Here is a 57,671-nt window from a genome sequence, read left to right as displayed (position 1 = left end):
TCCAGTAACAAGCCCGCCGGCCTGTCAGGCCTGCCGCACCCCACTGCCGGTGCGAGCCTGCTGGTATCCAATTGACTTCTGTCAATGCCCGCGGGTTTTGACAATATGTGCCCCAACGGGTGCCGGATGTGGCGGTACGTCAGGGGCAGGAGTGTTGCCACATATGGATAATGACCAGGTCATAGCCGTTAACGAAGAACCGGCTGCCAACGGGGACGCAGCTGCCGAGGCACCAAAGAAGGTCACCAGGACCCGACGCAAGCCGTCGCCTAAGGCCACAGCGGACGCGGAGGCGCCGGCATCGGAAGCTCCGGCCTCGGAGACCCTGACGCCGGAAGCCGCAGCGACCCAAGCGGCAGCTACCGAAACCGGTGCGCCTCAGCAGGCCGTCGCGGAGGCCGCGGAAACCCCCGCCAAGACACCGGTGCGCCGGACGCGCGCGCGGAAGAAGGTCGCCGAAGAACCGTTGCCTGCCTTTGCAGAATCCGTGGGCGCGGAAGCTGAGGCGCAGGTAACCGATGTGCCGGCAGCCGAGGCTGTTCCGTCCTCTGAGGAGCCGGCCGCCGAGTCGAAGCCGGTCCGCCGCCGCCGCGCAACAAAGCCCAAGGTCACCGAGCCGGCCGAAAACACCGCCGAGGCCCCTGCTGCTGGCACGGCCGCAGCGGCCACAGAGCCTGCAACAACTGAGTCTGCAGACGCTGCTGCCGCCGCGCCCGCAACCGAAGCAGCCCCTGCTGCGCCGGCCTTTGCAACGGACGCCGCCGCCGAGGAAGAAGCTGAGGAGGAGACTGCCGAACAGTCGCCGCTGGGTTCGCTTTTCCTGGAGCCGGCGTCAGTAACGTCGATCATCTTCCAGGCCCCCGACCTGAACACGGTCATCCGTCCCGCCGCTTCCGCAGCGAAAGAGGAAACGGCCGCCGAAGAGGGCGAGGACGAGCTGGAGGACGACGACGACGGCGGCCGACGCCGGCGGCGCAGCCGCGGACGCCGCGGCCGCAGCCGGACCGACCGCGAGGTCACCGACGGCGATGAAGGAACAGACGATTCCGAAGAGGACGGCGAGGATGAGGGTGCGCAGCCGGAAGACGGGGTGACGTCCCGCCGTCGCCGTCGCCGCCGCCGCGGTGACCAGGACCTGGAACTGACCGGCGGGGGAGAAGACGATCCGCCCAACACGGTCACCCGCGTCCGCGCCCCCCGGGCCATCAGCGAGGCACCGGCGAGCAACCGCGTGACCAGCGTCAAGGGATCCACCCGCCTGGAAGCCAAGAAGCAGCGCCGCCGCGAATCGCGGGACACCGGCCGCCGCCGCACCGTGATCACCGAGGCCGAGTTCCTGGCCCGCCGGGAGTCGGTGGACCGCCAGATGATCGTCCGCCAGCGCGACGACAGAATCCAGATCGGCGTCCTGGAGGACGGCGTCCTGGCTGAACACTTCGTCTCCAAGACGCAGCAGGACTCCCTGATCGGCAACGTCTACCTGGGCAAGGTCCAGAACGTCCTGCCGTCCATGGAAGCCGCCTTCGTGGACATCGGACGCGGCCGCAACGCCGTGCTGTACGCCGGCGAGGTCAACTGGGACGCAGCCACCCTCGAAGGCAAGCAGCGCCGCATCGAGAACGCGCTGAAGTCCGGCGACTCCGTCCTAGTCCAGGTCACCAAGGATCCGGTGGGCCACAAGGGTGCGCGGCTCACCAGCCAGATCTCCCTCCCGGGCCGGTACCTCGTGTACGTCCCCGGCGGATCCATGACCGGCATCTCCCGCAAGCTGCCCGACGTCGAACGCAACCGCCTCAAGCGGATCCTCAAGGACCGCCTCCCCGAGGACGCGGGCGTCATTGTCCGCACGGCCGCTGAAGGCGCCTCCGAGGAGGAGCTGACACACGACATCAACCGTCTCCGTGCCCAGTGGGAGGGGATTGAGAGCCAGGCGAAGTCCACCAAGGTCCTCGCACCCGAAGTGCTCTACGGTGAACCGGACCTGACCATCAAGGTTGTGCGCGACGTCTTCAATGAGGACTTCTCCAAGCTGATCGTCTCCGGCGACGAAGCCTGGGACACCATCGAGGCCTACGTCACCTACGTTGCCCCGGACCTGGTGGGCAGGCTCGAAAAGTGGACCAAGGACGAGGACATCTTCTCCGCCTGGCGCATTGACGAGCAGATCCACAAGGCACTGGACCGTAAGGTATTCCTGCCGTCGGGCGGCTCGCTGGTCATCGACCGGACCGAGGCCATGACGGTTGTTGACGTCAACACCGGCAAGTTCACCGGCAGCGGTGGCAACCTCGAAGAGACCGTCACCAAGAACAACCTGGAGGCGGCAGAGGAAGTCGTCCGCCAGCTGCGGCTGCGCGATATCGGCGGCATCATCGTCATCGACTTCATCGACATGGTGCTGGAGTCCAACCGCGACCTGGTCCTCCGCCGCCTGGTGGAGTGCCTCGGCCGCGACCGGACCAAGCACCAGGTGGCCGAGGTGACCACGCTGGGACTCGTGCAGATGACCCGCAAGCGCATGGGCACCGGTCTCCTGGAAGTCTTCGGCGAGCAGTGCGAGGCATGTGCCGGCCGGGGCGTCGTCACCCATGACGAGCCGGTGGAGCACCGCCGCGCCAACACGGTGGCCGCTGAGCACCACATCCACCGTGCGGAGATCCAGCCGCCGGCCCGGACGGAACGGAAGCGCCGCCGCGGCAAGGGCGGAGTGCCGGTCCCGGAGACTGTTCCGGCTGCACCTGCTGCCGCGCACCACCCCGAACCGTCGGAGGCGGAACGGCACGCCAAGGCTGAAGCGACCCGCGCAGCCCTCGCCAATATTGCGGCAGCGGCGCACGCGGCGCACCTGCATGAGGAAGCAGCGCACAGTGCCGCCGCGGAGGGTGAGGCAGCCCGTCCGGCAGCACCTGCGGCCGCCGCACCGGAAAGCCCTGTGGTGCACCGTGCTCCGGAAACGGAAAGCGTCTCCGGACGTCCCGGCGCAGTGCTCACGTTCGGCGGCGAGAAGGTGATTCTTCCGTTCGTTGACCACAGTGAAGAGCCAGCCAAGGAGGCACCTGCCCTGACGCTGGACCGGCTCGAGGAAGCCTTCGCACACCTCGGCGCCCCGGTTGCACCCGCCGAGGACGAGTCGGCTCCGGAGCCGGCCGAAGCGGCGCATGCCCAGGAACCGGAAACCAGGCCCGCTGTACGGCAGCCGCCGGAAAGCTCCACGGTGCCGTCCCGCGGCCGCCGTCCCCGCCGCAACCGCAGTGCCAGCCGCGCCCAGGGTGCAGCCAACGAGACATCCGTGGAACACCACGAGGTTGCTCCGGCTGCCGCCGAAGGGCACTCACACGAGGCCAAGGCACCTGAGGCGGGAAACGCGCAGGGAACCCAGCCGGCTCTGCATGCCAGTGAGCCGATCATCCTGGGGGTCGGGGTACCCGCCTCTGAACTCTGAGCTGACTGGACACTGAGCTGACTGAGCTCTGAATACACCGGTGGAAAAGGTCCGGCACCGCGCAAGCGGTGCCGGACCTTTCCGGTTCCGGAACATTTGCAACGGGCCGTGGCAGGGGACAAAGGCGGCGGCCTGCAACCTGTCGTAAATGTCCATTTCGGCGCCCCCCGCCCAACGAACCGCTAGGCTGGGGGACTGACACGGGGTGCCGCGCAAGGGCCGGCTGAGATCCAAACCCGTTGAACCTGTCCGGTTAGCACCGGCGAAGGGATGTCTTCCTTGTCATCAGCATCACTCCTGCCCGCACCCGCCGCTTTCCAGCCGGAAACGGCGCCGCCGGCTGCCCCGACGGCCCGCGCCGTTCCGCGCGTCCTGGCCATCGCAGGCTCGGATCCGTCCGGCGGCGCAGGCGTCCAGGCCGACCTGAAGAGCATCGCAGCCCACGGCGGCTACGGGATGGCCGCCATTACGGCCCTCACGGCGCAAAACACCACCGGCGTTCGCGGCGTGCACGTTCCGCCGGCCTCCTTCCTGTCCGCGCAACTGGACGCTGTCAGCGACGACATCCGCGTGGACGCCGTGAAAATCGGCATGCTGGGCGATGAACAGGTGATCGCTGCCGTCCGCAGCTGGCTCGAAAAGGTGCGGCCCGGCGTCGTCGTCCTCGATCCGGTGATGGTGGCCACCAGCGGTGACCGCCTCCTCCGGGAGTCTGCGGAGGCTGCGCTGCGGCAGCTGCTGCCTCTGGCGGACCTGATCACCCCCAATCTTCCCGAACTGGCCATGCTGCTCGGGGAGCCGGATGCTGCCGACTGGTCAGCCGCCCTTGACCAGGGCCGGCGCCTCGCGGCCCAGACAGGTGCCACGGTGCTCGTCAAAGGCGGGCACCTGGACGGCTCAACGTGCCCGGACGCCCTCGTCAACACCGCCGGGCTGCTGTCGGCGGAAGTGGTGGAGGTTGCGGGGGAGCGGGTCCCCACACGGAACAGCCACGGTACCGGATGCTCGCTCTCCTCGGCCATGGCCACGGCGCAGGCACGGCTGGGCGACTGGGAAGCATCGCTGCGGGCGGTCAAGCCCTGGCTGGCCGAGGCCCTCCGCACGTCCGGGCATCTGGATGTCGGCGCCGGCAACGGACCGATCAACCATTTCCACCACCTGGCCCAGCCTGAACGGAAGGGCGGGTTCGCCGAACTGCTGCGTGCCGAGACTGTTGCGGACCTGGACGCAATTTATGGCCTGGGCTTCATCCGTGGCCTTGCCGAGGGCACCCTGGCGGAAAAGCACTTCGCGTATTACCTGGCGCAGGATGCCATCTATCTCAACGGCTACTCCCGGGTCCTAGCCCGGGCCAGTGCGTTGGCACCGAGCGAGTCCGAGCAGCTGTTCTGGGCGCGCTCCGCCCAGCAATGCCTGGAGGTTGAGTCGGAACTGCACCGCAACTGGCTCAGCACGCGCAGCGTGCAGACGGAACTGGGCCCGGTCACCAAGGCCTACGTCGATCACCTGCTGGCGTCGTCGGCAGGCGGCAGCTACGCCGTGCTGGTCGCCGCGGTCCTGCCCTGTTTCTGGCTGTACGCCGAGGTCGGGGAGACCTTGCACGCCGAGTATGTGGCCGCCGGGGCCCAGGCCGGGCACCCCTACGCGGAGTGGCTGCGGACGTATGCCGACGAGGACTTTGCCGCCGCCACCCTGCGTGCCATCGAAATCGCCGACGACGCCGGACGGGCCGCGTCAGCAGGGGAGCGCGAAGCAATGATCACCGCTTTCCGGCAGTCCTGCCGGTACGAGGTGGAATTCTTCGACGCGCCGAGCCGCCACAGCTGAGCGGAACCGGCCGCAGTGCCCGGTAGGATAGTCGCGCACGGCATCGGAGATCCGGGACGGTGGCCCCTGTGGCGCTTATCACGGACAAACCGCCGGTGCCAGCCTCATTTGCGGCCGACGACGGAATTAGCGTATTCTAGATCTTCGGTGCTTACGCCAACACTTGGGTTATGACCCGGGATAGTCCACTCGGGCTTGTTCCTGGGATAGCTCACGGGTTCCCTTTGGGCAATCCACGGCGTTGAGGCACAGCGCGAACCAGGCCAATTTCCGGACCCGGGTTCCGCACGCAAATTTAGTAATAGACGTCGAGAGAAGTGAGTTCCCAAGTGGTGTACGCGATTGTCCGCGCAGGCGGCCGCCAAGAGAAGGTTTCCGTTGGAGACTTCGTTACCCTGAACCGCGTCGCCGGTGGAGCTGGCAGCACCATTGAGCTGCCCGCACTGCTCCTGGTGGACGGTGACAAGGTCACCTCCGCAGCTGCGGACCTGGCCAAGGTAACTGTTACGGCTGAGATCCTTCAGGACCTTCGTGGTCCGAAGATCGTCATCCAGAAGTTCAAGAACAAGACCGGCTACAAGAAGCGCCAGGGTCACCGCCAGGAATTGACCAAGGTCAAGATCACCGGCATCAAGTAACCTTCGGTTACTGAACAGGTTCCCCGCAGTTTTCCAGAATTAAAGGCAGGCATTCCAAATGGCACACAAAAAAGGCGCGAGCTCCACTCGCAACGGTCGTGACTCCAACGCCCAGTACCTCGGCGTCAAGCGCTTCGGCGGCCAGGTAGTTTCCGCTGGCGAAATCATCGTCCGCCAGCGCGGCACCCACTTCCACCCCGGTGCGGGCGTCGGCCGTGGCGGCGACGACACCCTGTTCGCCCTGCAGGCAGGTGCCGTTGAATTCGGTACGCGCCGCGGCCGTCGGGTCGTCAACATCGTTGCTGCTGCAGCTGCAGAGTAACAACAAGTTCTGAACCGGTGGAGCGGGCCATGATGGCTCGCTCCACTGTTCTTTTAACCGCATTACAATCGATTTGGACGTCCAGGACGGCCGGATCTAGCAACAGAGGAGATTCACCGTGGCGAGCTTTGTAGACCGGGTAGTACTGCACGTATCCGGCGGTACCGGCGGCCACGGCTGTGTCTCCGTCCACCGCGAGAAGTTCAAGCCGCTCGGCGGGCCCGACGGCGGCAACGGCGGCAACGGGGGCGACGTCATCCTGCGCGTTGACCTGCAAACCACCACGCTGCTCGACTACCACCACGCACCCCACCGCCACGCCACCAACGGCGGCCCCGGCATGGGTGACTGGCGCGGCGGCAAGAACGGCGAGACCCTGGTCCTGCCCGTACCCGACGGCACCGTCGTCAAGACCAAGGACGGCAAGGTCCTTGCTGACCTTGTGGGGGAGGGCGCCGAATTCGTCGCAGCGTCCGGCGGCCCGGGCGGCCTCGGCAACGCCGCGCTGTCCTCACAGAAGCGCCGGGCGCCAGGTTTCGCACTGCTCGGCATCGAGGGTGATGCCAGCGATATCGTCCTGGAGCTGAAATCGATCGCAGATATTGCCCTGGTGGGTTTCCCCTCCGCAGGCAAGTCCAGCCTGATCGCGGCCATGTCCGCCGCCCGCCCGAAGATCGCCGACTACCCCTTCACCACCCTCATTCCCAACCTGGGCGTGGTCCAGGCCGGCGACGTGCGTTTCACCATCGCCGACGTTCCGGGCCTCATCGAGGGCGCCAGCGAGGGCAAGGGCCTGGGCCACAACTTCCTCCGCCACGTCGAGCGCTGCGCAGCTTTGGTGCACGTTTTGGACTGCGGTACGCTGGAATCTGACCGAGATCCACTCTCCGACCTCGCAATTATCGAAACCGAGCTCGAAAAGTATGCGGTGGACATGAGCTACGCCGGCACGAACGGCGAAGTTGTCCCGCTCAACCACCGGCCCCGGCTGGTGGCACTTAATAAGGTCGACCTGCCGGACGGCAAGGACATGGCCGAGTTCGTCCGGCCGGAGCTGGAGTCCCGCGGCTACCGGGTCTTCGAAGTTTCAGCCACGAGCCATGAGGGCCTGCGCCAGCTTGGCTTTGCCATGGCAGAGATCGTCAAGGCCGCCCGCGACAGCGTGGAGGCGACGCCGCCGAAGGTGCATGCACCAGTACTGCGGCCCCGCGCCGTCAACGAGACCGGTTTCCGGATCCGCCGTGAGGAGAAAAACCTGGAGCCGCTGTTCCGCGTTTTGGGCGACAAGCCCGTGCGCTGGGTCAAGCAGACGGACTTCACCAACGAGGAAGCCATTGGCTACCTCGCGGACCGGCTGGCCAAGCTCGGCGTCGAAACCGAGTTGTTCAAGCAGGGCGCCAAGCCCGGCGACACCGTTGTGATCGGTGAGGACGACGGTGTGGTGTTCGACTGGGAGCCGACCATGATGGCTGGCGCAGAGCTGCTGGCATCGCCGCGCGGCACGGACGTCCGGTTCGCAGATATCGGCGACCGTCCCACCCGTGGCCAGAAGCGCGAGGAACAGATCGAGCGCCGCGACGCGAAGGCAGCGGCACGGGCCGAGCTGGAAGCCGAGCGTAAAGCCGGCATCTGGACCGAGTCCGTCAGCGCGCGCCGGGCTGCCCGGCCACTCAAGGAGAGCGGACTTACCACCGAAAATGAGGAGTGAACCCGCACACGTGACCGATACTTCCGCAATTGTCATCGAGGAACCCAGGACCGACGACCGCAGCATGCTCGCCAGGGCACGCCGCATTGTGGTCAAAGTAGGATCGTCGTCCCTTACCAGCATCAAGGGCGGAATATCGGAGGAGGCGCTGACCGAGCTTTCGGACGTGCTGGCTGCCAAGTGCAACGCGGGAACGGAGATCATCCTTGTCTCCTCAGGTGCCATTTCGGCCGGTCTCGCGCCGCTGGGCCTGGCCAAGCGCCCGCGTGACCTCGCGACGCAGCAGGCGGCTGCCAGTGTGGGGCAGGGCCTGCTGATGGCGCGGTACACGCACGCCTTCGCCGCGCACGGCGTCACCGTGAGCCAGGTGCTCCTCACCGCCGACGACCTCATGCGGCGCAGCCACCACCAGAATGCATTCCGTGCCCTCAACCGGCTGCTTAACCTCGGTGTGGTGCCCGTCGTGAACGAGAACGACACCGTCGCCACGCACAAGATCCGCTTCGGCGACAACGACCGCCTGTCCGCCCTCGTGGCGCACCTGGTGCGTGCCGACGCGCTGGTGCTGTTGTCCGACGTCGATTCCCTCTACGACGGTCCGCCAGCCGAGGGCGCCAAGCGGATTCCGCAGGTGGACGGACCGGAGGACCTGGACGGCGTTTCCATCGGCAGGACCGGCAAGGCCGGGGTGGGCACCGGCGGCATGCAGACCAAGGTGGAGGCGGCCCTCATGGCCGCCGATTCGGGCATCCCGGCGCTCGTGACGTCCACCTCGAACGCCGCCGCGGCCTTGGCCGGCGAGGACGTCGGAACCTGGTTTACCGTCAACGGGGCACGCAAGTCCGTCCGGATGATGTGGCTCGCGCACCTCGCCCATGTGCAGGGGCGGCTGATCCTCGACGACGGCGCCGTCCGGGCCGTGCGGGACAACCACACCTCGCTGCTGCCCGCCGGCATCACGGCCGTTGAAGGAAACTTCGAAAGCGGTGACGCCGTCGAAATGGTCTCGCTGGGCGGGACAGTGATCGCCCGCGGCCTGGTGAACTACTCCGCGGCCGAACTGCCGCAGATGCTCGGACGGTCCACCGTGGAACTGGGCGAGGCCCTCGGCCGCGGATTCGACCGTGAAGTTGTTCACGTTGACGACCTGGTTCTGGTCTAGGCGCCGGACTCGCCTAGACTTGGATGATGACTGAGGCACTGATGAACCAAGCAGCTGAGAAATCCAACGACGCTACGACGGTCCCCTCCCTGCCGGCAGACAGCCAGCCCGCACCGGCAGAGGTCGAGTCGGCCGTCTACGCTATCGCCGACCGCTCCCGCCAGGCTGCCCGCAGCATGGGCCGCGCCAACCGGGCCTGGAAGGACAAGGCCCTGCGCGCCATCGGGAGCGCCCTGACCGCGAACAAACAGCAGATCCTGGCCGCGAACACCAAGGACGTCGAGGCGGGCCGCGCCAACGGCACGTCCGCCGCGCTCCTGGACCGGCTGACCCTGAACGACACCCGCATTGCCGCCCTCGCCGCCGCCCTGGAGAACCTGGCCGGGCTGCCCGATCCCGTGGGCAACGTGGTGCGCGGCCAGACCCTGCCGAACGGCCTGCGCCTGCGCCAGATCAATGTCCCCATGGGCGTGGTGGCAGCCATTTACGAGGCCCGTCCGAACGTGACCGTGGACATTGCCGGCCTGGCGCTCAAGAGCGGCAACGCCGTGATCCTCCGCGGCGGTTCGGCGGCAGCCTTCACCAACGAGGCGCTCATCCGCGTGCTGCGCGAGGCCCTGGAGTCCGTGGGCCTGCCCGCGGACGCCGTGCAGAGCGTGGACCAGTACGGCCGCGAGGGCGCCAACGTCCTCATGCGGGCCCGCGGACGCGTGGACGTGCTGATTCCCCGCGGCGGCCGGGAACTGATCCAGACCGTGGTCAACAACTCCTCCGTACCGGTCATCGAGACCGGGGAGGGGAACGTCCACATCTTCATCGACGAGTCGGCCAGCGAAGACATGGCGGTGGAGATTCTCCTCAACGCCAAGACGCAGCGCCCCAGCGTCTGCAACACGGTGGAAACGCTCCTCGTGCACTCCCGGTCCACGGTGCTGCCCGCCGTCGCCGCGGCGCTGACCAAAGCGGGCGTCCGGTTGCATGCCGATGACCGCGTCCGGGCGGCGCTCCCCGCGTCGGTGGAATCCCAGCCGGCCACGGACGACGACTGGGCCACCGAGTACATGGACCTGGACCTGGCCGTGGCCATGGTGGACAGCCTGGACGACGCCGTGAAGCACATCCGCACGTGGTCCACGGGACACACCGAAGCCATCCTGACAAATGACCTGCGCAACGCCGAGCGCTTCATCGCGGAAATCGACTCCGCTGCGGTCATTGTGAACGCATCCACGCGGTTTACCGACGGCGGCGAGCTGGGCCTGGGTGCCGAGGTCGGCATTTCCACGCAGAAGCTTCACGCCCGCGGCCCGATGGGCCTGACCGAGCTGACCACCACCAAGTGGATTGTCCAGGGCGAGGGCCAAGTCCGCTCCTGACATAGCGGTAACATTAGTAAAGAAGTCCGGACCGGCGGGAATCTCCGCCGTCGTCATCCTTTTATTCCTAGGGGAGAAAATGCTGCTCCAGCAGATTGCCGCGTCAGTTGCCGAACACGAGGAGAAAGCACCTTTGTGGGCCGAACCATGGGTCTTCGGCATCTCGATGTTCGCCATCTTTGTGGTGTTGATGTTTGTTACCCTCTCCTACGGCAACCTGGGCAAGCGGCACACCGCTGTTGATGAGCACGCGGACCCGCACCGCCAGCACCCCAACAAGCACGACCACGGCCAGGGCCACTAACATTTCCGCCGCATTGCTCCACAGGGATACGCAGCGCCGGCTGCGGCTGGGCGTGATGGGCGGGACCTTCGATCCCATCCATCACGGCCACCTTGTGGCCGCCAGTGAGGTGGCCGCCAAGTTCGGGCTCGATGAAGTCGTGTTCGTTCCCACCGGCCAGCCATGGCAGAAGTCCAGCAAGAAGGTCAGCGAACCTGAGCACCGTTATTTGATGACGGTGATCGCTACGGCGTCGAACCCGCGGTTTACCGTCAGCCGTGTCGATGTGGACCGTCCCGGTCCCACATACACCATCGATACCCTCCGCGATCTCCGTACCCAGCGGCCGGACGCCGACCTGTTCTTCATCACCGGCGCAGATGCCCTGGCGCAAATCTTGTCGTGGAAGGACATTGACGAGCTATGGTCGCTGGCCCACTTCGTGGGAGTCACGCGGCCGGGCCATGAACTGGACGGCATGGGCCGAAAAGATGTCAGCCTGCTCGAGGTCCCCGCGATGGCGATCTCGTCAACCGACTGCCGCGCCCGCGTCGCCGCCCACAATCCGGTCTGGTACCTGGTTCCGGACGGCGTGGTGCAGTACATCGCGAAATACGAGCTCTACGCCGCACCGGCCGGGAACAGCAGCTCCGAACCTACCGAGACAATCGTCAGCCAGCACTGAATGAGTTTGAGATGAGTCAGGAACAGCCACCGATCCGCAGCCGCCGAGAACTGCGCAAGGCCCGGGATGAAGCCCTGGCCCAGAACCGGAACGCCGCCCCTCAGGGTGCCGGTGAGGTAACCCCTGCGTCGAAATCAGCTGCCCCCAAGGCTCCAGCCCCAAACCAGCCTGTTTCGAAACGTCCCGCCTCCGCAACCCCGGTCACGTCAACTCCTGCCGGTCCCGGAAAAACTGACTCCTCCCGTCCGGCCGGAGACGGCGGGCAGTCAAATGCCCGAGGACGCGTCCGCCGTGCGGCACCGGGTCCCGTGGACACCCCGGCAAGTGGTTCGGCCGCCGAACGCTCGTCCCAAATCCGAGCCCGCGACCGGGCGGCTCTGCGGACCATCAAGGAACTTGCCGAAAAGGAAGAACAGCTTTCCGGCGGTGGGCCGCCGACGCGCCGGCAGCTGAGGCTGATGCAGCTCAAGGAGCAGGCAGTCACCTCGGCGATGCCCATTGTGCCGCCGGCCGACGGCGGTGCCTCCGCTGGAAAGCCGCCCGCCGCTTCGTCCGGTACAGACGGTTCATCCAGCCCTGGCAGCAGGTCCACCCCTGGCACCAGCTCCAAGCCGGCCAGCCGTCCGGGCCCGCTGCCCGCGACTCCAGCAAGTGACGGGCTGCCCGAGGGCATGACGGTGGAGCAGGCCCTTGAAGCGCGTGCGCTCCTCGCCGAACAGGCCAAGAACCAGATCGCCAAGATGGAACACATCGCGGCGACAGACCCTGAAGCCGTGGATCCGGAAATCCTCGCCCAGCAGATCGCCCTGGCTGAACGGGCGGCTGTGCTCAACAAGCGGGCCATGGCCAAGCAGAAGCTGGCCGAACAGAACACCACGCCGCAAACGGGCCACAACGGTCCGTCCACCGCCAGCAACCTCGCCATGGTGACGCCGCTGGAATTTGAACAGGTTCCGGGTGTGGACCGTCCTGTCATGAAGCGGCCAGCCACCTCGTACGTTCCCGTGGTGACCAACCCCGGTCCGCGGGTCCCCGTCCGGGGCAACCGGGCCGCCAAAGCGTCCCGCTCAGCCGGGCCGTCCACCGGGCGGTCGCGGGTCATAGCCCGGGCGGAAGCAGCGGCCCGCTCTGCGGCGGCGCCTCCGGCCAGCGCCCGGCAAAATGCCGAATGGACCGAGGAGTCCGGCGAAGACGTCACTGCCCTGCCGCCCGTGTCCGCGAAGTCGGCCTATGGGCTGGAGCCCCTGGACGCAGCCACTGCCGGGCTTGGCCGGGCCAACCGGTTGAGGCTGATTCAGCTTGGCGTCCTCGCGCTGGGCGCAATCGCCCTTGTCGCCGGCGTCATCATGATCATCAGCGGCCTTTCACGCTGACTTCGGCCAGTACCACCACCTACGCTTTATCACCATCACAAGGAGTCCCGTGACTGCATCCGAATCGTCCGTCACCACAGCCCGGCACGCAGCCAGGGCCGCGGCGGACAAGATTGCCCAAAACATCGTCGCCCTTGACGTCAGCGAACGCCTGGCACTGGCGGACGTTTTCCTCATTGCCTCTGCACCCAGCGAACGCCAGGTCAATGCCATCGTCGACGGCATTGAAGAGGAGCTCATCAAACAGGATCTGCGCCCGGTCCGCAGGGAAGGCCGTTCGGCCGGCCGGTGGGTCCTGCTGGATTATGCAGACGTCGTCATCCATGTTCAGCATGAGGAAGACCGCGTCTTTTATGCCCTGGAGCGTCTCTGGAAGGACTGCCCGGTGGTGGACCTGCAGTTGGGCGACGACGCTTCCGCCAAGGCCGGTGCGGCCGCCGAACAGGAGTAGCCAGCAGAACCGAATATGCCCGATTTGGAATTTTCGGAAACGCTGTTCTAAGATATTTGAGTTGCTTCGGAGAGATCCGGACAGAAGAACGGATGGATCGGGCTTCGCCCGAGGTCTGAAGCAGCAAGAATACGGGGCTGTGGCGCAGCTGGTAGCGCACCTGCATGGCATGCAGGGGGTCAGGGGTTCGAGTCCCCTCAGCTCCACCGGATGATCCGCCGGAATCGAAAGATTCCGGCGGATTTTTCTTTGCCCGAAGTGAGGCCGTGCCGGTTTTCCGGGCGGCGGTGGAACGTGAGGGACGCCATGCGTTCTCGATTCGCATCTTGGTGATTTCTGGACTACGCTGGTCGGGTTGCTTCGGGAAAACGCAAAGATCCCGGAAACAATTTGGGGCTGTGGCGCAGCTGGTAGCGCACCTGCATGGCATGCAGGGGGTCAGGGGTTCGAGTCCCCTCAGCTCCACCAAGAAACCGCTAGAACAAAGGGCCTTAGCCCGGTGCTAGCGGTTTTTCTTTGCCCAGTCGCCGCACGACTTTGTGTTTTGATGACGTTTCCAGGCCAGTTCCGGGAGGGTTGGCCGGCGGAGTCACCACGGGAGGGAAACAGCGGCTGGTAGTGACTCCAGTCCTCCAGGCCGGCATTTTAGACCCGCATCCGGGTAAGGTGGCCGACGATGATCTCGAAGAAGTGATCCCGGTGATTCAGGTCCCTGTGCCCGTTGTCAGCGAGGCAACGTCGGACAGTGAGCGGCGCAACTCCCTGTAGCGTTCCGCCCCGAGAGCCTCGGACCAGCGCTGTTCGGTTTCAACAATGATCTGGCGTGAAAGATCGACGGCGGCGATGCCTTCCGGGGTCAGCGTCACCACTTTGGCTCGCTTGTCGCCCGGGTCGGGACCGAGCTCAACGTACCCTTCGTGATCGAGGAATTTCATGAACTGGCCGATTCCGGCCTTCGTGATGGCGGCCCGCTCGGCCAATACCGTGAGGCGGACACCTTCCTGGGGAATCAGCGACATGACCCTGTAGTGAGACGGCCTGAGGCCGGGGATGGACCGGGCACTTATGGCTGAGCGCAAACTCCCAAAGGCGCCGGCCAGGAGGTCGGCTATGTGGGGCAGGTCGTCTCCTGCACTTGGATCATTGACACTGATCATAAAGTAACTTTACCATTATTTGGTAAACCACGTTTACTATTTCCTGATCGGCAGCGATTCAGGTCCCCTTCGAAGGGGCGCACCATGCAGGAAGCCAAGCTGGACAACATGAAGACTCTCGGTGCTGCCGAGGTGGACTCCGCCACGCTCGCCGGGATAGCGGCCGCAGCCCTGGGCGAGCCAGTGGCGGAGGTCCTTTCGGCCAAGGCAACGGAGATCACTTTCCCGATGTTCAACATGACCACGGGCGGTCTGTGGCGGGTGGAAGGAACGGTCCACACAAACTCCTGTGGCGACGGCGGCCAGGCTAGGGCGGCCCGGGGTTTCAGCACGGTCCTGAAGCTCGTCCAGTCGCCGCTGCTATGGAGCGGCATCGGGCAGGGTCCCGCCTCCCTTCAGGGAGGGCCTGGCGCGCCATTACCGGTGGCGAACAGAGGGCGAGGTCTATGCGTCCAAACTGGCCGAGGCCATGCCCGCCGGCAGCCGGCTCCCCACGGTTTACAGCATTGAGGAACTGGACGAGCAGCGCACCGCACTCTGGATGGAAGACATCTCCGAGTGCCCGGATGCCGCATGGACCGATGAAAGGTTCCGCGACGCAGCGACGCTGCTTGGCAGGCTGGCTGGCACTAGCGCCGCGCGGGACCTGGGCCCTGATATTTCTGCTGTCAGGGACGCGGACAGGTTGCGGTTCTACCTGGACGGGCCGGGCGCCATGGTTTTCATGCCTGCCATCCGGGGCGAAGACCTGTGGCGGGTCCCCGCTGTTGCCGACGCTGCTGACCGGCACTTGATTGCCGGACTGCGCTCCTTGACCGACAGGGCGGATGAACTGGCTGACGAAATGCTGGCCCTCCCGACGCTGCCGGCCCACGGCGACGCCAGTCCGCAAAACCTCCTGATCGAAAGCGCCGGAGGCGGTCCCGGCGGCATCACCGAGTTTGTTGTGATTGATTGGGGACTGTACGGGGGAGCGTGCGCAGGCTTCGATCTGGGCCAGTTGCTCGCGGGCTGGGTCAACCAGGGCATGATGGCAGGGGCTGAGCTGTACCGGCTGGAGCCTTTGTGCCTGCAGGCCTACTGCGAGGGCTTGGCCTACTCCGGCACAGACGTTCCCGAGTTGACTGTGCGGCGGGGGCATGCAGCTTCCATGGCCTTGTTTGCCGGATTGCAGGCGGTGCCCAGCCAGCGGCTGGCAGAGCCAGACTCGGTGGAACTGCGTACGTTCATGGCCGGACGGGTGGAGATGGTCCGCTTCGTTCTTGAGCTGCTCTCCTCAACCGACTGACATCGCCGGGGCGCTCCAGCGCCCCACACGGCAACGACAGGGCAGCCCCATCTCGCCCGGCCGTTGGGCTCGCCCCGCCCGACGACTTTTCCTATTAATGCCCGGACTGCTGGTAACGCTCAATCTTTTGACGAATCTTGGATATTCCTTGGGCCCTTCCTGGCCCCATTGGCCCTAGAGTGGAGCCATGAAAACGGGAGCGGCCTTGGTGCTGTCCGTTGTCGGGATACTCGCAGCGGGCTCGGCAGCACTTGCCGTCAACACGCAGGTGCTCAGCGTCTCACCCACCGGCACCGGAAACGCCAACAGCGTCCTCCTGCCGAATGCTCCCGTGCCACCGGCTTCAGCCACCACCCCAGCACCCAAACCAACAGCCGCACCGGCCAGTAGCCAGAAGGCTTCCATCCCGGCAAAGTCGGCTCCGGCGAAATCCGGCCCAGCGAAAGCAGACGTGGCCAAAGCGAGTCCGGCCAAGTCCGTGGCGGCTCCTGCGCCCGCGAATGCCGGCAGTGTTGCGACGGCACCGTCGTCATCCGGTCCCGGCGGGACCGCGGGTGGTGCGGTGACAGTTCAGCCCGCCCCTGTCCAGGGTGGCGCGGTCCCCGTCCAACCGGGAGACGACAAGGGCGGGCTGCGGAAGGCACCGGAGCCCGGTGACGACAGCGGCGGCCACGGCGCCGACGACTGAACCCGGCCTCCCTTCTGCGTTTCCTGCGCCCGCCTTACTACTTCCTATGTGCGCACCTCTTCCTACGGGCGCACCTCGCTTCGTGGGCGGTTGCCTGCCGGGGCGCCGTTCTGTCTGACAGGGCGCTCCTGCCTGCGGCCGGATATCCGCGTCGGTGCGGTCTGCCTCTTGCGCGGCGGCGGAAAGGCGGTCTGGTGGCACGGTCCGGGGCAGGTAGTGCAGCGAGGGCGATCTTGGACAAGTCTTGGATTTCCTCTGCACCTATCCTTGACCGCCAGTTCCTAGTGTGGAGACATGAAAACAAGAGCAGCCCTCGCACTAACCGTCACCGGCATTCTCCTCAGCGGAGGTGCCGCCTTCGCCGCCACTACCCAGTCAGCCAGCACCACGGGTACGGGTACCAGCGACGACGCCAGGAACGTCCTCGTAACGGACGACTCTGCCACCGGAACCCCGGCCCCCGCCGTAAGTTCCGCCAAGGCCGCCCCCAAAGACAGTGCCAAGGCCAGCGACACGCAGGCCGACGACAAGAAGGCATCAGCCGCAAAGAAGGCGGCCAAGTCCGCTGAAGCAGGTGACGACAAGGGGGGCCTCCGGACCACCCCCGAAGCCGGCGACGACAATGGCGGAACCGCAGCAGTCCCGGCGCAAAATGCTGCCGGCAGTGGTTCCATCAGCGTCGAACCGGGCGATGACAAGGGTGGACTTCGGACCCCTCCCGAGCCCGGCGACGACAAGGGCGGACTGCGCTCGGACCAGGCACCCCGGGTCGCAGAACCAGGCGATGACCACGGTGGATCGCGGACGGCATCCGAACCAGGCGACGACAAGGGCGGAGACCGGAAGGCCGCTGAGCCCGGCGATGACAGCGGCGGCAGCGGCGGCCACGGCAGCGACGACTGAACTGGACGGCTGAACAGAACGACTGAGCCACCACGAACCGATAGCGCAGAGGGTCCTTCCGCACATGGTGTGCAGGAGGACCCTCTGGCGTCCCCCGTCCGCTACCCACGGCCATGGCGCGAGCGGCTTAGGCCAGGACGGCGCCTAGGATGAAGACGTGGAGCGGATGAACCAGCCGGGGGAGCTGCGCTGTTGAGCGGCGTTACTGAGCGGACGGCCGACGTCGTCGTCATCGGCGCAGGGCAGGCCGGCCTCTCCGCCGCCTTCCATCTGGCCCGCCGCGGGTTCGCTCCCGCCCCGGCCGCAGAACGGCCGGCAGGCGCCCCGACGGCTGCCGGTTCGGGACGGACGTACGCGGTGCTGGACGCCGAGGACGGCCCTGGCGGAGCCTGGCGGCACAGGTGGAAGACCCTGCTGATGGCCACAGTCAACGGCATCAGCGACCTTCCCGGAATCCCGCAGCCCGACGTCGACCCGACGGAACCGAGCTCCGCTTTCCTGAGCCGGTACTTCGCCGCCTACGAGCGCCAGGTCGGCCTGGCCATCGAGCGGCCCGTCCGGGTTCTCGCCGTCGAACGCGAAGACGCTGATCCGGCAGGGCGGTTGACTATTACCACGTCCGACGGCGGCTGGGCGGCCCGCGCAGTCATCAATGCCACAGGGACCTGGACCAGGCCGTTCTGGCCGATCTATCCGGGCCAGTTTACGTTCGCAGGCCGCCAGCTTCATGTAGCCGACTATGTTTCCGCCGAGGAGTTCCGGGGGCTCCACGTTATCGTGGTGGGCGGCGGGATTTCCGCCGTCGGGCTGCTGGACGAAATCTCGAAAGTCACGTCGACAAGCTGGTTCACGCGCCGGGAACCGGTCTGGCGGGACGGGTTCGATCCGCAGGCCGGGCACGACGCCGTCGCCCTGGTGGAAGACCGGGTCCGGCGGGGGCTGCCGCCGCAAAGCGTCGTCGCCGCCACCGGCCTCATCTGGACTCCGGCCCTCCGCGCTGCTGCCGCACGCGGCGTGCTGGAACGCCGGCCGATGTTCACCGCGATAGAACCCGCCGGCGTCCGGCTGGCGGACTGTGGGTTCCTCCCGGCGGATGTGATCCTGTGGGCCACCGGGTTCCGGGCCGAGCTGGAGCATCTGGCGCCCCTCCACCTGCGGGGTCCCGGCGGCGGGATTGCGATGGAAGGAACGCGGGTGGCCGCGGAACCCCGAATGCACCTGGTGGGCTACGGCCCGTCGTCGTCCACCAGCGGCGCAAACCGCGCCGGGCGGGCTGCGGTGACCGAAATCCTCAAACTCCTGGCTGCACCCTCCGAAGGTGACGATCCGCGGTAGATTTGCACAGGCGGATTTCTGCCCGGCAACCAGCGAGGAAGAGGCGGCGGCAACACGTGACAGAAAACGGCCTTGGGCAGCTTCTGGGCTTGCTTCGAAGGCACCCTGACGTCGAGGCCAGCAACCTCAAGGCGTGGGACGCCACCGATTCCCTCCTGCTGGACACCGCCTCCGACCTGCTCGCCCCGGACAGCACGGTAGCCGTCATCGGGGACAACTATGGGGCACTCACGCTCGGGCTGCTGGCCGGCGGAGCCGGTCCGGTGCCGGCCGAGGTTAGGGTGCACCAGGACCTGGTCACGGGGGAGCGGGCACTGCGTAACAACGCCGCGGCGCTGGGCGTTCCAGGGGGCTTTGCACAGCTGCCCCTCGGCCCGGACCTGCTGGCCGGCGCGGACCTGGTGCTGCTGCAGCTTCCCAGGACGCTCGCCGAACTCGAAGAGATTTCCGACGCCGTAGCCCGGCACGCGCCCGCCGGCGCTGTTTTGCTTGCGGGCGGCCGGGTCAAGCACATGTCCCTGGGCATGAATGCCGTGCTGGAGAAGTACTTCGGCACGGTGCAACCACAGCTGGCCCGGCAAAAATCCCGGCTCATCCTTGCCTCGAACCTGTTGCCTGCAGAGGGACCTCCGCCCTTCCCGGTGACGGAACACAACGCCGAACTCGACCTCGACATCTGTGCCCACGGGGCCGTTTTCGCAGGCACCCGCCTGGACATAGGTACCCGCTTCCTCCTGACGTTCCTGCCCGAGATCCCGTTCGCGGGCAGGGCCGTGGACCTGGGCTGCGGCACCGGGATCCTGGCAGCAATGTACGCTCGCCGGCACCCCGGCTCCGAGGTCACTGCCACGGACCGGTCCGCTGCCGCGGTGGCCTCCGCGGAGTCCACCGCCCGGGCCAACGGCCTGGCCGCACACATCACAGCTGTCCAGGACGATGCGATGAGCACCCTTCCCGCGGGAAGCGCCAACCTTATCCTGCTGAACCCGCCGTTCCACCTCGGCTCGAGCGTCCACGCCGGTGCCGGGCTGAAGATGTTCGAGGCAGCTGGCAGGGTCCTGGCCCCCGGGGGCCAGCTGTGGACGGTATTCAACAGCCACCTGCGCTACATGCCTGCCTTGGAAAGGCTGATTGGTCCCACCATGGTGAGGGGCCGGAACCCAAAATTCACCGTTGCCGTCAGCGTCAGGCGGCCTGCCACCTGAGCCCCGCGGGCCGCCGTCGAACGGCCTGTGCAGCGGGCGCGTGTGGGACGTACCCGTTGCCCGGGGCGTAACGTACGATTCAGACATTGATAGTGGCCAACAGCAGATGATAGGGGAATCCTTGACCGAGATCCGCCAGCACTCGCCGAGGCGCGGAACCAACCTGCCCCGGATGGGCGACTTCAACCTGACTGTCATTCTCGATGCGATCCGCCGCGCCGCCGGAGGGCTGAGCCGCGTGGAGCTCGCCCAGATCGTTGGCCTGTCCCCGCAAACCATTTCGAACATCTCCCGCCGGCTGCTGGACCAGAAACTCATCGTCGAGGCAGGCAAAGAGGGCAGCGGGCCCGGCAAACCACGGACCATCCTTCGCCTGAATCCCGCAGGCATGTACGCGGTCGGTGTGCACCTGGACCCTGCTGTGGCCACATTCGTCGTCCTGGACCTGCTGGGCGCAGTGGTCAGGCATTCGAGCGTGAAAACGCCGGACAGCTCCCATCCCGAGGCCGTCATCACCGCTATCGCCGCTGAAATCGACAAGCTGATAGAGGCCTCGGGCGTGGACCGCGCCAAGATCGCCGGCCTGGGCGTCGCGGCGCCCGGACCGATCGACCATGACAACGGAACGGTGGTGGAGCCTCCGCTCCTTGACGGCTGGGACAGCGTTCCGCTCCGGGACGCGCTGGCCGAGGCAACAGGTCTGTCCGTGCTGATGGACAAGGACGTCACCAGCGCCGCGGTCGCCGAAACCTGGGCTGGCGGTCCCAGCGGCGCCGGCAGTTTCATTTTCATGTACATGGGCACCGGCATCGGCTGCGGCATCGTCCTCAATGACGAGGTCGTGCGCGGCACGTCGGGGAACGCCGGCGAGATCGGCCACATCATCGTCGACCCGGACGGAGCTCCCTGCGACTGCGGGCTGCGCGGCTGTGTTAAATCCACCTGCATTCCACAAGTCCTCGTGGCGCAGGCCCAGGGGGCAGGCATCCTGGACGAGCCGGGCACTGCCACCAGCGGCTCTGCCGTCCAGGAACGGTTCGCCAAGCTCTGCGAGGCCGCCGACGCCGGAAACAGCGAAGCGGCCGCCATCATCGACAAATCAGCTGAACTCGTCGCCCGCGCGGCGTCGGCGGTGGCCAACACGCTGGACGTGGACCGGGTGGTGTTTGGCGGGCCCTTCTGGCCGTTGCTGTCCGGGCGCTACCTGGAGAAGGTTCCCGGCTTGATCCAGCAAAGCAGCGATGCCGGCAACATCCACGCCGTGGAAGTCGTGGGTACAGGCGTGGGGGAGGACGTGGGAGCGGTGGGCGCTGCCTGCCTGGTCCTTGAGCACACCCTTGCGCCCCGGGCTCAGAGGCTGCTGCTGGAGGGCTAGCCGGGCTTGAGGGCTAAACCTCAGTCGATGTCCTCGACGATCGTCCCGTAGGGAATCGTGTCGTCGAGATGCGCCTGGTGCCCCCTGGGAACGAAGAGCACCCGAACGCCGTGAAGCTGCTCGGCTGCCGACTGGAGGAGGACCGGACGGACCATGTCAACGAAGCTCGGGTCCTTGCCAACGAGATATTCCTCGTAGCTGGCTGGTAGCTGAATCATGGCATCAGAATAGACCTGTTCATACGCCAAGGGGAGGTACCCGGAGCGTCCGGTCCGGGCGCCCTTTCCGGTATCGGACGCTCCTACTGATTAGTAGCCTGGCTGGACAGTCGGGCTGTCGCCCGTAGCCGGGCTGCTGGCAGGCGCAGACGTACTGATGGCAACCTCAGCCTGATCCGTCTTCGCGTAGACGTTCTTGCTGACCTGATAGGCATGCTTATCCAGCTTGTGCGCCTCCTGGTTGATTTCGTTCAGCTTGGCATCGGTGAGCTGTTCGATCTTGGCGAGCTTCAGGGTCTCCTGATCGGTGCCGCCCACCGCCGTCACCTTCACCAGGCCCGTTCCGGCCGAGTAGAACTTCCGCTGGTGACCTGCTGCCGGTTCCAGCGGGTTGCGTTCGTCGATCACCAGCACATCGTCATAGCAGCCGGTGGCGACGCACACATGGTCGTTCTGCTTGAAGACCTGCCCGCAGTCCAGGAAGTCGACGCTCGCCGCATGGGCCTGGACGTAGCTGGGCGTGTTTGTCTGGGGGTCTGCCTGCATGGCGATGCCGGCCTGTGCCTCATCCAGGCTGTGGATGAACGTGGAGGGCGCGCCGGTGAACTTTCCGTTTTCATATTCCTCGGGGTATTCGCCAAAGAGCCAGACGGTGCCGCTGTTGGTCTGCGCGAAGAACGCCAGTTCGGATTCGACGAGCTCATCGCCCGCGTAGTCCCGGTCCCACATGACCTGGGTCTTCACGCCGTCGATGACCTTGGTCAGGCCCGTAATCGAGTGCACCACCGTGCGTTTGATGTCTCCCTCGGCACTTTTGACGTCTCCCGTGGTGGTGTACTGCATGCCAGGCTTGAGCGGGAACCACTTGTTATCCACGTTGGGGGATGACTGGAACTGGGAGATGTCGAAGTTGATCGCGGAGCCGGGGCCGCAGAGCTCGTCCGCGCCGGCCGTCACGGTTGAATCGGGGGTGGCGGATCCCGAAGCCGCGGATCCCGTTGGTGCAGACTCCGGAGCACCCGCCGGGGCTGACGTCGCTGTCGGTGAGGCGGACCCGGAGGTAGCCGGAGGGGAGGTGTTCTGCTGCGGGGCGCAGGACGTAACGGTGGCCAGCGCCAGTAGGAGCACGAGGGCGGAGCCCTGGGCGGACGGTGTCTTGTGAAGCGGAGGTTTGTGAAGCTGGAACATCTCGGTGGCCTTTCGCCGTGGGGATTTCTGGCTTCCAGCAACTCCACCGCGCCGTCAGTGCCGTGCCCGGCGGCAGCAGAACGCTGGCGAACCGCGCCCTGCCGGCGGGTAATCATGGGACGGTGCGACGACGCAGGCTCAGGCGGGCGGGGAGATGTTCTCTCGGGACGGTTCACCGAGGAGGAACCAGAAGAAGCATCCAGCCTCCTCAACCTGAGACCTTGCCGAATCCGATACGACGTGACAAAAGAATGGACTAGTTTCGGCCGTTTGGAAAGGGCTTCGGCAGGCGGGCTACCGTGGCTGAATAGCGCCAAAGCCGCCTTCGGCGAAGATAATTCTGAACGGGCAGTCCAACGGGACGTAAAGCAGCGTCTTAATTCGGTGCCGACTTGAAGGCGTGCCCGGACGGCTTCTAGAGTTCTATACAAGTTACCGAGGTAACGTGTCAGCGATCCTCCGCTGCGGATGTGCCGCCTGCCGGCCGCCAAGGAGGGTGTGGGTGCCCCCATGTGGGCCTGACATTTGCTCACGGTGGACTTCTATACAGGCGTAACAGTCGCGGCTGCGCCCTGCCGAAGTCCGTCCCGTGTTCCCCAACTCAATTCATTGACCGCATGCTGCACGGGCTCCCGCCACGGCAGCGCAGCCTTCAATGGCCCAAAGCCAAGGACGCAAATGTCACCGCCAAGCCTAATTGAGACACACCCAAATCTATCGGACACGGCGCCGGTAGCCCTTTCCTACGAGCTCTTTCCTCCTCGGTCGCCTGCCGCCGCCGAGACCCTGTGGACCACCATCCGGGAACTGGAAGCCACCGATCCGGACTACGTGTCGGTCACCTACGGTGCCAGTGGCTCCAACCGGGACACCGCCGTCGAACTCGTCAACCGCCTGGTGCTGGAAACTACCCTCCGCCCGCTGGCCCACCTGACGTGTGTTGGCAACACGCCGACGGAGCTCGCGGAAATCATCGGTGAACTGCTCGACGCCGGTGTGCGCGGAATCCTTGCCCTCCGCGGCGACCTGCCCAAGGACGGCGGCGAACCGGTCAGCGGGTCGCTGCGCTACGCCCAGGACCTGATTGAGCTCATCCGCCGGGTGGAGCAGCGGCGCTCAGCCCTGCTGTGCGCCGGAAAGGTTGCCGTTGGCGTGGCGGCCTACCCCACGCGGCACCCGGAATCACCCAGCGAGGCCCACGACGTCGAGGTGCTGCTCGCCAAGCAGCGGTCCGGTGCCGACTTCGCGATCACCCAGGTGTTCTTCCGCACGGAGCAGTACGCGGACCTTGTCACGAGGGCCCGCAGGGCCGGCGTCACGATCCCCATCATCCCGGGAGTCATGCCGCTCACGAGCCTGCGCAGGCTCAGGCGCCTTGGCGAGCTGACCGGCGTCGAACCTGCCCCGGAGCTCATCGAGAGGCTGGCTGCCGCGGATACAGACGCCGAACGGCTCCATATCGGCGTCAGCGCAACGGTGGACCTGGCCAACGCGGCCTTGGACGCCGGAGCACCGGGACTGCACCTTTACACGTTCAATGAGCACCAGAGCGCTCTGGACGTGCTGGACAAGCTGTCGCTTGCCCGGCCGGCCCGCCCGTCCAGCCGACTGAACGCGCTTGCCCGCCGCCAGCTCGCCAGCTGACCGCATTCCTCCCCACGACATTCACCAGCTTTCCCAACGATTCAAGGAATTTCACATGACTGAACAGACTTCCGTGCAGAGCACACCCTTCCCGTCCGCATCCATCCTCGGCTACCCGCGCATCGGCCGCCGCCGCGAACTGAAGAAGGCCGTGGAAGCGTACTGGGCCGGCAAGATCGACGCCGCTGCCCTCGACGCCGCCGCCAAGGAGATCCAGCTGGGCACCGCCAAGCGCCTGCAGGGCCTCGGCCTCACTGAAGCCGCAGCGGTTCCGGGCACGTTCTCCTTCTACGACCAGGTGCTCGACGCCGCCGCCCACGTCGGCGCCGTTCCGGCCCGTTTCGGCAACCTCCTCAACGCTGAGGGACAGCTGGACATCGACGGCTACTTCACCCTGGCCCGCGGCAACAAGGAACAGCAGCCGCTGGAAATGACCAAGTGGTTCGACACCAACTACCACTACCTCGTCCCGGAAATCGGCCCGGAGACCAACTTCGCGCTTACGTCCAACCGCATCGTTGAAGAGTTCGAATACGCCGTCGCCAACGGTGTGGAGACCCGCCCGTACATCGTCGGCCCGGTCACCTTCCTGCTCCTGAGCAAGGCTTCCGACGACGCCCCCGCCGGCTTCAGCCCGCTGTCCCGCCTCGAGGACGTCCTGCCGGTCTACGCCGCGCTGCTCGAGAAGCTGGCTGCCGCAGGTGCCAGCTGGGTTCAGCTGGACGAGCCCGCCTTGGTTGTGGACCAGGACACCCCTGAGCAGGAAATCCAGGCCGCCGTTGCCCGTGCCTACGAGGTCCTCGCCGCTGCCGCCAACCGCCCGCAGCTGTTCGTGTCCACCCCGTACGGCGCACTGAACGGCCAGCTCGGCACCCTCGCGGCCACCAACATCGACGCCCTGCACATCGACGTCTTCAAGGGCGAGGTTCCCTCCGCCGCAGCACTGGCCGCGCTGGGTACCAAGACCCTCGTTGCAGGCGCCGTGGACGGCCACAACATCTGGCGCAACGACCTGCAGGCTTCCGCCAACAAGATCGCCGAGCTGCAGAAGAACGTCACCAAGCTGGCCATCAGCACCTCCACCTCCACCCAGCACGTCCCGCACGACGTCGAGGAAGAGGTCCAGCTCTCCGAGCAGCTGCGCAGCTGGCTGGCTTTCGCGGACCAGAAGGCCGTTGAGGTTGTTACCCTCGCCGGTCTGCTGACCGACGCCGCCGCCGTTCAGCCGGCCATCGACGAGGCCACCCGCGTCATCGCCTCCCGTGCCGAAGCCGAGGGTGTCCGCCGCGCCGACGTCCGCGCCCGCACCGAGGCCCTGACCCCGGCCGACTTCAACCGCTCCGAGTACTCGGTCCGGGAAGCCGCCCAGGAAGCAGCACTGCACCTGCCGCCGCTGCCCACCACCACCATCGGTTCCTTCCCGCAGACCTCGGAAATCCGTTCGGCGCGCGCCCGCAACAACAAGGGCGACCTGACCAACGAGCAGTACGAGCAGCTCATGAAGGACGAGATCAAGCGGGTCGTGGAGCTGCAGGAAGAGCTCGGCTACGACGTGCTGGTGCACGGCGAGCCCGAGCGCAACGACATGGTCCAGTACTTCGCCGAGAACCTGGAAGGCTTCGACGTCACGGTCCACGGCTGGGTTCAGTCCTACGGCTCCCGCTGCACCCGTCCGTCCATCCTCTGGGGCGACGTCACCCGCAGCGCCCCCATTACGGTGGCCTGGGCGGAATACGCCCAGTCCCTGACCAGCAAGCCGATGAAGGGAATGCTCACCGGTCCGGTCACCATCCTGGCCTGGTCCTTCGTCCGCGACGACCAGCCGCTGGGCGAGACCGCCAACCAGGTGGGCCTGGCACTGCGCGACGAGATCGCCGACCTCGAAGCTGCCGGCATCAAGATCATCCAGGTCGACGAGCCCGCCCTGCGTGAACTGCTCCCGCTGCGCAAGGCCGACCAGCCCGCTTACCTGGACTGGTCCGTCAACTCCTTCCGCCTGTCCACCGCCGGTGCAGCTGACGCCACGCAGATCCACACTCACCTGTGCTACTCCGAGTTCGGCGTGATCATCGACGCGATCGACGGCCTGGACGCCGACGTGACCTCGATCGAAGCAGCCCGCTCCCGCATGGAGGTCGTCCACGACCTCGAGTCCCACGGCTTCGGCCGCGGCGTCGGACCAGGCGTTTACGACATCCACTCGCCGCGTGTTCCGGGCGAGCAGGAAGTCACCGAACTGCTGAGCACCGCCGTGAAGCACGTTCCGTCCCGCCAGCTCTGGGTCAACCCGGACTGCGGCCTGAAGACCCGCGGCTACGCCGAGACCGAAGAGTCCTTGCGGAACCTGGTCGCGGCCACCAAGACGGTCCGCGCCAGCCTGCTCGAAGGCGCCAAGTAGTAAAAAGCACGCGAACGGCGCCCGCCACCGAAAAGATGACGGGCGCCGTCGTTCTTTAGGCAGTCTTCAGGATTCCCAGACGATCTCGTCGTCGACGACGCCGTCCTCGTCCGCGGATGCCACCAGGACCTCGTCCGTGAAGTGCTCGCCCAGGGTGAAGTCCAGGACAAAGTAGCGTTCGGGCTGGCCGGGGTAGATTCCCACATGGCCGAGTTTAAGGGCCTTCAGGAACACCGCGTTGGTGAGCTGGCTCTTCTCCTTGACGCCGAAGATTTTCTGCAGGTGCTCATCCTTGATGGCGTTGCAGTGGAAGCGGAGATATTCCTGCGGGCTGGTGCCCTCCTGCTCCAGCTCTTCCGCGATCATTTCCCTGACCTCGTCCACGAGCTCGGGGAGGTACCGCAGCCGGTAGTCCACCTTGTGCATCGCCGCTTCGTCGAAGTGGTCGTGGGCGTTGATGTTCAGGTCCAGTTCGAGGCGGTGTCCGGCCAGCTCGTGCTCGGCGGCGACGTTATGGTCCCTGCCGTGGTTCAGCTCGATTACTCCGAAGTGCTGGCTCGCTACCTTGGTGGTCATATCTTCAACATAGACCCGAAAAGCAGAGCATTCCAGCATCGGGGATCATTTAACTGCCGACCCCAGCCCGCCCATAGTTTCGGCCAACAGGTCCACGAACAGCTGCACCCGGGCCGTTTTCTTGTCGTTGATGAGCAGCGCGAAGACGTTCCGGGCAAGCCGGATTTCCGGGACGTCCAGAACCACGACGCCGGCCGGCCGGTGCAGCAGCGCAAGCTCCGGCACCAGTGCCGCCCCCAGCCCGGCAGCGGCCATTTCAAGGCTGGCATGGAAGTCGTCGCTGTAGGCCACCACGCGCGGGTGGAGATTGCAGCCGGCGAAGAGCCGTTCGATGACGGTGGCATCGCTCGTGCCGGGGTGGTGCATGATCCACGGCATGTCCGACAGATGGTCCGCCGCCACCTTCGCGTCGGTGCGGAACCCCCAGCCGGAGGGAAGGACCACGCGGAAGTTGTCGTCGCCGATCCACTGCCGGTTGATGGTGTGGGGCCACGCCAGCCCTGACTGTCCCACCTGGTACACGAGCGCCACGTCGAGGTCGCCGCCCGTGCGCAGTCCCTGGATGGTCTGGGCGGGTTCGGCCACGGACACCCTCAGGTCGATGCCCAGGTTTTTCCAGGGGGGACTCCGCAGAATCCGCGGCAGGACGTAGGTGGCGAGGCTCGGGAAGATGCCCAGCCGTAGCTCCTGGCTGGTGGTGTCCTGCGTCTTGGATGCCGCGGCCATCAGGGCCTCGATGTCGGTGAGGACCTTCGCCGCGTGGCGCGCCATCACCATCGCCGCGTCGGTGGGAACCACGCTCCTGGCCGAGCGCTGGAACAGGCGGACGCCCGTATCCCGCTCCAGGGCGGACATCTGCTGGGAGACGGCCGAGGCCGTGTAGCCGAGCCGGCTCGCCGCGGCCGCGAAGGAACCCAGCCGCGTGACCTCAAGGAGCGTCCTCAAATGCACGGGGTTGACCACCAGCCAACCTTACTCCGGGTCCTCAATGCCAGGAAAAGCGGCGGGAAAAACCCATACCCATCCGGCCCATAGGGCTGCTCCGAATTGCCCGTGACTGCCATTTCCGCGGCAACTGTTCAGCAGAGGAGCAAGTATTGTCACCGAGCCCAGCATGGAGTGGAGACGAAAGGCGGCGCGTCGCCGTCGTCGGAAGCGGAGTGGCGGGCCTGACCGCCGCGCATATCCTCAGCCGCCGGGACCATGTGACCCTCTTTGAGGCGGATTCCCGGCCGGGCGGGCATGCCCACACGCACGACGTGCCGCAGGCATCGGGGAGTCTGGCCGTGGACACGGGCTTCATTGTGCACAACAACCGCACCTACCCGAACCTCATCCGACTGTTCAAGGAACTGGGCGTGGAGACGCAGGATTCGGACATGACCATGAGCATCCGCTGCGACGGCTGCGGCCTGGAGTACGCCGGGGCCAAGGGGGCTGCGGGCGTCTTTGCCAGGCCAGCCAACCTTGCCCGGCCCCGGTTCCTGCTGATGCTTGCCGAGGTCCTGCGGTTCTGGCGGACGGCGCGGGCCCTGCTGGCCAACGCTGCGTACGGCGGGGGACCTGAGCAAACACTTGGTGAGTTCCTTGAACGCGAACGCTTCAGCGGCTACTTCACCTCGCACTTCATGGCGCCGGTGGTCAGCGCGGTGTGGTCCTGTGATCCCACCACCGCCCTGGCCTACCCCGCCCGGTACCTCTTTACCTTCCTGGAACACCACGGCATGCTCGGCATCAAAGGCTCACCGCAGTGGAAGACGGTGAAGGGCGGATCGCGGCGCTACGTTGACCGTGTGGTCGAGGGTCTCCAGGATGTCCGCCTTTCCAGCCCTGTCCTCGCCGTGCGCCGGATCCCTTCCGGGGTGGAAATTACGACGGCGGCCGGCACCGAGCGCTTCGACGCCGCGGTTATCGCCGCCCACCCCCGCGAAGCACTCGCCATGATGGCCGATCCGTCCCCGGCAGAGGTGCAGGTCCTGGGGAACATCCCGTACTCCGTTAACCACATCAAGTTCCACCGCGATCCGGCGGTCCTGCCTCGCAGCAGCGCTGCCCGCGCGTCGTGGAACTACCGGCTGCCGTCGTGTGCCGCACGCCCGGGACATGTGCTGGTCAGCTACGACCTCACCCGGCTGCAGCGACTCAACACCGGAGACGGCGGCCGCTACATCTTGAGCCTCGGCGAATCGGAGCTGATCGAACCGGAGTCTGTGCTGCAGGACCTCGTGTATGAGCACCCCCAGTACACGCCTGAATCCATGGCTGCCCAGGAGCGACTGGGGGAGCTGGGCGACCACCGCCTCGCCTTCGCGGGGGCCTACCACGGCTGGGGATTCCACGAAGACGGCGCCGCCTCCGGTGTGCGGGCTGCCACGCAACTGGGCCGCGAGTGGGAGGATCCATTCGCTTTCGCTTCTGATACCACGGCCACGGCCACGGCCGCCGACGCCGGGCAAACCGCGGAGCTCGTGCCATGAGCGCGGTCATTTACCGGACCAGCATTCGCCATGTCCGGCAGGATCCGCTGAAGAACGCCTTCACCTACCGCAGCTACAGCTGGTACGTCGACCTCGATGACCTGCCCCAACTGCCCTGGTGGCTGCGGCCGCTCGCCGGATTCCATGCAAAGGACCATCTGGGGGATCCGACGGCGGGCATCCGCGAAAACGTGGACCGCTTTCTCGCCGTGAACGGCGACAAGCCCGACGGCGGCAAGGTCACCATGCTGGCCAACGCCAGGGTGCTGGGACACGTCTTCAACCCGATCAGCATCTTCTGGTGCCATGGTGCCGACGGAACAGTGCGTTCCGTCATCGCCGAGGTGCACAACACCTACGGCGAACGGCACTGCTACCTCCTGCACCCGGACGAGGCCGGACGCGCCCGCACCGAGAAGGGATTCTTCGTCTCCCCTTTCAATGAGGTGGACGGCAGTTACCGGATGAGCCTGCCCGAGCCGGGGGGAAAACTTGCCGTCGCCGTGGTGCTGGAGCGTGCCGGGCGGAAGCCCTTCACCGCCACCATGACCGGTGCCCGGCGGCCCGCCACGGCGGGCAGCATCCTGGCTGCGGCGGCTGCGGTTCCGCTCGCGCCACTCCGCCTGGTACTGCAGATCCGCTGGCAGGGAACCAGACTCTGGGCCCGCGGGTTGCCCATCACCAACCGTCCCGCCCACCGAGCACAGGAGGCCGTCTCGTGACCCTCACAGATCCGTCATACACTGATCCGTCGTACAAGGAACCCTCACACGCGGACCGTTCACGCCAGGAAAACACATCCGGCGCCTTCCGGGTGCCACCGGCGCCGGACGCGATCGACGCGCAGGTGTGGCCCGGCGTCGCCAGCCCGCCCGCTGGGATCAAGGCGCAGGTGGCCGGCAAGGCTGCCGACGTTCTGTTCCGGGCCGCGGTCCGCCGCCTGCCGCTGCGCGTGGAGTACCCCGACGGGACGGTGCTGGGCACCGGCGGTCCGGTGATGGCCATGGTGCGTCCGGAGGACTTCGCGGTCCGGATCGGCGACAATGGGCTGATCGGGCTTGGCGAGTCCTTCATGGCGGGGGACTGGGAAGCATCCCACCTCGCCGCCGTCCTGGAGGTCTTTGCCTCCTCCGTGGACACGCTCATCCCCGTGCCCCTGCAGAAGCTCCGCAGCCTGTACCTGCCGCGGGCGCCCCGCCAGGAACGCAACACCGAGCAGAATACCCGCTGCAACATCTCCCGCCACTACGACCTCTCCAACGAACTGTTCGCCAACTTCCTGGACGGCACCATGAGCTACTCCTCAGCACTCTTCCCAGCATCGGAGGGCCAGCTGGCAGAGATGGACTGGGACGCCCTGGCTGCAGCGCAGCATGCCAAGATCGACAGGCTGCTGGACAAGGCCGGCGTGGGGGAGGGCACCCGGCTGCTTGAGATTGGCACTGGCTGGGGCGAACTTGCCCTCCGCGCCGCAGCCCGGGGTGCCACCGTATATACGGTCACGCTCTCCAGCGAACAGCAGACGCTCGCGCAGCAGCGTATCGAGGAAGCCGGCTTCTCCGGCCAGGTCACCGTGGGACTGCAGGATTACCGCGCCGTGGAAGGCGAGTACGACGCCGTCGTCTCCGTGGAGATGATCGAAGCGGTGGGCTATGAATACTGGCCCGTCTATTTCCAGACCATCGACCGGGTGCTGGCACCCGGCGGCAAGGTGGCCATCCAGGCCATCACCATGCCGCACGGTCGGATGCTCGCAACCCGCAACGCCTACACCTGGGTGCACAAGTACATCTTCCCGGGCGGGTTCCTGCCGTCCGTGCGGGCGATCGAGAGCGTCACTGAGCAGCACACCACACTCAGGGTGCGGGAGCGCCGGGGGATGGGCGATCACTACGCCGCCACCCTCAGGCTGTGGGAGGAGCGGTTCCTGCAGCGGTCCGGGGAAGTGCGCGGTCTCGGATTCGACGAGGTTTTCCAGCGGATGTGGCTGTTTTACCTGTGCTACTCACGGGCCGGCTTCCAGTCCGGATACCTGGACGTGCAGCAGATCGTCCTGGACCGCCGGGAGGCGCAGCTCTGACCCGCCGGGAGGCACAGCTCCAGTTCGGCGTTTGCTTAATCACAGCGGGGGTCCCGAAGCATGCTTCGGGACCCCCGCTGTTGTGTCCGGGAGCACTCAAAAGGGGCTAGCGGAGGTGCCGCGACACGCCGTCTGCGAGACGACACGCTGGCGTTTAATTGTGGCTAACTACTCCACAGGGTGTGGATTCCGTCCGCCAAAAACCCGGAAATCCGGACATTTTGACGGCCCCGGCCTGTGGATTAAAAGCGCATTAAATGACATACTTGTAATACATCATCTTGGGGTCCCATCCGGGGCCGCGCACTACATGTAGTATCGACATACAGATTGAGCGGGAGACCGGCGCAGCCAGTACTGGGCGGTAAGGTCCGGGCAGAGTCCACCGCTACGATGCCAGAGATTTAAAGACAGAGACACCAGCAAGGTCTCAGAAGAGTGCAGCAGCAGTGACTTCAACAAAGGGGACAGGAACCATGACCGTTACGGTTTACACAAAGCCGGCCTGCGTACAGTGCAACGCCACCTACCGCGCACTGGACAAGAAGGGCATCGCCTACCAGAGCGTGGACATCTCCCAGGACGCGGACGCCCTTGAGCGCCTGAAGTCGCTCGGTTACATGCAGGCGCCGGTCGTCGTCACAGACCAGGACCACTGGTCCGGTTTCCGCCCGGACAAGATCGAGGAGCTGGCGCTGAGCGCCTCCGTGGCCTAAGGCTGCGCCCACGCCGTTTCCGGCAGGGAATTCCCCAAGCAGATGAGGTGACTCGCATGGCCGCGCCGGCACTTGCCGATGCGCCGGCCGCAGCCCGGGCTGCGGACACGACGCCCGTCAACCAGAGACAGCCCGTGAACCAGACCCGCAGCCGCCTCATCTACTTTTCCTCGGCCTCCGAGAACACCAGTCGCTTCATTGCGAAGCTTGGTGCGGACGCCGCCAGGATCCCCCTGCACGCGAAGGACGACCCCCTCGCTGCCTGCGAGCCGTTCGTGCTCGTGGTCCCCACCTACGGCGGGACAGGCGGCGAGGGTTCAGTGCCGAAGCAGGTCATCAGATTCCTGAACAACCCGGACAACCGTCGCCTGCTCCGGGGTGTCATCGGGGCCGGAAACACGAATTTCGGGGACAACTACTGCATGGCGGGCGACATCATCGCCGCCAAATGCAAGGTCCCCCACCTATACAGGTTCGAACTCATGGGTACGCCGGAAGACGTCTCCCGTGTACAAGAAGGATTGGAAGAGTTTTGGACACGACTGTCGCAGACACAGAAGTAACCAGGCCCGAAGGAAAGGACGCGTCCATGGACACGGCTGTTGAAAAGCAGGAGAAGCCGGCGCTCCCCGCTGCCTACAAAGGCCTCGGCTACCACGAGCTGAACGCGATGCTGAACCTGTATGGTCCGAACGGCGAGATCCAGTTCGAGGCTGACCGCGAGGCAGCCCACCAGTACTTCCTGCAGCACGTGAACAACAACACGGTCTTCTTCCATGACCTCGAGGAGAAGCTCGACTACCTGGTGAAGAACCAGTACTACGAGCGCGAAACCCTCGACCAGTACACGATGAACTTCATCCGCGACCTGTTCAACCGCGCCTACAAGAAGAAGTTCCGCTTCGAGACCTTCCTGGGCGCCTTCAAGTTCTACACGTCCTACACGCTGAAGACGTTCGACGGCAAGCGGTTCCTGGAGCGCTACGAGGACCGCGTGTGCATGGTTGCCCTGCACCTGGCCCGCGGCGATGAGCAGCTTGCGCTGCAGATGGTGGACGAGATCATCGAGGGCCGCTTCCAGCCGGCCACTCCCACGTTCCTGAACGCCGGCAAGAAGCAGCGCGGCGAGCTGGTCTCCTGCTTCCTGCTCCGCATCGAGGACAACATGGAGTCGATCGGCCGCTCCATCAACTCCGCGCTGCAGCTGTCCAAGCGCGGCGGCGGCGTGGCGTTCGCCCTGACCAACATCCGCGAGGTCGGTGCGCCGATTAAGCAGATCGAGAACCAGTCCTCCGGCGTCATCCCCGTGATGAAGCTCCTCGAAGACAGCTTCTCCTACGCCAACCAGCTCGGTGCCCGCCAGGGCGCCGGTGCGGTGTACCTGCATGCCCACCACCCGGACATCTACCGGTTCCTGGACACCAAGCGGGAGAACGCGGACGAGAAGATCCGGATCAAGACCCTTTCACTCGGCGTCGTCATCCCGGACATCACCTTCGAGCTGGCCAAGAAGGATGAGGACATGTACCTGTTCTCGCCGTACGACGTCGAGCGCGTCTACGGGATGCCGTTCTCCGACGTCTCGGTCACCGAGAAGTACTACGAGATGGTGGACGACTCCCGGATCAAGAAGACGAAGATCAAGGCCCGCGAGTTCTTCCAGACCCTCGCCGAGATCCAGTTCGAATCCGGCTACCCGTACATCATGTTCGAGGACACCGTAAACCGGGAAAACCCGATCGACGGCAAGATCATCATGTCCAACCTGTGCTCGGAGATCCTCCAGGTTTCGCAGCCCACCACGTACCACGATGACCTGTCCTACGACGAGACCGGCAAGGACATTTCCTGCAACCTGGGTTCGCTGAACATCGCGAAGACCATGGATTCGCCGGACTTCGGCCTGACCATCGAGACGGCCATCCGCTCGCTCTCGGCTGTCTCGGACATGTCCAACATCACCTCGGTGCCGTCCATCGCCAAGGGTAACGACCAGAGCCACGCGATCGGCCTGGGACAGATGAACCTGCACGGCTATCTGGCCCGCGAGCGGGTCCACTACGGCTCCGAAGAGGGCCTGGACTTCACCAACATCTATTTCTACTCGGTGGTGTTCCACGCGGTCCGTGCCTCCAACCTCCTTGCCATCCAGACCGGCCAGACCTTCGGCGGGTTCGAGAAGTCCAAGTACGCCTCCGGCGAGTTCTTCGACAAGTACACCGAGCAGGAATGGGTGCCGCAGACCGAGAAGGTCAGGGAACTCTTCAAGGACATCCATGTCCCCACGCAGGATGACTGGCGCGAGCTGAAGGCTTCCGTCATGGAGCACGGCATCTACAACCAGAACCTGCAGGCCGTCCCGCCCACCGGCTCGATCTCCTACATCAACAACTCCACCTCCTCGATCCACCCGGTGGCGTCCAAGATCGAGATCCGCAAGGAAGGCAAGCTGGGCCGCGTGTACTACCCGGCGCCTTACCTGACGAACGACAACCTGGAGTACTACCAGGACGCGTACGAGATCGGCTACGAGAAGGTCATCGACACCTACGCCGCTGCCACTCAGCACGTGGACCAGGGCCTGTCCCTGACGCTGTTCTTCAAGGACACCGCCACCACCCGCGACATCAACAAGGCCCAGATCTACGCCTGGAAGAAGGGCATCAAGACCATCTACTACATCCGTCTCCGCCAGCTCGCGCTGGAAGGGACGGAGGTGGAGGGCTGCGTCAGCTGCATGCTTTAATCTTCAACTAAGTGGTAACGGTACGACGGCGGGCGGCCGCCCGCCGTCGTACGCTTTAAGTAAGAACCAACCCAACTTTTTAGGGGATTGACATGACCGAGAAGGTCAAGCTGCTCAGCCACGTCGAGGCCATCAACTGGAACCGCATCCAGGACGAAAAGGACGTGGACGTCTGGAACCGCCTGGTCAACAACTTCTGGCTACCGGAGAAGGTGCCGCTGTCCAACGACGTCCAGTCGTGGAACACGCTGACGCCGGCCGAGCAGCAGCTCACCATGCGTGTGTTCACCGGACTGACCCTGCTGGATACGATCCAGGGCACCGTGGGTGCCGTCTCCCTGATCCCGGATGCACTGACGCCGCACGAAGAGGCCGTGTACACGAACATCGCCTTCATGGAGTCCGTGCACGCCAAGAGCTATTCCTCCATCTTCTCGACGTTGGCCTCCACCAAGGAGATCGACGAGGCGTTCCGCTGGTCCACTGAGAACGAGAACCTTCAGAAGAAGGCCCAGATCGTCATGGACTACTACCAGGGCGACGACCCCCTGAAGCGCAAGGTGGCCTCGACGCTGCTGGAGAGCTTCCTGTTCTACTCGGGCTTCTACCTGCCGATGTACTGGTCCTCGCGGGCCAAGCTCACCAACACCGCAGACCTGATCCGGCTGATCATCCGTGACGAAGCCGTGCACGGCTACTACATCGGCTACAAGTTCCAGAAGGGCCTGGAGAAGGTCTCCGAGGCGCGCCGGCAGGAGATCAAGGACTACACCTTCGAGCTGCTCTTCGAGCTGTACGAGAACGAAGTCCAGTACACGCACGACCTCTACGACGGCGTCGGCCTGGCCGAGGACGTCAAGAAGTTCCTGCACTACAACGCCAACAAGGCACTGATGAACCTGGGCTACGAGGCCATGTTCCCGGCCTCCGTCACGGACGTGAACCCGGCCATCCTGTCGGCTCTGTCACCGAACGCTGACGAGAACCACGACTTCTTCTCGGGCTCGGGCTCGTCCTACGTGATTGGTAAGGCTGTCAACACCGAGGACGAGGACTGGGACTTCTAGTTCTTCTTCTTCTCTTCACACTTTCTCCCTGCGAAATGTAGCCCCGCTGTGAGATTCCAAACTAGTTGACCTTTGTTCCGTTCTAGTTGACCGGATTCCGGTCTACTTGAATCTGTTCCATTCCAGTTGAACCAGCTGGCTTTGTTTTCGGGTGTGGTCCAACGATAAGAAAAATGCGACGTTGGGCCGCCGTGGTCGGGGTGCCGGTTCCTCGGCTGGCTTTAGGAATGATGGGTCAAGGCTGGGCATGATTTTCTCTGGTTCTTGTCTTCAGTGTGGGGTCATGCCGGCCGGGTAACTGCCTCGTGTGCTGCGGTCCGGCTCATGGGGCCAATCAATCATCAGAATAGTCGGAGGGTAGTTGATGGCGGAGCGCAAGATTCCTGATCCAGAGCGGTTGAAGCTGTGGGTCAGGTCTGGTGGCCGCTGCCAGATCTGCCGCCGGCATCTTCTTGAGGGCCAGTTGGGCTATAGGGAGCTCACGTTCGGTCAGGCAGCCCACATAGTTGGTCAGAAGGCGAGTGCGAAGTCGCCTAGGGGCCTGGACGAGTTGTTGACCGATGAGGAGCGGGACAATGCCGATAACCTGATGCTTATCTGCGATGACGAGCACAGCGAGATCGACAAGTGGGGTTCAAGGGATGCTTTTACGGTTCCGTTTCTTCGTGAATTGAAGCGGAAGCATGAGGACCAGGTTTTTTTAGCTACGAGCTTCGGTGAGTACAACCGGACCACTCCAATTCGGATGTTGGGGTGGCTTCGCGGAAGCCCAGCCGAGGTTGGCCGGGACGCTGTGGCGACTGCGGTGATGGCTAGTGCCGGACGAATGCCGCGGTTCGATTTGTCCACGCGGAACATGCTCGAGATAGACCTGCGCGGTTTACCCGGCGAAGACGGGCCGTCGCCTGAGTATTATGCGGCGGCATGCCAATTAATCGACAGGGCTGTCAAGACCAAGGCGGCGGAAGCGGTCGCCAGCGATGACATCATCCATTTGAGTGTCTTCGCTTTCGCCCGCCTGCCGCTCCTGGTCTATCTTGGGGCTCAATTGGGTGACCAGGTTCCGGTCGATGTTTATCAGAAGCACCGGAGCACCGGCGATTGGAAGTGGCCTGAACCGGACGGGACAGCCACGTTTGCCTTCAGCGTGCCAGACCCAGAGCCTGCCAGCTGCGAAGCAACTCTCGTGATCAACGTCAGCGGCACCATTCACCGGGATGAGTTGCCGCCCGGCGTTCGCGACCTCCCGGTGTTTGAGCTTGCTGTCGATCAGCTTGCACACCCAGATGTCCTGGCAGGGCCGGGGGCACTGGACGCCTTCAGCGATGCTTGCAGACGGATGCTCGCCGAGATGGAGGGTCGGGGCCATAAGCACGTCCGTCTCCTCCATGTGTTCGCAGCTATGCCCTTGTCCTCCGCTGTGGAGTGCGGGCGGGTTCTCTCACGCGATGTATATCCATCACTTCAGCTCTATGACCGTACGCCGAGCGGCGGCTACGTCCCCGCCATCCACGTTGGGAAATCATGAAACTGACGCAGTATTTCGGCAAGATGTTGACCGATACGGTGAACCTGAACGCGAGTCGGCTGGGCGACCTCGACACGAGGGTAGTCCGCATCACAGAGGCGTTGAAGGCGGCGGATTCCTTGGACGGTCGCGTCCTCGACACGGTCCCGCAGGGCTCATGGGCTCACGAAACGATCATCCGTCCAGCTGTTGGCCTTGAATTCGATGCGGACTTCCTCGTTCAACTCAGCGAGGATGAAGCCTGGAATGAGAACCCGCGCAGCTACGCAAATGCTGTCTACACCGCGCTGTCTGATCACGCGATCTATGGAGGCATGAGCTCCAAGAAGGACCGCTGCGTCCGGGTGACGTACGCTAACGACTGCCACATCGACATCATCACCTATGTTGTGATGGCGAATGGCCGGCAGGTCATCGTCAATCGGAATACTAACGAGTTTGAGGACACGAATCCTGTCGGCTTCTCCGAATGGATTCAGGAAAAAGACCGGCTGACCAACCGCAACCTTCGCAAGGCCATCCGGCTCCTTAAGTACCTCAGAGATCATCAGGATGCGTTCAAGCTGAAGTCAGTCCTACTGACAACCATGGTTGGAAACATCGTGGACAGCTGGCGCGACCTTAACGGCGAGTACTACAAAGATGTGCCTACCACCCTCCTGCATTTGGTTGAAGACTTGGACCGGTGGTTACAGTCACAGTGGACAAAACCACATCTCGCCGACCCGAGCTGCCCGGCGACGTCCTTTAACCACCGCTGGACTGACAGCCAGTTTGCTGCCTTCCGGGACAGGATTCATGAGTTGGCCCCCAAGATCCGCGAAGCGTTTGATGCCTCAACAGTCGACGAGAGTATTGCCGCTTGGCGAAAGGTGTTCGGACCAGCGTTTCCTGAATCAGTCGTGAACGCAGTCTCCATGTCCGCCAGTGCGGCGGTCAAAAACTCGACAGGCCGCCGTGCGCCTAAAGAACGATTCATTGAGGAAATGTTCCCTGTCCAAATAACTGACACGGTCAGCGTCAGGTGTGACGTATCCCCGCCTCGCGAGCTCAATCGCGTTCAACGCCGTGCATTACGAGCAGGCGCGGGAGTTGTTCGCAAGCAACGTGATCTACATTTTGCGGTAGAAGGGACCAGCGTGAAAGGGCCATTCGACGTGTATTGGAAAGTTCGAAATTCGGGCTTAGAAGCTGAGCGGAAGCAATCCTTGCGCGGTGAGATTACCCGGGATGTGGGCCAACGGCGGAAAAAGGAAAGCACGCTCTATGCCGGTAGCCATTACGTCGAATGCTATGTGATAAAAGACGGAATTTGCGTGGCCCGGTCGCGGCAGCCTGTTGTTATCATCTAAGCCAAACTACCAATGGTCAGGCTTAAGACGTCTGCGGACTTCCGTGAAATAAGGCACATGACAGTCAGGCAACTTATGCCGTGGACGCATTAGGTGGTCGTCGGCGATGTCTCACCCAGGCATAGCGCTCCGGGGCTTGGCTAGCCTTCTGATTTTCAGCAACCGTCCCTAATCAGTGCATTTGAGCCAAACCCTGCTAATTTCGACAGTTGTATTGTTGGTGGAGATATACTGTGACGAATTTTTCAGGTTATGTGACTTAGAATCTTTCCATGCCGTCAATCCGGCGGAGATTACCCTTCAACGACAAGGACATTGTGACGCGCACACCCAAGGAAATTGTCTCAAGTCTTTACGGCAAGTTTGAGCAGTCCAGCCAGACGTTCGTAGACGAGCTCAACCCGCACTTTGGCCCTGGCGGCCCTTTGCCGAAGCAGTATGTGGATGCCGCTCTCTCGGCTTTCGCCGCAGCTATCGGGCCGGACCAAAAAGATACGCTGGCCGTCGCCGGACTAACCCCAGAGCGACAAGGGGAAACTCAGGAATGTGAACTGGTGGTGCTAACAGACAACTTGCTGCTTCACACTGCTTTTCGCATTGCCGGATCCGCCCGTCCCGTGGTCAATATGATACGACGAGATACCATCAAGAGCCTCACGATCACAGACGCTCCCTCTTACGAAAAGCGGGACCCGTCGACCGCGGGCCTGAAATTCACTGTGGAATATGAAAACGGTCTTGGGCTGACCTTTCCGCTCAAGGGAAATACGCCGAATTTTTCCGGCACCTTGGGTGAGATCCTGGACGCGGTACGGGAAGACCTCCAGAACAGCGAGTGACCACCGATAGCCCGTTGCTGATGCGGTCAGGAGCCCGGTGTCTTGCTTGAAGCGTTCATTGGGGAGTGGGCAAGCCGCGTGGGACCGATAACGGCTCACGGCCATTCTCTGCGGTTCGGATGCCAGGGTTGCGGTAGGGGAAACTGCAAAGCGGAAGTCTGCTCGGATCGTGGCGACTTGTAAGGGCCGCTGGTGCTCCAGCCGTCCATATAGGGGGCAATGTCAGAATCGGAAGGATCTTGGATGCCGGGGAGAGCAAGCGGGCCGTGACGTGGATCAATTTCGTCTTTGTAGGTGGATACCCATTCAACCCATTCGGATACGTTGGGGCGACCCCGATCGTCTGTGTCAGTTAGGCGGACCTGTAGTTCGTCCAGGTACAGCTCGAGTTCAGTGACGAGTTTGCGGCGATGTAGCTGGTCGTAGAGCAGCTCGAGCTTCTTGTCCCTGATGAATAGCGCCCTGGCTCTGCCCTTGACTGCCTCCCACTCCCGCCGCGTTCGGATGCGTTTTTCCTCCTCATCGCGTCGCTCATCGTCGGCTCGTTGCGCGCGCAGTTCGAGCTCCTGAAACAACCGAGGAAGAAATTCGATACCGGTTCCGTCCTTGGATTCGGTCCATTCACTGCGCCAGAAGCTCCGTCTGCTGCCAAGGATTCGGATTCTGACCGTGGCTCTTGTTTTGACTTGCTCAGCAGCCTTGGCGGTGTTCGTTCGCGCCTCTCGTGACGTTGGGGCTTGGGCGTTTTCCTGGCTGAGGGCGAGGACGAAGGTGCTTTCTCGTATCCCGACCTCGATGTGGCCGGCGTAGTCGGGATCGTTCTTATAGCCCGGTCCGTTCATCCAGTCATATTGGTTCCGGTCGCGTGCCGTTATCGTGTACCCGCGCTGAGTGCAGGTTGTGTTGATCGCCTGAACGATGAGCAGGGCGTGACGGAAGCACTTTTCGCTCATGTCGAGTTGGTCACCGCGTCGCTGCATTGTAAGCACAGCGTCTGAGGGATTCCTTAGGGATGTCGGGATCTCGATGTCATCGAGCTGCTGGTATTGCCAGGCGGGCCGATCGCTCAGGGTTGTTTTCCCGGATTCAGAACCCCAACCTGGTCCCCGGACTTCAATGACCTTTTCCTTGGGGACAAGTCCCTTGCGGTTCAGGTAGCTAACTTGCGCTTGAACGCTCTGGTACTGCTTTGGCTCGAAACGGACAGTGCCATTAGCGAGCAGCGCCGCGAGCAAGTCATCGCTCTTGGGCCTCGGTTTGGCGGCAGGGATAGGTTTGGGTCCGGGCAATCCGGTGGTTCTTTCCGTTGTCTGGGATGCCGTTGTTGCAGCCTGGCTCCTGGGCAGCGCAGTCTCCATCGGGCTGCCGGGCGACGGCGAGGATGAGACGCTTGGTTCTGGATTGTTGAGCGCCCTGCGTCCCTTGTCCGTGAGATCAGCAGCCCAACTTGGGCCGTGGCCACTGATCCTTACTAAATCCCGGCGTTCCAGGGCCCTGGCGGAGATGCGGAGCGAGTAGTCCGGCGGGATTTGTTCCGGATGGCCGTCACCAATCCACTTCAGTACCGAGACTTGCTGCGTGGTCAGAGCCGAGGAAGGAGCCATACGTTAATTTTGTCAGCAGGTTCTGAGGACGTGCCAGATTGCCGCAACGAAAGGCAGGGAGTCGGCCGTAGCCCTAGCTGCTGCGGATGTCGAGAGGTCCGACACGCAACGGTGGGGTGCCGGGCCATACCAAAACCCCGTTGCCGTAGCGGGAATTTTCCATGTTTAGTACGTCCACACGGGTGACGCATCCGTTTGCATGCGTCATTTGATGAACTACCCTCTGGTGCCAGTGGCCGCAGAAAACGTGGGGCGGCGCCAGCGTGTCCACGACGGTTCGGAGCAGCCACCTGGTGCGCATCGATTGTTCGACCATGTCGTGTGGTAGGTCGAGGTTGCTTCTCAGTGGCACGCCCGCAGGCGCGTCGTGCGTTATGAGGACGTCTAGGGGGCCACCGGCGACCAGTCTTTCTGCGTCTTCGGCTGTGGGTTCTTCGTTTGCCCACCAGTCCTTTCCCTTTTGGCGCCATGCCTTGTCGACAGAGAATGCTCCGCCTAAGCCACCTATTCGCAGGCCCCCGATTTCCGTTCTGCCGCCTTTGGGAAGGACCATGATGTTGGATCGGAACGTGGCCAGGCCGTCGCTCTCCACGCGGAGTTTCTCGATGGTGTCGTGGTTGTCGTGATTACCAGGGGAAACTATGAGTGTGATTCCGTGCTCAAACAATGACCGGTTCAGTCTGGCTTCGTAGCGGTTTCGTTTGGCGCCAGGCCAATCGAAACCGAAATCACCGACGTGAATGATCACCTTCGCGCCTTCCCGGGCTGCTGACCGTATGGCCGTAAGTCCCCATCCCTGATGCCCGTGCCAGTCGCCCACGACAACCAATGGGAAACCGCTTGTCCCGCTGCTCATCCTCCCGGCTCTTCCCGTGGCTTGATCTTCACGACCGGGGAGGTTCTCCTGAGGGTCGACATGCGATCGTCGCGGATCACAACCCAGCGAAGGGCAGAGATCCCGATCGCCCGGGTCTTGAGCAGGAGCAGCTCCAAAGTATCCCCGTCACGGCGCAGCTGCGAGAAAGTTGCTTCCAGGAAATCATAGAGCGGGGCCGCGGTAGCCATCCGCCGTTTCACGGTTCTCCCTGGCAGATCGATCAGATACTCACTGCCCGTTGCGGTAGTCACCAGCGTCCCGCATCGTCATTGCGTAGCTCCTGCCCATGTTGCGAGTGTAGCCGCTGCCCTGTGCGTGAGTGAGTATAAATGTGAGTTCCGGCCTGTCACGGGCGCCTGCCCTTTTAGCCAAGGAGGACCACGGTTGCCGGCGCCCTCCGGTGAAGGACTGCCTGCAGATCTGTTGACGGTCCGTTGAGGTTTCTAAGCTGGGTGCTCTCGGCCACCGGACACAGACGAGACAGTCTTCGCCGTACCCTGCCCTCGGCAGCGCGGTTGGTCGGCATTCCGCGCAGGAGATGACTAGTGCTATTAATTTCTGCGCATTTCAGCGACAGCAGACATGGGATCCGGCCGCTGGCAGCACGAGGGGGAGGGGCGCCGCCAAAAAGAATCGGGACGTTGAGCTGTTCGGCGATGAACTAAGGGTCAGGCGAAAGCACCTTCCTCGAAGGCACGAAGAGCTGCTAAGACGGGTTCTGACCCTTCGAGCCGCAGGACGACAACCGGCTGAGCCCCGCCCAGCTGTCCGTCGTAACCGTTGAGCCACAGCATCGCTGCGGCCGGCGACATTAGCCCGAGCAGCTTGTTGGCCACGGCTTGGGCGCCCCCATCGCGACATGCCTCCTTGACGACGGCCTCAACTGCCGTACGCGTACTCATGCCCCAAGACTACGGGATTGCTCCGTCGTTGCTCATGCACAGACAGGGGCGGATAATTAGATGTGGCCGGAATTCAGTCGGCCGAATGCGGAAGTGACGAAAGGTGCGGGCGGCAGACTTCGGTGCCAAGTTTGCTGGGCTCGTCCTGACGGGACGAGCTTCATCCCACCCTCGTTTTAAGGTTTTCGGTACACGCTGGCTTGCAAATTGTCAACGAAATCATACGTTTTGCAGGCCGTTTGTTCCCCTATATCCTGGTCACGCGGACTTGGCCGCACCATCGCTTTTTCTGCCATGTTGTAGCTTACGATCACTCGCTGGTGGCGGCCCAGACCGGGGGCCCAATGACCGCCATTAAGACAGGGTCGCGGCGTCCCAGATTGGACAAACTCCCCATCTCTCTTCCGGTTGAGGCACTGTCATGGGTGGACCCAGGAGGAAAGATCCGCACTGCTGCTGCGGACAATCGCGCATCGGCGCTGGGTCTGGAGAAGGCCCGGCCATCACGGGAGAGTGCGAACTATCCTGGCCGGCCAAATCACCCTGGCTATTACTGGTGTGCCGGCACAGGTGGTCTGGTGCGCTATGAGTCGATGACCGAATACTTGGCTCTCATGTGGCTGGACCACAGGTGCGCCATCAAGGCCATTTCCTCGCAACCCATGTGCCTGCACTTTCTCGATGGCTCCCACCATTTCCCGGATTTCTTCGTCGTCGACGAGTCCGGCCGGCAGCTCCTCATGGACGTACATCCGGAGGAGGAGACTACAGATGCGGACATGGAGACGTTCAGAAAGACCGAGTTCTTGTGTGACCGCGTCGGCTGGGCCTACCTCCTCTTCACAGGTTTGAGTAAGACAGTGAGCAACAACCTCGAGTGGATTGCCGCGTACAGGCACGGACGCTATCTTCCTCCGCCCGAGGTGACACTGAGCCTGCAGGCGCTTCTTCAGGAACCTCATTCTCTTAAGGACGCTGCCCTATGGGTGGGGTCCGGGAACGCCTCCGCCATGATCCACAGCCTGTACAGCCTGATGTGGCACCGTTTCGTACTCTTCAACCAAGAACAACCCCTGACCTGGTCGAGCATCCTCCACTGTGAAGCTCCCGGTGAGGTGACCGAAAGCGAGGTTCGGGAATGAGGCAGATAAAAATCGGAATGAAGGTCACCCTGTCAGACGGTGCAAAGACAGTCGCTGAATACCTGGTGCTGGAGTTCAAGGACGGACATGTTCTGCTCCGTCATCTTGGCACCGGTGAGGAGAGTTGGTTCGACCCGCTGGACATGGCACGCCTGTGGATCGGGCCCAGCGACCGGTGGGCGAAAGCACAACCAGGAGACTTGAACTGGGTGGGGAAGGAAAAACGGAAGCAAGCTGTGATGTGGGCCGACCATCTCGAAGAGTTGAATACTGGCAGGCGCCTCAACGGAGAGGCTGGCTCGCCTCGCCCCGAATACGATCCCGGCCTCAGCCTCACCACCCGCATTGCCAACAAGTCCCGGGAGATGCGCATCCTCGGCATCCCCTGCTCGCCCTCAACTGTCAAACGCAGGCTCCGCGCATACAACGCAGTCGGTATTGCTGGTGTCTTGGACCGTCGGCAGTTTCGTCAGTATGACCCCCTTGGACGGGTGGATCGAAGGGTAATGGCAGCACTGGCCACTGTCGTGGGGCATGAGACGAATGAATCGACCGGGACGGTTGGTCGGCTCCGGTTCCGCGTCAAACAGGAGTTGCTGCTCAAGCACCCCGGGGAAGGGGTTAAAGTTCCGCCTCCGACTTCGCTGTGGCGCTACAGCCAGATCATGACACGGGGAAAAGATACCTTTCGCAACGCCACGTCGCGGCGTTCGAAGGCCAGCGTTCCGAACCGCATGTTTCAGCCGCGGACCCGCTTCATGATGGGACGGGAATGCCAAATGGACACAACGGTCATCGACGTCATGGTTCTCAATGACAAAGGTGAGCGGGTACGACCGTTGCTGACAGTGATCGTCGACGTGGATACCGAGATGATCATCGCCAGCACGATACGTTTGCGGGGTACGAAGGGCTTCGACCACGTGGTGACCTTGGCCCGTTGCCTCGTCCCACGCACCCTGCGACCAGGATATGAACGGCTCAAAGCGGCGGCGGACCGTGGCTTGGGAGAGGGCGAGATTCAAAAGCCGCTTTCGTCCGACGAATTTCCTGCCCCGGCCCGCCCCTACTTCCCTCCGCAACGCATCGTTACCGACAATGCACGGGACTACCGGTCGAGTGTTTTGAGGGCAATGTGTGAAAAGTATGGAATTAGTCTCACAGAGGCATCCCTCCACACAGGAAGTGACAAGCCCATGGTGGAACGCGTCTTCGAAACAATAAAAACCGGATTCTCGCAGTACATGCCTGGGTACACGGGTGGATCACAGGCCACCAAAGGGTCGCCCGTTCCAGAAAAGGAACTCTTCGATGTGTTCACGTTGAATGAGGTGTTTGAGGATTGGGTGGACCTTTGCTGGGCGAAGTGGTGTCGGAAAGGGCTGGCAGACCCGGTTCATCCCGCTGAAAGCATGTCGCCCGAAGCCGTGATGGCCGCCATGGCCGAAGCAACGGGGACAGTTCCCATCCCATTTGGAGCTGATGACTACATCGAAAGCATGCCGACCAAAGACCTGTGCATCCAACCTAACGGCATTACCTGCCTGCGGAGAACCTACGATTCAGTCGAGTTGTACCCGTTTCGCGGGCAGCCTTCGCCCGAGACACACAACAAAAAATGGCGGGTCCACTATAATCCGTACGACCCGTTCGCTGTGTGGATCAAGGATGCGCGCGATGGCCACTGGATAGAATGCAACTGGACCAAGGCCGCTGCCTTGACAGCCCCATTCAGTGCCGCGGTCCGAAGCGAAAGCCGGCGTATCGCAGCGGAAATGGGCGTACTCCACGATGAGGATGCCGTCGAATTGACGATGCAGATCATCGCCCGCGCGACAGCGGAAAAGCGCCGGATGGAACACTTGGCTGAACGGAGTGCAGTCGCCCTCGGAACAGACGAACGCAGAGGCATGCCGGTGCCCCAGCCGCGAACTACGGCCCAGAAAGAAGCCAAGACAACGAAAGGACGAGCACCCGCGGATCAACAAGTCAGCTACCCTGCACCGGAATGGTTCGATCCTGAAACGGACCTGATATGAAACTGTTCATGGACGAAGTCCTGGAACCATTAACCCACCTGGAAGGGCTTACCGCGTTCCTCAAGGGTACAGACGAGCCCGTCGAAGTCCCCGACATCGACAGCTACAACAAACTGTCACCCCAGGCACGCGACGAGCTAAACGCCAAGCGGATCGCCCACCTCGGTTCTGAGCTGATCATCAAAACACCGCAAGTCAGGTCGGTCATCCTCAAGGTCGTCCATCTCATTCTCCTGAACGGCCCACGCAGCTCAGGGCGCTGCGGTCTGATGATTTCAGGGGAGTCAGGCACGGGCAAAACCACGGCAGCTAAAGCCGCCATGCAGTACGTCTACGCCCGCTATCGGCGGGACCATCCTGATCTGGACCGGCTGGGCCGGGTTCCCGTCGTTTACGTCGAAGTACCGCCCGGTTCGACGGGGAAGGCTCTGGCCATCCAGTTCGCCCGCTTCCTGGGCCTCCCTGTTCTGCCCCGGGACACGCTCGAGTACCTGCTGCACCTCGTCTCCGCTGGCCTGACAGAAGTCGGCACCAAGCTGGTCGTAGTCGATGAGCTCCACAATCTGAAACGGATAAATCCCGGTAACAGCGAAAGTGTGGATGTCCTGAAGAGTCTTTCCAACAGAATTCCGGCAACGTTTGTCTACGTCGGCATCAACATCCATGAGGGCCCCTTCCTAGGCGATGATCGCGGACGACAAGTGGCAGGACGCTTCAGCTTGGAACAGCTCGCTAACTACGGACTCGCCAATGAGGCCGAAAGAAATCTGTGGAACATCATTATCGAGCTCTTCGAGGAGCGCCTTGGGCTAATCAGCCATGAACCTGGCGACCTTGCCCACTCGGCCAAATACCTACATGAGCGCACCAAAGGCTCGATTGGCTCACTGGCCCACCTGCTTTTCGGGACCGCCCAGGTAATCATTTTCACGGGCAGCGCACCCGAGAACGAACGGATAACCAGGGAGGCCCTGGACGGCATCTCCCTTGACCTAGCAACAGAGTTCGGGGGCAGTCCATGACACGGCAAAACCCGGTACCAGGCTCCGGTGGCGCCAGCCGACCCAAGAATTCCCGCCAGACGCCACCCCCGAGATTTGAGCGGATGGACGTGCGCGACTTTCACCGAGCTTTTCCGAAAAGACCCCGTTTGCTCGCCCTCGAGACGCCGGCGAGCTACCTACAGTCCCTTCTTGCTGCCAATGACCTCCCCTCAGACATACAGTCAGCGCTCATACGGCAGGCACGGACCGTGAACCCAGGAACCGCGACGGAAGACATCCCGGAACTGATCGCGCAAGTAAAGGGGGGCCTCAACCCGAAGGCCTTTCTGCAGGCGCGAACCATGATGCCGAAGCACGATGACGGGACGCAGTGCCGCCGCTGCTTCGTGGGCATCATGCATAGGTACATGTGCAGACTTTGCTCCGCCGGGAGGAGCGTTGAGCAGTACCCGCACCTGAAGGGAAATGTCTGTCGGCGGCACCATCTGTGGGTCGGCCCGGGGACTACGCCGGCCGCCCAAAAGAAGGTCGGGCCGGATGCAGTGCGCGCGGACGCGATCTTCAGAAGGCTGAGAAACCGGAAAGCCTTGGATGCCCTGCGCTACATGGAAGTCCGTGCGATTTTCCGACGGTGGACCGCCGCGAATCGCAGGGAGAGCCGAACGTTCGAAGAACAGGAACCGCAACTTTACCCACTCATGATGGCGGCGACGGCTGCGATTCTGCAGCCGGCTGGGCTGAAAAGAATCCTGGATCCCCGTGCAACCTACGCGTCAGCGTACAACCTCCTCCACACCACCCTGTCCAGGTATGCCGACAACGTCGAGGTCCTCACCGACGGGTTCTGGCTGCTGCTGCGGCCAGCTTTCCTCTCCTTGAGGGAATGGATCGAGAGTAGTGCTGCCCGGCAATCAACCGATAGGCATGCACTGGCCATCCCCGATTTCCCCGATACCGTCATGACCCAGATCATCCGGCCGCTCGAACCGTTCAGCCGTTACCTGGACCAGCTGAATACCTGCGACGTGGATCGCTGGCGCGACATGAACCAACGACTCTACGACTATGGTCCACTGCCCGTAACACACGAGAACGTCCCCAAGGAAAGCTCGGCCCCGGCGAACTACATATGCACCCGTGGCCACCGTCACCAGAAGGCACCGAACACCATGGCTTTCGCCTTGAAACAGAACCGGTCAGGATGCCCCTACTGCACGAATGCCCTGCCCCTAGCCGGGTACAACACTCTGGCGGAGACAAACCCATTACTCGCGACCGAATGGCACCCCACCTTAAACGCCCCCGTAAGCCCCTCGGACATCGTTGCGGGCAGCAACTCCAGGCAATACTGGTGGCTGTGCCCCGAAGGCCACACTTACCTGGAAACGCCGAACAACCTCTCACGCCCCGATCGGCGGAACTGCCCCTACTGCTCCGGGCGGCAGCCCATTCCCGCTGTGACCACTTTGGATGTAACAAATCCCCGGCTGGCATCAGAATGGTTAGCAGAACTCAACGGTGATCTAACACCGGGCATGGTCTCTGAAGGATCCGGCAGGAAAGTCTGGTGGCTTTGCCCAGACGACCACTCCTACCTCGCCAGGATCGGCTCCCGTAAATCGACCGGCTGCCCCTACTGCGCGAACCTCAAAGTCTGGCCCGGACATAACGATCTTGCCACCCTCGCACCCAGCGTGGCCGCGCAATGGGACTACCAGGCTAACCTCGGTCTTCAGCCGCCCGATGTCGGAGCGGGCTCACCGCGCAAGGTCTGGTGGCTGTGCCTCGAGGGCCACTCCTTCCAGGCTGCCATCAACAAGCGCGTCGCGGGTTCAGGCTGCCCGGTTTGCCGGGAGCCTCGCCCGCGCCTGCAGGGCAGGTGAAACATGGTTGCGTCGTTGCCCCCAGGCCCTGTTCATATCATCATTCACACTGCTCCTGCCGAGTGGTGGCAAATCCTTGCCGCCGTTGGTCCCTATGGAGTTCTGCTTGTTGCTGAAATCTGGTGGTGCATCCAACTCGGCCGGAACAGGAGGAGGGAGGAAGCTGAACGGCGCGAATTTTGGAAGATTCTTCGCTGAACGGCGGGCAGCCGAGCGTGCTGAAGAGATCACTGCTTCGTGAAAGGTACTGACAGCGCTGTCACGGCCAGTCCCTGACATCGACAGCCATCGCGGCCAGATGACTTCAGGGTTTCACGCGTGGGCAGCACCACGGAAGCGAGGCGATGGTCCGCTATGCCCCTGCCCGGTATCGGCGGGGCAGCGTGGTTCCGGTCCTATTCGTCTTTTCCCTTGACCTGCAACAGAGTTTCGGGGTACTCCATGACACAGCATAACCGGGGTTCGGGCGGCGAGGAGCCCCGCCACGGGGAAGCCGAACCGCATCCCCACACAGATCCGAATTCCACATCGGCGCAAGATGTGGCCCGACGGATAGTGATGTCAGCCGCTCAAAGAGACTTTCACCGGCCCCTGCCACTAAGGGTCCGCCTCCGTCACCTCGAAACGTCCGGCAGCTACCTCCGCCGCCTCATGACGGCAAACCACCTACCGGCAGCATGCCTCAAGGACTGGATCTCCGAAGCGCACATGCTGTTCCCGGATGACCATGTCGCCCGCATCGCGCAGGCCAAAGGAGATCTTACGCCCCCGGCATTCGAATGGGGGCAGGCCCATCTTCCGAAGCATCCGGACGGGTCGATGTGTCCCCGCTGCATTGCCGGCATCGAACAACGCTTTATGTGCAGGCTGTGCGCCAGAGGCGCAACGGTCGAGCAATACCCGCATATGGAAGCCAACGTCTGTCCCCGGCACCTGCTGTGGGTCGGTCCCGGAACCACGCCCAACACGCAGGTTCCCGCAGGCGTCGACTCGCTCCGAGCAGACCGAATCTTCAGGCAGCTCCGGAAAACAGGGGCACTGGATGCGCTGCGCTTTGTGGAGCTCCGCGCAATATTTCGGCGATGGTCAGATACGGCAGGCTGCCTTTATGAAAGCATGGAGCAGCGCGACGCAGCGATCTACGCACCCATGATGGCCGTCGCCAACGCCATTCTKCCACAGTCAGGGTTGGCAACAATTGTCGACCCAAGGCATACCTTTGCATGGGCTTACGGCCAACTGGAGAGAACGGTCAGCGTTTTCGTCCAGCCGAATCCGGAGATTGTGACTGATCGGGTCTGGCAACTCCTCCGTCCGGTCTTCCTCTCCGTCCGCGAACTGTGTGGACACACTGCCGGCCAAACAGGCACCGACCCGCACTCTCTGCCCGTGCCTGTGATTTCCCGGGAGATCATCGACGAAGTGGTTCGCCCGCTGGAGCCCTTCAGCAGATTCCTCGACCAGCTCATGACATGCGACATAGATCACTGGATGGATACCACCCTCCGGCTGTATGAGTGGGGACCGATTTCTACTGCCCGGGAGGACATACGCGCTTCCTCGAATACCCGCGTCAGATACATCTGCACCAACGGTCACCGATATGCAAAAGCTCCGCAGCATTTGGCTTTTGCATTGCGGCACGGTTGGACAGGCTGCCCATACTGTTCCAACTCGCGCGCCTTGGCGGGGTATAACAGCCTCGCGGAAACACACCCGGCGTTGGCGGCTGAATGGCATCCTAACCGTAACGGCTCTATCCAACCCGCAGACATCCTCGCCGGCGGAAGATCAAAATACTGGTGGCGATGCCCTCAAGGTCACGAATATGAGGAATCACCGAACAACCGGTCGAGAGGCAGGAAGTGCCCCTACTGCTCGCATCACCGGGTCATCCCGAACAAAACAAGCCTTGCCAGCGTGGACCCAGTCCTCGCGAGGGAATGGCATCCGACGCTAAACGGGAGCTGCACACCGTCCATGGTGCTCTCACGATCGGCCTACACGGCTTGGTGGCTGTGCAAACGGGGCCACGCTTTCCCAGCAACCGTGCAAGCACGCAGAGCAGGCAACGGCTGTCCGTATTGCTCGAACAAGAAGGTGCTTCCGGGAACCAACGACCTGGCCACGACGCACCCGGAGCTCGCGAAAGAATGGCACCCAGATCTGAACGGAACCATAACCCCACGTGATGTTGTGGCCGGTGCTGCTCGTCAAATTTGGTGGGAATGCCCACTCCATCACATCTACCGCGCCCCACTGTACGCACGATCCGCCGGCCATGGCTGTCCTTACTGCTCTAACAGGAGGCTTCTGCCCGGGGACAATGATTTGCAAACGCGTTTTCCGCCTTTAGCGTCAGAATGGCACCCAACAAAGAACAGTCCGTTCACGCCGTCCATGATCTTGCCAGGAAAGCGAAAATGGTGGTGGCTGTGCGGCCATGGTCACGAAAAGTACGAAAACGTGCCGAACCGGATAAATAACCACGGATGTAGCCGGTGCCCGAAAGGGAATCGTGTCTTGGACCAAAACTCGGACGCAGGGATTACGCCCGCAAGCTAACTTCGGCCCGCCGGGCAGTTTTTCAATGCCGCCATAATGAAGCCCCTGCAGTTCTCGGCTCGGCAAGTACGGACGAGGGGCGCCACGTGCCCACAGATGTCGGGAAGGGAAAGACACTCGCACCCAGCCATAGCCATAGGCGGAGGAGGATGAACCATGGGACTCGTGAGGTCGATCAAGGAGTGCTTGACCCGAGCCGGCAGCCGCTGACAAAGACGGTGAGGGGTACGTCAGTCCTGCCCAGGAAGGGGTCATTATTCGTACAGCGTCTCCGGCTAGCAACCACAAAAAACGTCAGCTCGTTAGCCGTGTGGGTTGAGAAAATCGCAGAGTGCCGGTTGTGGCTACTGACAGCCCATTCCGTGGACAGGGACAGAACCAATCAACGCGGTAGCTAGCTTCGAATGCAGTCGCTATCAAGGTTTACTCTGCCAAGAGCCACACGATGCTGCCCCGTGGCGCGCACCCAGCAGGCCCAATATTGGCCAGTTGCGGCTGACACAGGTCCTCGATCAGTAAGCGGCATTCAGTGCGGTGGCCAAAGCAAGGACAGGCTCAACCGAGCCTCCTTCCTTGAGCCACACAGCGACAGACACGCTTGCACCATTCATGACCAAGTCCGGTTGCGGGGCCAGGAAAAATCCCGCGACTGCCTGCGGATGTAGGTCGCCCGGAAGAGCGGCCAAGATACGTGCCAAGCCAGGCAGGACCCGGCTGCCCGCTCGAGAAAACTGCCAAGTCGGAAACACAAGCCGGCCGTTCACCGGATACGAATAGAGCTTACGCCCGGTCCTGTAGCGTCGGACGGTCGACTCTGACACGTACAGGTTTTCGGCGACCTCGGCCGCCGTGAGCGAGGAGGCGTCCATGAGAACCTGTGCTGCAGCGTTATTCGCGGAGCCCCGCGCCACATGCTGCGACGACAGCGAAATTCCCGAATGGTCATTCCAGAAATCCCGGTCCCGGGCAGAAAGCTCCGCGCCCAAGCCGTTGCGCTGCAGGTGTTCTAGTGCGTCCAGGAGGTCTTCTGCCGTGAATCGCAGGTGTAGGGCAGCTAGCCGCGCGGCCAGGCTATCACCATCGCTCAGTCCGTCCTTGCCGGACCTAGACTCTCTCCAAGCGGTGCCCACCTTCAAATTCTCTCCCCAGACTCTCAGCCCCACAACCCGGAAGTCCGCCTCGTCAAACCCGAACTCGACAAAGGGCCGCGGGTTGTTCGGCCCGGGTCACCCGGGCACGTGCCGTGCTGGTGCCAGAGGGGCCGGACTGCACATAGGATGGGCCGGTGTCCGAACCTAACCCGCAGCGGCGCTTCCTGACGATCGAGCAGGCCGCCGAAGAGCTGAACGTCTCCGACAGCCAGATCAGGGCCCTGTTGGGGATGGGGGAGCTTCGCGGAATTCAGGTCGGCGGCCGCGGCGTGTGGCGCATAGGGGCCGACGGCATTGAAGACTTCATCGCCGCGGCCTACCGACGCACAGCCGAGCGTATCGCTGCCGGTGAGGGGAACGATGACGGGGAGTCCGAGAAGTAACCGACCTTACCAGCCTTAGATTTCCTCGCTTGTGGACGTTGCCGACCGACCCCGCGGCTGGCCAACGCGCGGTCCCGTTCCTTTTCTCTTCGTGTCTAGCCGTTCACAGCGGCGTATCTTGAAGCACTGGGAGTGCAGCGGTCCGCAGGTGGTCCTTTGCTGGTCCTTTTGTGGCTAGGGGTGGTCCTTTCCCTGGTCCACGGGGTGGTCCTCTGTGTGGGTCGCGGGTGGTCCTTTACGCGGTCCAACGCTGTACCGCAGATGGTCCTCATTTGAGTTTGAGTGGTCCTCCGGCCGCGCGAAACCATCGATCTTGCATCATTCCGTCCGGTAGGAACGCGGTGATGGACCACTCGGACCGCTGGTCGTGGACCACCCGGACCACTGTGAAGGACTACTTTGGACCAGTGCGATGGACCACCTGAGCCCGCCGCGATGGACCATTTTGGACCAGCGCGATGGACCACCCGGACCACTGTGAAGGACCACTTTGGACCATTGGAATGGACCACGATGCAGGATCACTTTCATTGGGCGACACTCGACCGCCAGTTGGCTTCGAGCCAGGACGTTTGAGGTGCTGGTCCATGGAAGGTGACGTCCGGTGACTGGCGGCCCAGCCGACCAAGGGCCGCCACCTTCTGCCCCTGGTCGACGTCATCTGGCTGTTGTCTTCGCCTTGGTGGTGTACGTGGCTCCAACAATTTCGTAGGTGGTCAGCTTCCCCGTGACACGGACCTTTTCCTCGTTGAACAGGACGAGGTTTTGCCCTCCCGGATGTACGGAACTAGCGTACTTGATCCCCTCGATACCGATGGACTTCACAAATTCACAGATGTACTGGCTCGCGGCGTACTCCACACCGTTGTCTGAACGCCTCACCGGCTTCGAGAGTTCGAGGCCGAGCAGCTTAAGCAGCTTGTAGCTGTACAGCTGACTGAACTCATCGTCTTCCAAGTCAAACGGATTCAGCGGCTGGATTGCCGAAAGGTCCAGAAAGGTAACTTCGTCAGTGGTGGTTGGTTTCGAACTTCGGTCCATCGCCGAGGGAACGCTGAGCGGCACTCACCCGCTGCTGTTTCAACTGCCCGGCTGTCGTGCGTGCGCGTTTCTTCTGCCCCCGTCAGAAAGCGAACACCACTGAAATTTCGGCGACTCCCACAACTGCCGGGCCCTCCATCACTAAGAACTTTGCCCCGGAAACTAATTGCCGGCCGAGCAGATCAGGAGCGAAGAATCTGAAACGCGCAGGAACCAGACTGTCCGACAGCGGCTCGCTCAGAGTCATGGCTAGGCTGAAGTGTTCGCCTGATTCTTTATCGTTCCCATCCGAAGTGAACACCGCTGTGGCGAAATACACGGGGCCAGGCGGAGGTCCCGTGAAGCGTCCTCCTTCGTGCGCGCTGCGCCATCGAACAAGCCCTGCTGCCTGCTCAGCAAATGGGCCGGTCAACGTGTTGCTCCAAGGGTTCGCATGCACCCAGCCTATGCGCCGATTCCTGCCGGCGAATAGCTTCCTTGCTGTGATGTAAGAGGAACGCTAACCGGAATAGTTGCCGTTGCCTAGACCAATCAAAGCGAATCACCCGAGTTCTGTGGCCCCTGTGAGAGTATGCGCGAGTAGAACTGGGAGGAGTCTGGCCAGCGTCAGGCGTTCTTGGCGCGATGCCCTACCGTGAGTGACGCCATGAGGAAAATGAAAACTACTCCGAATCCAAGGACCTCTGAGGCGACACCGTTCAGTGCCTGAATAAACAAATACACCGCCATCGCTGCTATAAAGACCGCGCCAAGAATCTGCGATGCGACGCGGTACTTCACATCCCGCGGCTCCTTATGCCGCGCAAAAGCGACCAACCAGATGAGTTGAGCCACGAACATGGCAATGCACATGATGCTGACAGGTGAGATATTGCCTGTTCCCTGTGTCCTGTCATTGCTTATCTGGATAACCAAGCCAATCAGGCTCCCTGCGGTAAGGGCAAGGGCGACTAGAAGCCTGGAATCCACTCCATGACCGACGGATGCTGTTCGTGCCATGGTCTGAATATGGCAGTGTCCCGGCTCGATAGCAACGGCTCAGAGTGCTTGATGCTGCAGGGCAAGCGACTACTCGCGACCCTCAGGCCGCCAAAGCTGCCCTTGAAAAAACGTCGGAAAGAGCGAATCCGCATAACGTCCCGTATGCCGGTGACCGCCCGGCCCTTCGTGCCTTCGGGGAACCCTCTACGGTTCTTGCCTGACGAGCTCGAGGACGTGGGCATAGTTTTGCTCGAGTGTGGGATTCGGGGCAGCCATGCGCCGCAATGCGACTCGGACGACGTCGATGGCGACTTTGCTGGTGATACGCACCAATGGGTATCCCTCCTCGACCACCTCCCAATGCGCACCAGAAACAGTTCCAATCCGTACGGGAGCTTGTAGGCCCGTACGACGCTCTGGGGACCGGCAAACGGGGCTACGCTTCCTCTATGAAGCCTCGCTCAATCCTTGTTTCAGCACTTCTGCTGGTTCTTGTGGTCGTTGCAATCATCGTTGCTTGGCTTGTTTGGCAACCCAGCGCCATCGGGACCTGATCAGTTCCGCTGCACCGGCTGTTCCCGCACCCTGAAGTCAATGCGTGTAATCGGGGTCCCACAGAGGGCACGTGCTCTCACGCTAGGCAGAAAGTGCGACATAAGTTCTTCCGGGCAGGATCTTGGCCGTTGAGGCCGGGCTATCCATTTGACTGCGTACACGATCCATGGTGCTGAAGGTAATGTTGAATAGCCACAGCTGGACCATACTATTCCTATGAGACCAAGGCTTGTTGGTTGCGCGGTCGTTGCTATGCTCTCGGCGGTGCTCTCAGCTTGTACCTCGCCTCCGCCACCTGCCGGCGAACTGCCGCCAGGTCCTACCGAGCAACAGTCCACAACGGCCGCGCCTAGAGAGCTCGTGGGCCGCGGGCTGGTGCGTCAGGAGGGAAACGAGCTGCCTCAATTCTGTATGGGAGGCATCGCCACCTCCGATCCACCCTTATGCACTGGCCCGCCTCTCCGCGGCTGGGACTGGTCAGTAGCGGACGGCGAAAAGAAAGTGGCTAACGTAACCTACGGAGACTTCGTGGTCCACGGAACCTGGGACGGAACCAGCTTCACCGTCACAAGACCCCCACGAAACATCGCGTCCAACGAATCATGGGGAGAACCGGACCCTCGACAGGACCCACGCCACCCTGGCACCGGGACCAAGGCGCGCCTGCAGCAAATCCAACGCGAGATATGGGAGAAGGAGCGACCCGCGGCAGATACACAGGTCGAAAACGGTTACCTCTTCAGATACGTTCCCCATGACGACGGATCGTTGCAGAAGGCGATGGATAAGCGCTACGGGCCGGGGATTGTCGTTGTCCGGTCCCAGCTCCGCCCCGCGGACTAAACCGACCGCATCCTCAACCCTTCACGGCACAGGTGGCTAGGTCTAGTCCATGGCTTCACCTCGGGAAACCTCAGCGGACCGGTGCGACAGAGTTCGAGCTACCGCAACTCAGTGTGTGGGTGCAGTGAACGCCCTCATCGGGACCATGTTGGTCCTTCAGTCCACATCGAACAATATCTGGGCGTACTTCGTGGTGCTTGGTGGCATCGTTCTAATGTTTTGCGGCTACTTCATTGGAAAGCGCAAGAGCTGGAACTAACGCGCCATCAGGAACCTTTACCGGTCTCCCGAAAGGAGGACTTAGGATTTCGCCCTCAACTGCCGATTCCCTCGTCCTGAGCTTTGCGCGCCCGCGACGAAGAGCTGGCCCTGTCGACTGCACGGGCCGAGGCCGTCCGGCTCGCCAAGCGCATCACCACGCTGGACGCCGAGCTTAAGGACAATCACACCCGCACCAGAGCTCCTGGAGTCCAGCCCCGCCGCTCCGCTTCTGGAGGATGCCGAAACTTCCACCGCGGTCGCCCTTGTTCCCCTCTATCAGAACGCACTTGCGACGCCTTGTAACGCGATCCTGAAAACACCCGTGAGCACCATCAACTTGGCTAAGCCGCTGGGCGACCGAGAGCTGCTGCACCTTGCCGACCACGGCCACGG

General features: G+C 63.2%; 48 protein-coding genes, 2 tRNA genes and 1 riboswitch. Of the genes, 37 read left to right on the top strand and 13 right to left on the bottom strand.

The annotated features are described in order from the left end of the window. Window positions 1-163 precede the first annotated feature (163 nt). The 13 genes from AC1DFE_RS11760 to AC1DFE_RS11700 all read left to right on the top strand — a co-directional run bounded on the left by AC1DFE_RS11760 (window position 164) and on the right by AC1DFE_RS11700 (window position 13,735). Complete coding sequence (locus AC1DFE_RS11760; RefSeq protein WP_476906052.1) at window positions 164-3,442, top strand: Rne/Rng family ribonuclease; 3,279 nt, start codon at window positions 164-166, stop codon at window positions 3,440-3,442. 191 nt (window positions 3,443-3,633) lie between these two features. Continuing rightward, window positions 3,634-3,730, top strand: a riboswitch (TPP riboswitch). Next, window positions 3,713-5,269 (top strand): bifunctional hydroxymethylpyrimidine kinase/phosphomethylpyrimidine kinase, encoded by a 1,557-nt coding sequence (gene thiD, locus AC1DFE_RS11755; RefSeq protein ID WP_476906051.1) that lies wholly within the window; start codon window positions 3,713-3,715, stop codon window positions 5,267-5,269. (Overlaps the previous riboswitch by 18 nt.) A gap of 329 nt (window positions 5,270-5,598) precedes the next feature. Continuing rightward, on the top strand, window positions 5,599-5,907 hold the full coding sequence (gene rplU / locus AC1DFE_RS11750) for a 50S ribosomal protein L21 (RefSeq protein ID WP_003803420.1): 309 nt from the start codon (window positions 5,599-5,601) through the stop codon (window positions 5,905-5,907). Window positions 5,908-5,965: 58 nt separating this feature from the next. Then, window positions 5,966-6,229: a 50S ribosomal protein L27 gene (gene rpmA / locus AC1DFE_RS11745; protein WP_003803426.1), complete on the top strand. Its 264-nt coding sequence runs from the start codon at window positions 5,966-5,968 to the stop codon at window positions 6,227-6,229. A gap of 118 nt (window positions 6,230-6,347) precedes the next feature. Next, window positions 6,348-7,937 (top strand): GTPase ObgE, encoded by a 1,590-nt coding sequence (gene obgE / locus AC1DFE_RS11740; RefSeq protein ID WP_476906050.1) that lies wholly within the window; start codon window positions 6,348-6,350, stop codon window positions 7,935-7,937. Window positions 7,938-8,001: 64 nt separating this feature from the next. Continuing rightward, window positions 8,002-9,099, top strand: a complete 1,098-nt coding sequence (gene proB, locus AC1DFE_RS11735; RefSeq protein ID WP_476906102.1) for a glutamate 5-kinase — start codon at window positions 8,002-8,004, stop codon at window positions 9,097-9,099. A gap of 26 nt (window positions 9,100-9,125) precedes the next feature. Further along, on the top strand, window positions 9,126-10,475 hold the full coding sequence (locus AC1DFE_RS11730) for a glutamate-5-semialdehyde dehydrogenase (protein WP_476906049.1): 1,350 nt from the start codon (window positions 9,126-9,128) through the stop codon (window positions 10,473-10,475). A gap of 79 nt (window positions 10,476-10,554) precedes the next feature. Further along, window positions 10,555-10,779: a hypothetical protein gene (locus AC1DFE_RS11725; protein WP_476906048.1), complete on the top strand. Its 225-nt coding sequence runs from the start codon at window positions 10,555-10,557 to the stop codon at window positions 10,777-10,779. A gap of 55 nt (window positions 10,780-10,834) precedes the next feature. Then, entirely contained in the window at window positions 10,835-11,443 is a 609-nt protein-coding gene (gene nadD / locus AC1DFE_RS11720; RefSeq protein WP_476906101.1) for a nicotinate-nucleotide adenylyltransferase, read from the top strand. Window positions 11,444-11,454: 11 nt separating this feature from the next. Continuing rightward, window positions 11,455-12,816 carry a hypothetical protein gene (locus AC1DFE_RS11715; protein WP_476906047.1) on the top strand — a complete coding sequence of 454 codons (1,362 nt, stop codon included), beginning with the start codon at window positions 11,455-11,457 and terminating at the stop codon, window positions 12,814-12,816. 49 nt (window positions 12,817-12,865) lie between these two features. Then, window positions 12,866-13,267: a ribosome silencing factor gene (rsfS, locus tag AC1DFE_RS11710; protein ID WP_476906046.1), complete on the top strand. Its 402-nt coding sequence runs from the start codon at window positions 12,866-12,868 to the stop codon at window positions 13,265-13,267. 133 nt (window positions 13,268-13,400) lie between these two features. Further along, window positions 13,401-13,473 (top strand) — tRNA-Ala (locus AC1DFE_RS11705). 186 nt (window positions 13,474-13,659) lie between these two features. Then, a tRNA-Ala gene (locus tag AC1DFE_RS11700) sits at window positions 13,660-13,735 on the top strand. 236 nt (window positions 13,736-13,971) lie between these two features. On the opposite strand, the gene AC1DFE_RS11695 is transcribed toward AC1DFE_RS11700, so the two are convergent. Beyond that, a complete protein-coding gene (locus AC1DFE_RS11695) occupies window positions 13,972-14,424 on the bottom strand; it encodes a MarR family winged helix-turn-helix transcriptional regulator (RefSeq protein ID WP_476906045.1) in 453 nt (150 codons plus the stop codon). 469 nt (window positions 14,425-14,893) lie between these two features. On the opposite strand from AC1DFE_RS11695, the gene AC1DFE_RS11690 reads away from it, so the two are divergent. The 6 genes from AC1DFE_RS11690 to AC1DFE_RS11665 all read left to right on the top strand — a co-directional run bounded on the left by AC1DFE_RS11690 (window position 14,894) and on the right by AC1DFE_RS11665 (window position 21,218). After that, entirely contained in the window at window positions 14,894-15,712 is an 819-nt protein-coding gene (locus tag AC1DFE_RS11690; RefSeq protein WP_476906044.1) for a phosphotransferase, read from the top strand. Between the two features lie 187 nt (window positions 15,713-15,899). Beyond that, on the top strand, window positions 15,900-16,400 hold the full coding sequence (locus AC1DFE_RS11685; RefSeq protein WP_476906043.1) for a hypothetical protein: 501 nt from the start codon (window positions 15,900-15,902) through the stop codon (window positions 16,398-16,400). Between the two features lie 294 nt (window positions 16,401-16,694). After that, window positions 16,695-17,303, top strand: coding sequence for a hypothetical protein (locus AC1DFE_RS11680; RefSeq protein ID WP_476906042.1), 609 nt, complete (start codon window positions 16,695-16,697; stop codon window positions 17,301-17,303). A 192-nt stretch (window positions 17,304-17,495) separates the two neighbouring features. Continuing rightward, window positions 17,496-18,638: an NAD(P)-binding domain-containing protein gene (locus tag AC1DFE_RS11675; RefSeq protein ID WP_476906041.1), complete on the top strand. Its 1,143-nt coding sequence runs from the start codon at window positions 17,496-17,498 to the stop codon at window positions 18,636-18,638. Window positions 18,639-18,694: 56 nt separating this feature from the next. Beyond that, entirely contained in the window at window positions 18,695-19,843 is a 1,149-nt protein-coding gene (locus AC1DFE_RS11670; RefSeq protein ID WP_476906040.1) for a class I SAM-dependent methyltransferase, read from the top strand. A gap of 121 nt (window positions 19,844-19,964) precedes the next feature. Continuing rightward, window positions 19,965-21,218, top strand: a complete 1,254-nt coding sequence (locus AC1DFE_RS11665; RefSeq protein WP_476906039.1) for an ROK family protein — start codon at window positions 19,965-19,967, stop codon at window positions 21,216-21,218. Between the two features lie 20 nt (window positions 21,219-21,238). Here AC1DFE_RS11665 and AC1DFE_RS11660 read toward each other — a convergent pair whose 3' ends face one another. Both AC1DFE_RS11660 and AC1DFE_RS11655 read right to left on the bottom strand, forming a co-directional pair. Further along, window positions 21,239-21,436, bottom strand: coding sequence for a hypothetical protein (locus AC1DFE_RS11660; protein WP_476906038.1), 198 nt, complete (start codon window positions 21,434-21,436; stop codon window positions 21,239-21,241). A 90-nt stretch (window positions 21,437-21,526) separates the two neighbouring features. After that, window positions 21,527-22,624 (bottom strand): hypothetical protein, encoded by a 1,098-nt coding sequence (locus tag AC1DFE_RS11655; RefSeq protein WP_476906037.1) that lies wholly within the window; start codon window positions 22,622-22,624, stop codon window positions 21,527-21,529. A 678-nt stretch (window positions 22,625-23,302) separates the two neighbouring features. Here AC1DFE_RS11655 and AC1DFE_RS11650 point away from each other — a divergent pair. Together AC1DFE_RS11650 and metE are read left to right on the top strand one after the other, a co-directional pair. Continuing rightward, entirely contained in the window at window positions 23,303-24,268 is a 966-nt protein-coding gene (locus AC1DFE_RS11650) for a methylenetetrahydrofolate reductase (protein WP_476906036.1), read from the top strand. Window positions 24,269-24,323: 55 nt separating this feature from the next. After that, the gene (gene metE, locus AC1DFE_RS11645) at window positions 24,324-26,666 is read left to right on the top strand and encodes a 5-methyltetrahydropteroyltriglutamate--homocysteine S-methyltransferase (protein ID WP_476906035.1); all 2,343 of its coding nucleotides are present in this window, start codon (window positions 24,324-24,326) and stop codon (window positions 26,664-26,666) included. Window positions 26,667-26,732: 66 nt separating this feature from the next. On the opposite strand, the gene AC1DFE_RS11640 is transcribed toward metE, so the two are convergent. Both AC1DFE_RS11640 and AC1DFE_RS11635 read right to left on the bottom strand, forming a co-directional pair. Next, window positions 26,733-27,242 carry a DUF2004 domain-containing protein gene (locus tag AC1DFE_RS11640; RefSeq protein WP_476906034.1) on the bottom strand — a complete coding sequence of 170 codons (510 nt, stop codon included), beginning with the start codon at window positions 27,240-27,242 and terminating at the stop codon, window positions 26,733-26,735. Window positions 27,243-27,287: 45 nt separating this feature from the next. Continuing rightward, window positions 27,288-28,205, bottom strand: coding sequence for a LysR family transcriptional regulator (locus AC1DFE_RS11635; RefSeq protein ID WP_476906033.1), 918 nt, complete (start codon window positions 28,203-28,205; stop codon window positions 27,288-27,290). 134 nt (window positions 28,206-28,339) lie between these two features. Between AC1DFE_RS11635 and AC1DFE_RS11630 the strand changes: the two genes are divergently transcribed. The 10 genes from AC1DFE_RS11630 to AC1DFE_RS11585 all read left to right on the top strand — a co-directional run bounded on the left by AC1DFE_RS11630 (window position 28,340) and on the right by AC1DFE_RS11585 (window position 40,047). Beyond that, a complete protein-coding gene (locus tag AC1DFE_RS11630; protein ID WP_476906032.1) occupies window positions 28,340-29,719 on the top strand; it encodes an NAD(P)/FAD-dependent oxidoreductase in 1,380 nt (459 codons plus the stop codon). Continuing rightward, window positions 29,716-30,441, top strand: coding sequence for a DUF1365 domain-containing protein (locus tag AC1DFE_RS11625; RefSeq protein ID WP_476906031.1), 726 nt, complete (start codon window positions 29,716-29,718; stop codon window positions 30,439-30,441). The genes AC1DFE_RS11630 and AC1DFE_RS11625 overlap by 4 nt, the downstream gene beginning before the upstream one ends. A 92-nt stretch (window positions 30,442-30,533) precedes the next feature. Further along, window positions 30,534-31,799, top strand: coding sequence for a class I SAM-dependent methyltransferase (locus AC1DFE_RS11620; RefSeq protein WP_476906100.1), 1,266 nt, complete (start codon window positions 30,534-30,536; stop codon window positions 31,797-31,799). A gap of 476 nt (window positions 31,800-32,275) precedes the next feature. After that, window positions 32,276-32,515, top strand: coding sequence for a glutaredoxin-like protein NrdH (nrdH, locus tag AC1DFE_RS11615; protein ID WP_476906030.1), 240 nt, complete (start codon window positions 32,276-32,278; stop codon window positions 32,513-32,515). Between the two features lie 56 nt (window positions 32,516-32,571). Further along, window positions 32,572-33,078, top strand: a complete 507-nt coding sequence (gene nrdI / locus AC1DFE_RS11610; protein ID WP_476906029.1) for a class Ib ribonucleoside-diphosphate reductase assembly flavoprotein NrdI — start codon at window positions 32,572-32,574, stop codon at window positions 33,076-33,078. 26 nt (window positions 33,079-33,104) lie between these two features. Then, window positions 33,105-35,261 (top strand): class 1b ribonucleoside-diphosphate reductase subunit alpha, encoded by a 2,157-nt coding sequence (gene nrdE, locus AC1DFE_RS11605; RefSeq protein WP_476906028.1) that lies wholly within the window; start codon window positions 33,105-33,107, stop codon window positions 35,259-35,261. A 92-nt stretch (window positions 35,262-35,353) separates the two neighbouring features. Further along, on the top strand, window positions 35,354-36,328 hold the full coding sequence (nrdF, locus tag AC1DFE_RS11600; RefSeq protein ID WP_476906027.1) for a class 1b ribonucleoside-diphosphate reductase subunit beta: 975 nt from the start codon (window positions 35,354-35,356) through the stop codon (window positions 36,326-36,328). Window positions 36,329-36,692: 364 nt separating this feature from the next. Then, window positions 36,693-37,856, top strand: a complete 1,164-nt coding sequence (locus AC1DFE_RS11595; RefSeq protein ID WP_476906026.1) for an SAVED domain-containing protein — start codon at window positions 36,693-36,695, stop codon at window positions 37,854-37,856. Further along, window positions 37,853-39,208 carry a nucleotide-binding domain-containing protein gene (locus tag AC1DFE_RS11590; protein ID WP_476906025.1) on the top strand — a complete coding sequence of 452 codons (1,356 nt, stop codon included), beginning with the start codon at window positions 37,853-37,855 and terminating at the stop codon, window positions 39,206-39,208. Before AC1DFE_RS11595 ends, AC1DFE_RS11590 begins: the two co-directional genes overlap by 4 nt. Window positions 39,209-39,480: 272 nt before the next feature. Further along, window positions 39,481-40,047: a hypothetical protein gene (locus AC1DFE_RS11585; RefSeq protein WP_476906024.1), complete on the top strand. Its 567-nt coding sequence runs from the start codon at window positions 39,481-39,483 to the stop codon at window positions 40,045-40,047. A gap of 95 nt (window positions 40,048-40,142) precedes the next feature. Here AC1DFE_RS11585 and AC1DFE_RS11580 read toward each other — a convergent pair whose 3' ends face one another. The 4 genes from AC1DFE_RS11580 to AC1DFE_RS11565 form a co-directional block, all read right to left on the bottom strand. Beyond that, complete coding sequence (locus tag AC1DFE_RS11580; protein ID WP_476906023.1) at window positions 40,143-41,651, bottom strand: hypothetical protein; 1,509 nt, start codon at window positions 41,649-41,651, stop codon at window positions 40,143-40,145. Between the two features lie 73 nt (window positions 41,652-41,724). Then, window positions 41,725-42,507: a metallophosphoesterase gene (locus tag AC1DFE_RS11575; RefSeq protein ID WP_476906022.1), complete on the bottom strand. Its 783-nt coding sequence runs from the start codon at window positions 42,505-42,507 to the stop codon at window positions 41,725-41,727. Beyond that, window positions 42,504-42,779, bottom strand: a complete 276-nt coding sequence (locus AC1DFE_RS11570; protein ID WP_476906021.1) for a hypothetical protein — start codon at window positions 42,777-42,779, stop codon at window positions 42,504-42,506. Before AC1DFE_RS11570 ends, AC1DFE_RS11575 begins: the two co-directional genes overlap by 4 nt. Window positions 42,780-43,196: 417 nt before the next feature. Beyond that, window positions 43,197-43,430 (bottom strand): hypothetical protein, encoded by a 234-nt coding sequence (locus AC1DFE_RS11565; protein ID WP_214845068.1) that lies wholly within the window; start codon window positions 43,428-43,430, stop codon window positions 43,197-43,199. Window positions 43,431-43,774: 344 nt separating this feature from the next. On the opposite strand from AC1DFE_RS11565, the gene AC1DFE_RS11560 reads away from it, so the two are divergent. The 5 genes from AC1DFE_RS11560 to AC1DFE_RS11540 all read left to right on the top strand — a co-directional run bounded on the left by AC1DFE_RS11560 (window position 43,775) and on the right by AC1DFE_RS11540 (window position 52,063). Further along, entirely contained in the window at window positions 43,775-44,572 is a 798-nt protein-coding gene (locus tag AC1DFE_RS11560) for a TnsA-like heteromeric transposase endonuclease subunit (RefSeq protein ID WP_476906099.1), read from the top strand. After that, window positions 44,569-46,611 carry a hypothetical protein gene (locus AC1DFE_RS11555; protein ID WP_476906020.1) on the top strand — a complete coding sequence of 681 codons (2,043 nt, stop codon included), beginning with the start codon at window positions 44,569-44,571 and terminating at the stop codon, window positions 46,609-46,611. The genes AC1DFE_RS11560 and AC1DFE_RS11555 overlap by 4 nt, the downstream gene beginning before the upstream one ends. Window positions 46,612-46,619: 8 nt before the next feature. Further along, the gene (locus tag AC1DFE_RS11550) at window positions 46,620-47,633 is read left to right on the top strand and encodes a TniB family NTP-binding protein (protein WP_476906019.1); all 1,014 of its coding nucleotides are present in this window, start codon (window positions 46,620-46,622) and stop codon (window positions 47,631-47,633) included. 83 nt (window positions 47,634-47,716) lie between these two features. Then, entirely contained in the window at window positions 47,717-49,498 is a 1,782-nt protein-coding gene (locus AC1DFE_RS11545) for a zinc-ribbon domain-containing protein (RefSeq protein WP_476906018.1), read from the top strand. A gap of 354 nt (window positions 49,499-49,852) precedes the next feature. Beyond that, on the top strand, window positions 49,853-52,063 hold the full coding sequence (locus AC1DFE_RS11540; RefSeq protein WP_476906098.1) for a zinc-ribbon domain-containing protein: 2,211 nt from the start codon (window positions 49,853-49,855) through the stop codon (window positions 52,061-52,063). 512 nt (window positions 52,064-52,575) lie between these two features. Here the strand turns inward: AC1DFE_RS11540 and AC1DFE_RS11535 are convergent. Then, a complete protein-coding gene (locus AC1DFE_RS11535; protein WP_476906017.1) occupies window positions 52,576-53,193 on the bottom strand; it encodes a helix-turn-helix domain-containing protein in 618 nt (205 codons plus the stop codon). A gap of 155 nt (window positions 53,194-53,348) precedes the next feature. Between AC1DFE_RS11535 and AC1DFE_RS11530 the strand changes: the two genes are divergently transcribed. Next, the gene (locus AC1DFE_RS11530) at window positions 53,349-53,597 is read left to right on the top strand and encodes an excisionase family DNA-binding protein (RefSeq protein ID WP_476906016.1); all 249 of its coding nucleotides are present in this window, start codon (window positions 53,349-53,351) and stop codon (window positions 53,595-53,597) included. Between the two features lie 657 nt (window positions 53,598-54,254). On the opposite strand, the gene AC1DFE_RS11525 is transcribed toward AC1DFE_RS11530, so the two are convergent. The 3 genes from AC1DFE_RS11525 to AC1DFE_RS11515 all read right to left on the bottom strand — a co-directional run bounded on the left by AC1DFE_RS11525 (window position 54,255) and on the right by AC1DFE_RS11515 (window position 56,003). Further along, window positions 54,255-54,662, bottom strand: a complete 408-nt coding sequence (locus tag AC1DFE_RS11525) for an RES family NAD+ phosphorylase (protein WP_476906015.1) — start codon at window positions 54,660-54,662, stop codon at window positions 54,255-54,257. A gap of 582 nt (window positions 54,663-55,244) precedes the next feature. Continuing rightward, window positions 55,245-55,637 (bottom strand): hypothetical protein, encoded by a 393-nt coding sequence (locus AC1DFE_RS11520; RefSeq protein WP_476906014.1) that lies wholly within the window; start codon window positions 55,635-55,637, stop codon window positions 55,245-55,247. Between the two features lie 186 nt (window positions 55,638-55,823). Beyond that, complete coding sequence (locus AC1DFE_RS11515) at window positions 55,824-56,003, bottom strand: DUF6278 family protein (RefSeq protein ID WP_476906097.1); 180 nt, start codon at window positions 56,001-56,003, stop codon at window positions 55,824-55,826. Window positions 56,004-57,671: the final 1,668 nt, after the last annotated feature.

The sequence above is a fragment of the Arthrobacter sp. 05T423 genome (assembly GCF_056396245.1).
The sequence above is the reverse complement of the archived record's forward strand: the minus strand, read 5'-3'. Positions and strand labels throughout refer to the sequence as shown.

Coding starts and splice junctions, on each gene's coding strand:
- AC1DFE_RS11760 (WP_476906052.1), top strand. CDS start 164: ATGGATAATGACCAGGTCATAGCCGTTAACGAAGAACCGGCTGCCAAC.
- thiD (WP_476906051.1), top strand. CDS start 3,713: ATGTCTTCCTTGTCATCAGCATCACTCCTGCCCGCACCCGCCGCTTTC.
- rpmA (WP_003803426.1), top strand. CDS start 5,966: ATGGCACACAAAAAAGGCGCGAGCTCCACTCGCAACGGTCGTGACTCC.
- proB (WP_476906102.1), top strand. CDS start 8,002: ATGCTCGCCAGGGCACGCCGCATTGTGGTCAAAGTAGGATCGTCGTCC.
- AC1DFE_RS11730 (WP_476906049.1), top strand. CDS start 9,126: ATGACTGAGGCACTGATGAACCAAGCAGCTGAGAAATCCAACGACGCT.
- AC1DFE_RS11725 (WP_476906048.1), top strand. CDS start 10,555: ATGCTGCTCCAGCAGATTGCCGCGTCAGTTGCCGAACACGAGGAGAAA.
- nadD (WP_476906101.1), top strand. CDS start 10,835: ATGGGCGGGACCTTCGATCCCATCCATCACGGCCACCTTGTGGCCGCC.
- AC1DFE_RS11715 (WP_476906047.1), top strand. CDS start 11,455: ATGAGTCAGGAACAGCCACCGATCCGCAGCCGCCGAGAACTGCGCAAG.
- AC1DFE_RS11695 (WP_476906045.1), bottom strand. CDS start 14,424: ATGATCAGTGTCAATGATCCAAGTGCAGGAGACGACCTGCCCCACATA.
- AC1DFE_RS11690 (WP_476906044.1), top strand. CDS start 14,894: ATGCCCGCCGGCAGCCGGCTCCCCACGGTTTACAGCATTGAGGAACTG.
- AC1DFE_RS11685 (WP_476906043.1), top strand. CDS start 15,900: ATGAAAACGGGAGCGGCCTTGGTGCTGTCCGTTGTCGGGATACTCGCA.
- AC1DFE_RS11680 (WP_476906042.1), top strand. CDS start 16,695: ATGAAAACAAGAGCAGCCCTCGCACTAACCGTCACCGGCATTCTCCTC.
- AC1DFE_RS11660 (WP_476906038.1), bottom strand. CDS start 21,436: ATGATTCAGCTACCAGCCAGCTACGAGGAATATCTCGTTGGCAAGGAC.
- AC1DFE_RS11655 (WP_476906037.1), bottom strand. CDS start 22,624: ATGTTCCAGCTTCACAAACCTCCGCTTCACAAGACACCGTCCGCCCAG.
- AC1DFE_RS11650 (WP_476906036.1), top strand. CDS start 23,303: ATGTCACCGCCAAGCCTAATTGAGACACACCCAAATCTATCGGACACG.
- metE (WP_476906035.1), top strand. CDS start 24,324: ATGACTGAACAGACTTCCGTGCAGAGCACACCCTTCCCGTCCGCATCC.
- AC1DFE_RS11640 (WP_476906034.1), bottom strand. CDS start 27,242: ATGACCACCAAGGTAGCGAGCCAGCACTTCGGAGTAATCGAGCTGAAC.
- AC1DFE_RS11625 (WP_476906031.1), top strand. CDS start 29,716: ATGAGCGCGGTCATTTACCGGACCAGCATTCGCCATGTCCGGCAGGAT.
- nrdH (WP_476906030.1), top strand. CDS start 32,276: ATGACCGTTACGGTTTACACAAAGCCGGCCTGCGTACAGTGCAACGCC.
- nrdI (WP_476906029.1), top strand. CDS start 32,572: ATGGCCGCGCCGGCACTTGCCGATGCGCCGGCCGCAGCCCGGGCTGCG.
- nrdE (WP_476906028.1), top strand. CDS start 33,105: ATGGACACGGCTGTTGAAAAGCAGGAGAAGCCGGCGCTCCCCGCTGCC.
- nrdF (WP_476906027.1), top strand. CDS start 35,354: ATGACCGAGAAGGTCAAGCTGCTCAGCCACGTCGAGGCCATCAACTGG.
- AC1DFE_RS11595 (WP_476906026.1), top strand. CDS start 36,693: ATGGCGGAGCGCAAGATTCCTGATCCAGAGCGGTTGAAGCTGTGGGTC.
- AC1DFE_RS11590 (WP_476906025.1), top strand. CDS start 37,853: ATGAAACTGACGCAGTATTTCGGCAAGATGTTGACCGATACGGTGAAC.
- AC1DFE_RS11585 (WP_476906024.1), top strand. CDS start 39,481: ATGCCGTCAATCCGGCGGAGATTACCCTTCAACGACAAGGACATTGTG.
- AC1DFE_RS11580 (WP_476906023.1), bottom strand. CDS start 41,651: ATGGCTCCTTCCTCGGCTCTGACCACGCAGCAAGTCTCGGTACTGAAG.
- AC1DFE_RS11575 (WP_476906022.1), bottom strand. CDS start 42,507: ATGAGCAGCGGGACAAGCGGTTTCCCATTGGTTGTCGTGGGCGACTGG.
- AC1DFE_RS11565 (WP_214845068.1), bottom strand. CDS start 43,430: ATGAGTACGCGTACGGCAGTTGAGGCCGTCGTCAAGGAGGCATGTCGC.
- AC1DFE_RS11560 (WP_476906099.1), top strand. CDS start 43,775: ATGACCGCCATTAAGACAGGGTCGCGGCGTCCCAGATTGGACAAACTC.
- AC1DFE_RS11555 (WP_476906020.1), top strand. CDS start 44,569: ATGAGGCAGATAAAAATCGGAATGAAGGTCACCCTGTCAGACGGTGCA.
- AC1DFE_RS11550 (WP_476906019.1), top strand. CDS start 46,620: ATGGACGAAGTCCTGGAACCATTAACCCACCTGGAAGGGCTTACCGCG.
- AC1DFE_RS11545 (WP_476906018.1), top strand. CDS start 47,717: ATGGACGTGCGCGACTTTCACCGAGCTTTTCCGAAAAGACCCCGTTTG.
- AC1DFE_RS11520 (WP_476906014.1), bottom strand. CDS start 55,637: ATGGCACGAACAGCATCCGTCGGTCATGGAGTGGATTCCAGGCTTCTA.